Annotated in this window: 52 protein-coding genes and 1 pseudogene (1 of these 53 only partly in view); 32 read left to right on the top strand and 21 right to left on the bottom strand. The window is 66.0% G+C overall.

From position 1 onward, the window contains the following. Nucleotides 1-136: 136 nt before the first annotated feature. The 6 genes from LJ656_RS06105 to argS form a co-directional block, all read right to left on the bottom strand. Entirely contained in the window at nucleotides 137-1,723 is a 1,587-nt protein-coding gene (locus tag LJ656_RS06105) for an ABC transporter substrate-binding protein (RefSeq protein ID WP_230508357.1), read from the bottom strand. A gap of 158 nt (nucleotides 1,724-1,881) precedes the next feature. Continuing rightward, a complete protein-coding gene (locus LJ656_RS06100; protein ID WP_230508356.1) occupies nucleotides 1,882-2,700 on the bottom strand; it encodes a helical backbone metal receptor in 819 nt (272 codons plus the stop codon). A gap of 3 nt (nucleotides 2,701-2,703) precedes the next feature. Beyond that, entirely contained in the window at nucleotides 2,704-3,477 is a 774-nt protein-coding gene (locus tag LJ656_RS06095; RefSeq protein WP_230508355.1) for an SDR family oxidoreductase, read from the bottom strand. 15 nt (nucleotides 3,478-3,492) lie between these two features. Further along, complete coding sequence (locus LJ656_RS06090; protein WP_230508354.1) at nucleotides 3,493-4,131, bottom strand: thiol:disulfide interchange protein DsbA/DsbL; 639 nt, start codon at nucleotides 4,129-4,131, stop codon at nucleotides 3,493-3,495. Between the two features lie 175 nt (nucleotides 4,132-4,306). After that, nucleotides 4,307-5,137, bottom strand: coding sequence for an SPOR domain-containing protein (locus tag LJ656_RS06085; protein ID WP_230508353.1), 831 nt, complete (start codon nucleotides 5,135-5,137; stop codon nucleotides 4,307-4,309). A gap of 61 nt (nucleotides 5,138-5,198) precedes the next feature. Continuing rightward, nucleotides 5,199-6,989 carry an arginine--tRNA ligase gene (gene argS, locus LJ656_RS06080; protein WP_230508352.1) on the bottom strand — a complete coding sequence of 597 codons (1,791 nt, stop codon included), beginning with the start codon at nucleotides 6,987-6,989 and terminating at the stop codon, nucleotides 5,199-5,201. Nucleotides 6,990-7,457: 468 nt separating this feature from the next. Here argS and LJ656_RS06075 point away from each other — a divergent pair, with 468 nt between their 5' ends. Beyond that, a complete protein-coding gene (locus LJ656_RS06075; RefSeq protein ID WP_230508351.1) occupies nucleotides 7,458-7,784 on the top strand; it encodes a DUF1840 domain-containing protein in 327 nt (108 codons plus the stop codon). 199 nt (nucleotides 7,785-7,983) lie between these two features. Here LJ656_RS06075 and LJ656_RS06070 read toward each other — a convergent pair whose 3' ends face one another. From LJ656_RS06070 to LJ656_RS06040, 7 genes and pseudogenes are all read right to left on the bottom strand, one after another. Next, the gene (locus tag LJ656_RS06070; RefSeq protein WP_230508350.1) at nucleotides 7,984-8,190 is read right to left on the bottom strand and encodes an acid-shock protein; all 207 of its coding nucleotides are present in this window, start codon (nucleotides 8,188-8,190) and stop codon (nucleotides 7,984-7,986) included. A gap of 184 nt (nucleotides 8,191-8,374) precedes the next feature. Continuing rightward, nucleotides 8,375-11,104: pseudogene (gene metH, locus LJ656_RS06065) on the bottom strand (methionine synthase); the annotation flags it as partial. 96 nt (nucleotides 11,105-11,200) lie between these two features. Beyond that, complete coding sequence (locus LJ656_RS06060; RefSeq protein ID WP_230508348.1) at nucleotides 11,201-12,271, bottom strand: homocysteine S-methyltransferase family protein; 1,071 nt, start codon at nucleotides 12,269-12,271, stop codon at nucleotides 11,201-11,203. 374 nt (nucleotides 12,272-12,645) lie between these two features. Continuing rightward, on the bottom strand, nucleotides 12,646-12,903 hold the full coding sequence (locus LJ656_RS06055) for a BTH_I0359 family protein (protein WP_075295050.1): 258 nt from the start codon (nucleotides 12,901-12,903) through the stop codon (nucleotides 12,646-12,648). Between the two features lie 116 nt (nucleotides 12,904-13,019). Then, complete coding sequence (locus tag LJ656_RS06050) at nucleotides 13,020-13,808, bottom strand: alpha/beta fold hydrolase (protein ID WP_230508347.1); 789 nt, start codon at nucleotides 13,806-13,808, stop codon at nucleotides 13,020-13,022. 220 nt (nucleotides 13,809-14,028) lie between these two features. Further along, nucleotides 14,029-15,429 (bottom strand): DUF3108 domain-containing protein, encoded by a 1,401-nt coding sequence (locus LJ656_RS06045; RefSeq protein ID WP_230508346.1) that lies wholly within the window; start codon nucleotides 15,427-15,429, stop codon nucleotides 14,029-14,031. A 41-nt stretch (nucleotides 15,430-15,470) separates the two neighbouring features. Then, a complete protein-coding gene (locus LJ656_RS06040) occupies nucleotides 15,471-16,415 on the bottom strand; it encodes an IclR family transcriptional regulator (RefSeq protein ID WP_230508345.1) in 945 nt (314 codons plus the stop codon). 213 nt (nucleotides 16,416-16,628) lie between these two features. Here LJ656_RS06040 and LJ656_RS06035 point away from each other — a divergent pair, with 213 nt between their 5' ends. From LJ656_RS06035 to rfaE2, 6 genes are all read left to right on the top strand, one after another. After that, the gene (locus LJ656_RS06035) at nucleotides 16,629-17,612 is read left to right on the top strand and encodes a fumarylacetoacetate hydrolase family protein (RefSeq protein ID WP_230508344.1); all 984 of its coding nucleotides are present in this window, start codon (nucleotides 16,629-16,631) and stop codon (nucleotides 17,610-17,612) included. A gap of 213 nt (nucleotides 17,613-17,825) precedes the next feature. After that, entirely contained in the window at nucleotides 17,826-19,058 is a 1,233-nt protein-coding gene (locus LJ656_RS06030; RefSeq protein ID WP_230508343.1) for an ABC transporter substrate-binding protein, read from the top strand. Nucleotides 19,059-19,101: 43 nt separating this feature from the next. Continuing rightward, on the top strand, nucleotides 19,102-20,013 hold the full coding sequence (locus tag LJ656_RS06025) for an enoyl-CoA hydratase/isomerase family protein (protein ID WP_230508342.1): 912 nt from the start codon (nucleotides 19,102-19,104) through the stop codon (nucleotides 20,011-20,013). 121 nt (nucleotides 20,014-20,134) lie between these two features. Beyond that, entirely contained in the window at nucleotides 20,135-20,932 is a 798-nt protein-coding gene (locus tag LJ656_RS06020) for a PhaM family polyhydroxyalkanoate granule multifunctional regulatory protein (protein WP_230508341.1), read from the top strand. A 615-nt stretch (nucleotides 20,933-21,547) separates the two neighbouring features. Next, the gene (locus tag LJ656_RS06015; protein ID WP_075295064.1) at nucleotides 21,548-22,423 is read left to right on the top strand and encodes a ferritin family protein; all 876 of its coding nucleotides are present in this window, start codon (nucleotides 21,548-21,550) and stop codon (nucleotides 22,421-22,423) included. A 218-nt stretch (nucleotides 22,424-22,641) separates the two neighbouring features. Beyond that, complete coding sequence (gene rfaE2, locus LJ656_RS06010) at nucleotides 22,642-23,124, top strand: D-glycero-beta-D-manno-heptose 1-phosphate adenylyltransferase (protein ID WP_230508340.1); 483 nt, start codon at nucleotides 22,642-22,644, stop codon at nucleotides 23,122-23,124. Nucleotides 23,125-23,200: 76 nt separating this feature from the next. Here rfaE2 and LJ656_RS06005 read toward each other — a convergent pair whose 3' ends face one another. The 3 genes from LJ656_RS06005 to LJ656_RS05995 form a co-directional block, all read right to left on the bottom strand. Beyond that, nucleotides 23,201-23,440, bottom strand: a complete 240-nt coding sequence (locus LJ656_RS06005) for a hypothetical protein (RefSeq protein WP_230508339.1) — start codon at nucleotides 23,438-23,440, stop codon at nucleotides 23,201-23,203. Nucleotides 23,441-23,529: 89 nt separating this feature from the next. Beyond that, nucleotides 23,530-24,498, bottom strand: coding sequence for a type III pantothenate kinase (locus tag LJ656_RS06000; protein ID WP_230508338.1), 969 nt, complete (start codon nucleotides 24,496-24,498; stop codon nucleotides 23,530-23,532). Then, on the bottom strand, nucleotides 24,495-25,433 hold the full coding sequence (locus tag LJ656_RS05995; protein ID WP_230508337.1) for a biotin--[acetyl-CoA-carboxylase] ligase: 939 nt from the start codon (nucleotides 25,431-25,433) through the stop codon (nucleotides 24,495-24,497). The genes LJ656_RS06000 and LJ656_RS05995 overlap by 4 nt, the downstream gene beginning before the upstream one ends. 126 nt (nucleotides 25,434-25,559) lie before the next feature. Between LJ656_RS05995 and LJ656_RS05990 the strand changes: the two genes are divergently transcribed. From LJ656_RS05990 to LJ656_RS05945, 10 genes are all read left to right on the top strand, one after another. After that, nucleotides 25,560-26,693 (top strand): MlaE family ABC transporter permease, encoded by a 1,134-nt coding sequence (locus tag LJ656_RS05990; protein WP_230508336.1) that lies wholly within the window; start codon nucleotides 25,560-25,562, stop codon nucleotides 26,691-26,693. Next, a complete protein-coding gene (locus tag LJ656_RS05985; RefSeq protein WP_230508335.1) occupies nucleotides 26,690-27,568 on the top strand; it encodes an ABC transporter ATP-binding protein in 879 nt (292 codons plus the stop codon). The genes LJ656_RS05990 and LJ656_RS05985 overlap by 4 nt, the downstream gene beginning before the upstream one ends. 31 nt (nucleotides 27,569-27,599) lie before the next feature. Next, nucleotides 27,600-28,568 carry an MlaD family protein gene (locus LJ656_RS05980; protein ID WP_230508334.1) on the top strand — a complete coding sequence of 323 codons (969 nt, stop codon included), beginning with the start codon at nucleotides 27,600-27,602 and terminating at the stop codon, nucleotides 28,566-28,568. A 42-nt stretch (nucleotides 28,569-28,610) separates the two neighbouring features. Continuing rightward, nucleotides 28,611-29,237 carry an ABC-type transport auxiliary lipoprotein family protein gene (locus LJ656_RS05975; RefSeq protein ID WP_230508333.1) on the top strand — a complete coding sequence of 209 codons (627 nt, stop codon included), beginning with the start codon at nucleotides 28,611-28,613 and terminating at the stop codon, nucleotides 29,235-29,237. A gap of 31 nt (nucleotides 29,238-29,268) precedes the next feature. After that, nucleotides 29,269-30,426, top strand: a complete 1,158-nt coding sequence (locus LJ656_RS05970; protein WP_230508332.1) for a VanZ family protein — start codon at nucleotides 29,269-29,271, stop codon at nucleotides 30,424-30,426. A gap of 200 nt (nucleotides 30,427-30,626) precedes the next feature. Beyond that, nucleotides 30,627-30,950, top strand: a complete 324-nt coding sequence (locus LJ656_RS05965; RefSeq protein ID WP_230508331.1) for a (2Fe-2S) ferredoxin domain-containing protein — start codon at nucleotides 30,627-30,629, stop codon at nucleotides 30,948-30,950. Nucleotides 30,951-30,982: 32 nt separating this feature from the next. Further along, entirely contained in the window at nucleotides 30,983-31,627 is a 645-nt protein-coding gene (locus LJ656_RS05960; protein ID WP_230508330.1) for an alpha/beta hydrolase, read from the top strand. 324 nt (nucleotides 31,628-31,951) lie between these two features. Continuing rightward, nucleotides 31,952-33,181 (top strand): D-alanyl-D-alanine carboxypeptidase family protein, encoded by a 1,230-nt coding sequence (locus tag LJ656_RS05955; protein WP_230508329.1) that lies wholly within the window; start codon nucleotides 31,952-31,954, stop codon nucleotides 33,179-33,181. Nucleotides 33,182-33,194: 13 nt separating this feature from the next. Next, entirely contained in the window at nucleotides 33,195-34,136 is a 942-nt protein-coding gene (locus LJ656_RS05950; RefSeq protein ID WP_230508328.1) for a D-amino acid aminotransferase, read from the top strand. After that, nucleotides 34,108-34,377, top strand: coding sequence for a DUF493 family protein (locus LJ656_RS05945; protein ID WP_075295101.1), 270 nt, complete (start codon nucleotides 34,108-34,110; stop codon nucleotides 34,375-34,377). Before LJ656_RS05950 ends, LJ656_RS05945 begins: the two co-directional genes overlap by 29 nt. Nucleotides 34,378-34,413: 36 nt before the next feature. On the opposite strand, the gene LJ656_RS05940 is transcribed toward LJ656_RS05945, so the two are convergent. Then, nucleotides 34,414-35,397 carry a transcriptional regulator GcvA gene (locus LJ656_RS05940; RefSeq protein WP_230508327.1) on the bottom strand — a complete coding sequence of 328 codons (984 nt, stop codon included), beginning with the start codon at nucleotides 35,395-35,397 and terminating at the stop codon, nucleotides 34,414-34,416. 98 nt (nucleotides 35,398-35,495) lie between these two features. On the opposite strand from LJ656_RS05940, the gene LJ656_RS05935 reads away from it, so the two are divergent. From LJ656_RS05935 to LJ656_RS05905, 7 genes are all read left to right on the top strand, one after another. Beyond that, the gene (locus tag LJ656_RS05935) at nucleotides 35,496-35,822 is read left to right on the top strand and encodes a DUF2917 domain-containing protein (protein WP_230508326.1); all 327 of its coding nucleotides are present in this window, start codon (nucleotides 35,496-35,498) and stop codon (nucleotides 35,820-35,822) included. Between the two features lie 63 nt (nucleotides 35,823-35,885). Further along, entirely contained in the window at nucleotides 35,886-36,617 is a 732-nt protein-coding gene (gene lipB / locus LJ656_RS05930; RefSeq protein WP_230508325.1) for a lipoyl(octanoyl) transferase LipB, read from the top strand. Nucleotides 36,618-36,630: 13 nt separating this feature from the next. Further along, complete coding sequence (gene lipA / locus LJ656_RS05925) at nucleotides 36,631-37,638, top strand: lipoyl synthase (protein WP_230508324.1); 1,008 nt, start codon at nucleotides 36,631-36,633, stop codon at nucleotides 37,636-37,638. 88 nt (nucleotides 37,639-37,726) lie between these two features. Further along, complete coding sequence (gene ugpQ / locus LJ656_RS05920; RefSeq protein WP_230508323.1) at nucleotides 37,727-38,479, top strand: glycerophosphodiester phosphodiesterase; 753 nt, start codon at nucleotides 37,727-37,729, stop codon at nucleotides 38,477-38,479. Nucleotides 38,480-38,861: 382 nt separating this feature from the next. After that, nucleotides 38,862-40,142, top strand: coding sequence for a dicarboxylate/amino acid:cation symporter (locus LJ656_RS05915; protein ID WP_230508322.1), 1,281 nt, complete (start codon nucleotides 38,862-38,864; stop codon nucleotides 40,140-40,142). A 185-nt stretch (nucleotides 40,143-40,327) separates the two neighbouring features. Continuing rightward, complete coding sequence (locus LJ656_RS05910; protein WP_425605904.1) at nucleotides 40,328-42,262, top strand: sensor histidine kinase; 1,935 nt, start codon at nucleotides 40,328-40,330, stop codon at nucleotides 42,260-42,262. A gap of 33 nt (nucleotides 42,263-42,295) precedes the next feature. Further along, nucleotides 42,296-43,648 carry a sigma-54-dependent transcriptional regulator gene (locus LJ656_RS05905; RefSeq protein WP_075295135.1) on the top strand — a complete coding sequence of 451 codons (1,353 nt, stop codon included), beginning with the start codon at nucleotides 42,296-42,298 and terminating at the stop codon, nucleotides 43,646-43,648. A gap of 91 nt (nucleotides 43,649-43,739) precedes the next feature. Here the strand turns inward: LJ656_RS05905 and LJ656_RS05900 are convergent, their stop codons facing one another. Next, nucleotides 43,740-44,276: a TlpA disulfide reductase family protein gene (locus LJ656_RS05900; protein WP_230508320.1), complete on the bottom strand. Its 537-nt coding sequence runs from the start codon at nucleotides 44,274-44,276 to the stop codon at nucleotides 43,740-43,742. Nucleotides 44,277-44,470: 194 nt separating this feature from the next. Between LJ656_RS05900 and LJ656_RS05895 the strand changes: the two genes are divergently transcribed. Next, nucleotides 44,471-45,118, top strand: coding sequence for a hypothetical protein (locus LJ656_RS05895; RefSeq protein WP_425605903.1), 648 nt, complete (start codon nucleotides 44,471-44,473; stop codon nucleotides 45,116-45,118). 332 nt (nucleotides 45,119-45,450) lie between these two features. Here the strand turns inward: LJ656_RS05895 and LJ656_RS05890 are convergent, their stop codons facing one another. After that, nucleotides 45,451-47,082: a YifB family Mg chelatase-like AAA ATPase gene (locus LJ656_RS05890; protein ID WP_230508318.1), complete on the bottom strand. Its 1,632-nt coding sequence runs from the start codon at nucleotides 47,080-47,082 to the stop codon at nucleotides 45,451-45,453. 121 nt (nucleotides 47,083-47,203) lie between these two features. After that, nucleotides 47,204-47,458 (bottom strand): accessory factor UbiK family protein, encoded by a 255-nt coding sequence (locus tag LJ656_RS05885; RefSeq protein WP_026228952.1) that lies wholly within the window; start codon nucleotides 47,456-47,458, stop codon nucleotides 47,204-47,206. Between the two features lie 379 nt (nucleotides 47,459-47,837). Between LJ656_RS05885 and LJ656_RS05880 the strand changes: the two genes are divergently transcribed. From LJ656_RS05880 to ptsP, 7 genes are all read left to right on the top strand, one after another. Beyond that, nucleotides 47,838-48,176, top strand: a complete 339-nt coding sequence (locus tag LJ656_RS05880; RefSeq protein WP_230508317.1) for a P-II family nitrogen regulator — start codon at nucleotides 47,838-47,840, stop codon at nucleotides 48,174-48,176. A 57-nt stretch (nucleotides 48,177-48,233) separates the two neighbouring features. After that, nucleotides 48,234-49,727, top strand: coding sequence for an ammonium transporter (locus LJ656_RS05875; protein WP_230508316.1), 1,494 nt, complete (start codon nucleotides 48,234-48,236; stop codon nucleotides 49,725-49,727). Between the two features lie 250 nt (nucleotides 49,728-49,977). Further along, nucleotides 49,978-51,267 (top strand): glutamate--cysteine ligase, encoded by a 1,290-nt coding sequence (gene gshA / locus LJ656_RS05870; RefSeq protein ID WP_075295143.1) that lies wholly within the window; start codon nucleotides 49,978-49,980, stop codon nucleotides 51,265-51,267. A 101-nt stretch (nucleotides 51,268-51,368) separates the two neighbouring features. Then, entirely contained in the window at nucleotides 51,369-52,325 is a 957-nt protein-coding gene (gene gshB, locus LJ656_RS05865; protein ID WP_230508315.1) for a glutathione synthase, read from the top strand. 349 nt (nucleotides 52,326-52,674) lie between these two features. Further along, nucleotides 52,675-53,202, top strand: coding sequence for a PTS sugar transporter subunit IIA (locus LJ656_RS05860; protein ID WP_230508314.1), 528 nt, complete (start codon nucleotides 52,675-52,677; stop codon nucleotides 53,200-53,202). A gap of 96 nt (nucleotides 53,203-53,298) precedes the next feature. Beyond that, on the top strand, nucleotides 53,299-53,568 hold the full coding sequence (locus LJ656_RS05855; protein ID WP_075295149.1) for an HPr family phosphocarrier protein: 270 nt from the start codon (nucleotides 53,299-53,301) through the stop codon (nucleotides 53,566-53,568). 353 nt (nucleotides 53,569-53,921) lie between these two features. After that, nucleotides 53,922-55,667: a phosphoenolpyruvate--protein phosphotransferase gene (gene ptsP, locus LJ656_RS05850; protein ID WP_230508313.1), complete on the top strand. Its 1,746-nt coding sequence runs from the start codon at nucleotides 53,922-53,924 to the stop codon at nucleotides 55,665-55,667. Nucleotides 55,668-55,789: 122 nt separating this feature from the next. Here the strand turns inward: ptsP and LJ656_RS05845 are convergent, their stop codons facing one another. Then, nucleotides 55,790-56,498: the 3' portion of a HesA/MoeB/ThiF family protein gene (locus tag LJ656_RS05845; RefSeq protein WP_230508312.1), read on the bottom strand. It continues 50 nt past the right edge of the window; only the last 709 of its 759 coding nucleotides appear in the window; the start codon falls outside the window, past its right edge; the stop codon is at nucleotides 55,790-55,792.

The following is a 56,498-nucleotide window of genomic DNA, read 5'->3' as shown; positions in this document are numbered from 1 at the left end:
GGAGACACAAAGCGCGCGGCGAAAAGAACCGCAAAGAACAGAACCGCCAGAAACAGAATCACGAAGAAATCATTCGCCAAATAAAAAGAGCCGACCTTCGGGGCCGGCTCTTTACGCCTTCACGCGCGACGCAAACTTATTGCACCGCGACCGTGCCGAAGTTTTGTCGTCCGAACGGACTCACGTGGTACCCGCTCACGTCGGTACGCGTAATTGCCGCGGCGGTCGGATAGCCGAGCGGAATCCACAGCGCCTCGTCGTGGATGATCTGCTGCGCGGCTTCATACGCCTTCGTGCGCTTCGCGATATCCGAGGTCGCTCTGCCGTCGGCGATCAGTTTGTCGAGATCCTGGTCGCAGAAGCGCGCGAAGTTGATCCCCGACTTCACCGCGTTGCAGCTGAACAGCGGCGACAGATAGTTGTCCGGATCGCCGTTGTCGCCGGCCCAGCCCATGAACAGCGTGTCATGCTGGCCCTGCTTCGCCTGCTTGATCAGCTCGCCCCATTCGATCACCTTCACGTCGGCCTTCACGCCGATCTTCGCGAAGTCCGCCTGCAGCATTTCCGCGCCGACCTTCGGACTCGGGTTCAGCACGCTGCCGTTCGGACGCACCCAGATCGTCGTCGAGAAGCCGTTCGGGAAGCCCGCTTGCGCGAGCAGTGCCTTTGCCTTGGCCGGGTCGTACGGCCAGCCCTTGATCGAGTGGTTGTAGCTCCAAGTATTGGGCGGGAACGGATTGACCGCTGGCGTCGCGGTGTTGTCGAAGACGGCCTTCAGATATGCGGTGCGGTCGAACGCCATGTTCAGCGCGGCGCGCACCTTCTGGTTGTCGAGCGGCTTTTGCTGCGTGTTCAAGGCGACGAACGCGGTCATGAACGCGGGCGTCTGCACGATCGCGAGCGACTTGTCCTTCTTCGCGTCGGCGAGATCCTGCGGCTTCGGCGACAGCGCGATCTGGCATTCGCCGGCCTTCACCTTCTGCGCGCGCACGGTCGCGTCCGGCGTGATCGCGTAGATCAGGCGCTCGATCTTCGGCTTGCTGCCCCAGTAGCCGGGGTTCGCGTCGTAGCGGATCACCGCGTCTTTCGTATAGCTCTTCAGCACGAACGGGCCGGTGCCGATCGGCTTCGCGTTCAGGTCGACCTGCTTGCCGGCCTTCAGCAACTGGTCCGCGTATTCGGCCGAGTAGATCGACGCGAAGCCCATCGTCAGGATCGACACGAAGGTCGCGTTCGGCTCGTTCAGTTCGAACTTGACGGTGTTCTCGTCGACCTTGGTGATCGACTTGATCAGCTTCGGCAGCCCCATCGATTGCGCATGCGGGAAGCCGCTCGCGCCCGCCACCTTGTGCCACGGATTATTCTCGTTGAGCATCCGGTCGAACGTGAAGATCACGTCGTCGGCGTTCAGCGCGCGGCTCGGCTTGAAGTAGTCGGTGCTCTGGAACTGCACGTTCGGGCGCAGATGGAACGTGTAGGTGAGGCCGTCGGCGCTCACTTCCCACTTGTCGGCGAGCGCTGGCACGACCTTCTTCTGCGCTTCGTCGAACGACACCAGCGAGTTGAAGATCACGTCGGCCGACGCATTGGTCGTCACCAGCGAGTTGAACTGCACGACGTCGAAGCCGTCGGGGCTCGATTCGGTACAGACGGTGAGCGGTTTGGCGAGCGCCAGCGCGGGCGCTGTAAACAGGATGGCGGCTGCGAGCAGTTTGAAGCGCATAGGATCTCCGGTGACGAGCGCGGTCAGGCTGTGCGTCTGGTTGTGTTTTGGGCGGCGGCGCGCCTTCGCGAAAGCTTATCGAAGGGGGATTATGGCGACAACAATTTAATCCACATATCCATATGGCGGGCGGGTAGCGGCGGGGGTGCCGCGGACCTTCAGGCCGCCGCCGCGAGCCGCAGCAGATAGTCGATGCCGTCGATCGCACGCACGCCGTACCACGACGTCATCTCGCCGTCGATCAGCTCGATCCACTTGCCGGCCATGCGTGGATCGCGCGCGAGCGCATCGCGATGCGCGGCCGTGAAGCGATACGGCTCGCTCGACAGCAGCACCCGGTCGACCTGCGCGAGCCACGGCGCGGCGTCGAAGTCGAGCACCGGGTAGCGGGCCGCGCCCTTCAGGCCGCCGCGCACGTCGGGCAGCGTGTGCCAGTTCACCAGATCCAGCATCGCGGCGATGTAGGTGTCGCGCGCGACGCTCATCCACGGTTCGCGCCAGATCAGGTACAGCACGTTCTGCGCGGCAAAGTGGCGGGCGGCGGCTTCGTGCAGGCGTAGTTCGAGCGCATCGGCGAGGCGCTGCGCTTCGCGCTCGCGCCCGAAGATCGCGCCGAGCAGCGCGTAGAGCGCGAGGTTCTCGCGCGGCGATTGCGGATGGGTGACGACGATATGCGGAACGAACGCGCGCAATTGCTCGACGGTGTCGCGTTCGTTTTCGTCGATATTGACGAGCAGATGAGTGGGGCGCAGCGCGCGGATCGCGTCGAGCTTGACGGCCTTGGTGCCGCCGACCTTGCGGATCGCTTGCACCTTGTCGCGCGGATGCACGCAAAAGCCGGTGCGCCCGACGATGTGCCGGTCGAGGCCGAGCGCGAACAGCGTTTCGGTGATGCTCGGCACCAGCGACACGATGCGCGCGGCGCCGCCCGCTGGTTCGTGCGCGACGCCGGCTGCATCGACCGCACGGGTGGACATGTTTTACTCGGTGACGGCGCGTGGCTTGCGCGGCGCGCGTTCGAACACGCGGTCATAGAGCCAGCGCGGCAACACGTGCAGCAGCATCGCCGCGACCCGCATCTGCCACGGGAACACCGCGAACGAAGTTTGCCGCTCGACCGCCCCGGCGACCTTCCCGGCGAAGCGATCCGCGTCCATCAGGAACGGCATGCTGTACGGGTTGTGCTCGGTCATCGGCGTGCGGATATAGCCGGGCGCGATCGTGACGACGCCGACGCCCTGCGGTCGCATTTCGACCCGCAACGCCTCCAGATACTTGAGCGCCGCCGACTTCGACGCGCTGTACGCACCGGAGCCCGGCAGCCCGCGCACGCCCGCGACGCTCGCGATGCCGACCAGCGTGCCGCGCCGCTCGGCGGCCATCGCGGCGGCGAACGGCTCGAACGTTGCGACCATGCCGAAGTAATTGATGTCCATCACTTCGCGGAACGTGCGCAGATCGCCGTGGCCGGTCAGCGCGCCGCGACTGATCCCGGCATTGGCGATCACGATGTCGGGCAAGCCGTGTTCGGCGATGAAGCGCGCGGCCGCTTCGGCGAGCGCTTCCGCGTCGCGCACGTCGACCGCATAGATCGAGACGGTGTTCTGGGGATGGGACTGCTGGAACGCGGCAAGCGCATCGCCGCGACGGGCGACGAGGCCGAGAATCGCGCCGCGCCGTGCATATTCGCCGGCGAGCGCGAGGCCAATGCCACTCGAAGCGCCGGTAATGAATACCTTCAGGGGAGAGGTCATACCGGCGCCTCGTAATTACATCTTCTTCGCGCGAACCTGCGAGACGAGGTAGTCGAGCACCTGGATCGTGCCGGGCAGGCTGTTGGTCGCGGCCGGGCCGGTTTCAAACTTGCCCTGCACCGCAATGGTCGGCACGCCTTCGATCTTGAAGCCGTCGAGCAGCTTCTTGTCCTTCTGCAGCGCGCTTTGCGTCGAGAACGAGTTGTACGCCTCCATGTACTTCTTCGGATCGACGCCGAACTTCGCGAGGAATTTGGCCTGGTCTTCCGGCGTCAGCAGGTAGTTCTTGTTGACGTGGATTTCGTTGAAGATCTTCGGCGTGAGTTCGTTGACGACGCCGAGCGCGTCGAGTGCATGGAACATCTTCGAATGCGGGATGAAGTCGTCGCGGAAAGCCACCGGCACGCGGCGGAACACGACGTCCGGACCCTGCTTCTTCACCCATGCTTCGAGGAACGGGTTGAATTCATTGCAGTGCGGGCAGCCGTACCAGAAGAATTCGATGACTTCGATCTTGCCGGCCGGCACGTCGGTGGGTTGCGGCGTGGCCAGCACGGTGAAGTCCTTGCCGGCGACCGGCGCCTGCGGCGACGCGTGCGCCGAGGCCGCGATCAGGCCCAGCGAGAGAAACAGGATGCTCAGCAGCTTTTTCATGTTGTGTAGATCCAGATAAGCGTGATGCGGTGAAGCCACGCGAATGTCCGTCACCGCGTGTCGGATTCGGGTGGCCGCTTCGGCACGCAAAGCGGGGCGAGGCGGCCATCGTGCTTGTGACTCGCGCGGCGCGCCGATGGTTCAGCGCGCCGCGCAAGCCGGCATTACCGTTTATTTATTGTTTGGTGAAGCGGATCACCGCGGTGTCGACCCCAGCGTCAGACAGACGCTGGCGGCTCGAATTCATGTCCTCGAACTTCGAGAACGGGCCGATCCGCACGCGGTAGTACGTGACCCCGCCCGCGTCGCGCTGCGTGACCTTCGACTCGAAGCCCTGGAACGCCAGACGCGCGCGTTGCTGTTCGGCGTCGGCGGCGGTCTTGTAGGCGCCCACCTGCAGGAAGTAGCCGGTGTTCGCGTCGCCCGGCGCCGGCGCGGCGGCCGAACCCGGCTTCGCGGCGTTGTTGGCGGTGGTGGCCGGCGCGCTGCCGGTCTTCGGCGCGGAGCCCGCGGTGGTGGCGGCCGGCGCGCTCGAGGTTTGCGGCTTCTTCGCCGGAGCGGGAGCCGGCGCATTGTTGGCGAGGGCGTTGTTATCCTGCGCGGGCTTCGGCGCGACCGCGGTGCCGTTCGGGTTGCCGATGGTCGGCGGCACTTCGACGATCTGCGGCTCTTCGAGCATGCCCGACTGGGTCTGCGCGTTGGTCTGACCCGGCGCGGTGTTCGGCGGCGCGGGTTGCGCGGCCTGCGGCACCGGCTGGCCCGGCGTCTTGCCTTGCAGCGGCCGGTTCGGATCGTACTGCGGCTGGCTTGCGCCGTTCTCCTGGGCCGCGGGCGGCGCGACCTTCGACACGAACGGCGTAGGTGCACGGGTGATGTACAACGCCACGACTACCGCGATTGCCAGACCGACGATCAGGCCCAGCACGATACCGAGAAAAGTACCCCCGGTTTGCTTCGATTGCTTTGTTGTGCGGCGTGGTTTTGCCATCGTTCGAATCACCTGCAAAAAGAATCCAGGAACGGCCGTCGATTATAACGACGGCCGCGTGCATGTTACGCCGGGAGAGTTACATCTTGACGGGAGCGGAGACGCCGATCGTCGCCAGACCGTTGGCCAGCACCTGGCGGGTGGCCGCGAGGAGTGCGACGCGCGCGTTGCGTTCAGCCGCATCGTCGACCAGCACGCGCTCGGCTCTGTCATTGTAAAACGAGTGGAATTCACCGGCGAGGTCGCGCAGATAGAACGCGACCGCGTGCGGCGCGAGTTCGTCGGCCGCGTGCTGCAGCATGTCGGGGAACTCGGCGAGCTTGTTGAGCAGCGCCATTGCACGTTCGCTCGTGAGCGGCGCGAGGTCGATGCCGGCCAGCGTGCTTTCGTCGAAGCCGTAGCGCGTGTTGCACTCGGCGATCACCGAGCAGATCCGCGCGTGCGCGTACTGCACGTAGTGGACCGGGTTCTCGTCGTTCTGCTTCAGCGCGAGGTCGATGTCGAACACGAATTCCGTGTCGGCCTTGCGCGAGATCAGGAAGAAGCGCACCGCGTCGCGGCCGCGGCGGATGGTTTCCTCGTCGATCAGATCGACGGCCGCTTCGGTGCCCGGCGTCGCGCCGCCCGACCATTCGATCAGGTCGCGCACGGTCACGTAGCTGCCGGCGCGCTTCGAGATTTTCACCTCTTCGCCGTTGCGCATCACGGTGACCATCTTGTGCAGGATGTAGTCGGGGTAGCCCTTCGGAATGCCGATGCCCAGACCCTGCAAGCCGGCGCGCACGCGCGCGATCGTGCCGTGGTGGTCCGAGCCCTGCACGTTGATGACCTTGGTGAAGCCGCGTTCCCACTTGGCGACGTGGTAGGCGACGTCTGGCACGAAGTACGTGTACGTGCCGTCGGTCTTGCGCATCACGCGGTCTTTGTCGTCGCCGTCGTCGGTGGTGCGCAGCCATAGCGCGCCTTCCTGCTCGTAGGTCTTGCCGGCGTCGATGAGCGCCTGCACGGTCTTCTCGACCCGGCCTTCCGTGTACAGCGACGATTCCAGATAGTAGCGGTCGAACTTCACGCCGAACGCCTGCAGGTCCATGTCCTGCTCGCGGCGCAGATAGGTGACCGCGAAACGGCGGATCGCTTCGAGGTCTTCGACGTCGCGCGCGCCGGTGACCGGTGCGCCGTCGCTTGCTTCGACCGTCACGCCGTTCATGTAGTCGTGCGCGATGTCGGCGATGTAGTCGCCGTTATAGGCCGACGCGGGCCAGCCCGCGTCCCCGGGGGCGAGGCCGCGCGCGCGTGCTTGCGTGGACAGCGCGAGCGTCTGGATCTGCACACCGGCGTCGTTGTAGTAGAACTCGCGGTGCACGTCCCAACCCTGCGATGCGAGCACGTTCGACAGCGCATCGCCGAGCGCGGCCTGGCGGCCGTGACCGACGTGCAGCGGACCGGTCGGGTTGGCCGACACGAATTCGACCAGCACGTGCTTGCCGGCGTCGCGTTGCGAGCGGCCATAAGCGGCGCCTTCGGCGAACACCGCGCTGACGACGGCCTGCTTGGCCGCCGCGCTCAGGCGCAGGTTGATGAAGCCCGGACCCGCGACTTCGGCGGCGTCGATCAGGCCTTTGGCCTCGGGCTGCGCGAGCAGCGCATCGACGATCTGTTGCGCGAGCTGGCGCGGATTCGCGCGCAGCGGCTTGGCGAGCTGCATCGCCACGTTGCAAGCGACGTCGCCGTGGGCGGCGACTTTAGGGCGCTCGAGCGTGATGGTGGGAGAGACGAAAGCGGCTTCGGTGGCGCCCTGAGTGGCGAGCGCGACCTGCTTCACCGTCGCGGCGAGCAGTGTTTCGAGTGTGTGTTTGTGTGCGGGCAGCATGCTTGTTGCGAGTCCAGTGAGGCGATCCGGTAAGGCGGAAGTGGCGCCGGCCGCGGCCGGTGTCGGCAGCGTTGCGGCGGGCGGCGGCGAGCGTTGCGGCGGCGTGGGCCCGGCGGCAGCGTGGCCCCGCCCGTTGCCGCCGCGGCGAGCTGGTCAGCGGCGCCTGCCTGCTTGCCGCGACGCGGGCCGGTGGCCCGCGGCTCGCGCGGCACGCGAGTTGCGAGGCAGGCTTTAACCACCTGCTTCGCACGCTTGCTTGTCGCTCGTCGCGCCTTGCTGCACGCGGCGTCTGGCGGCGCGCTTTCCGTTCAGACGGATTTTAGCAGGTGCTAATATGTTCAATGAGATGCCCGCCAGTGGTCTCGTCCGCCGTGCCCGCACGGTGTCGTGTCAGGCGCGTTCAGGTCACCTTCGAGGCCGCCCGCGGGTCGCTCGTGCATCAACCCGACATAACGAAAAGGAACGGTCATGCTGATTACTTTCAAATGCCACGCCTGCGCGGACGTGATGATGCTCGACAATCTGGCGCAGCATCTGCTCGGCATTATCGGCAAACGCCTTGGGCAGAGGGGCGTGATCACCCCCGAGGAACTGGGTCCCGCAATCGGGAAGCTCGAAGCAGCGATCACCCTGGACAAGCGCGAGCGCGCGGAGCACGACGGCCATTTCCACGAAGGCGAAGACGGTCATGAACATCATGAAATCCCGCCCGGCCTCGCGCAGCGCGCGTATCCGTTCCTCGATATGTTGCGCGCGGCGCAGAAGGAAAACTCGGATATCGTCTGGGGGCTGTGATCGGGAGCGCCGCGCTGGCTGAACGGTAAGGTCGGGCGGCTGTGGCGCGCGTATGGCGATGACGGCCCGTCGTGGCGGTTCGGCCCGGACCGGCGGCGCGGCCTCCATGCGCCAATCGTCTACCGATTCGCCGCAACAAAAAAAGAGCCCGCTTGACGCGGGCTCTTTGACGTTCAAGGTGCGCAAACGGTGACGCCGTTTATTGACTCGCGGCTTCAGGGGCAGCGGCCGGCGCGGTCTCGCCTTTCTTCGTTTTGTGTTTCTTCGGCTTTTTCACATGCTTTTCGGTCGGCGGCGAGTACGAACTGACCTCGCTCGACGCGCCCGGCGCGGCCGGTTGCGCGAGCGCCACGGAAGCGCCCGCGGCCAGCGAAACAGCAGTGAGTAACAGCGTCAGCTTTTTCATACGATTTTTCTCCGGTGACGGTTGCAGTTCGGTGAGCCGGCGCGCTGTGCCCGCGCCTGGCAGGATGAAAGCGGACTCAGTCTACAAAGCCGAAATTACCGTGGCAGCAAATTTTCACTGTTTCGGGACCGATATAGTGGGCGCCGCCCGTGAGCCGTCCCTAAGCGGTCGCCTAAGCCGCCGCTTACAACAACGGCGCGAGCGCGCGCTGCGCGTCGGCGTTCGACAGCGCCATCCGCTGCGCGTAGCTCTCGAGCTGGTCCGCGCCGATCTTGCCGACCGAGAAGTAGGTGCTGTCCGGATGCGCGAGATAGAAGCCCGACACGCTGGCCGCCGGCAGCATCGCCAGCGATTCGGTCACGCTCATGCCGATCTCGTTTGCTTGCAGCACGTCGAACATGTCGCGCTTCACGAGGTGATCCGGGCAGGCCGGATAGCCGGGTGCCGGACGGATGCCGCGGTATTTTTCCGCGATCAGTTCGTCGTTCGACAGCGTTTCGCTGGTCGCGTAGCCCCACAGGTCGCGTCGCACGCGCGCGTGCATCGCCTCGGCGAACGCTTCGGCGAGGCGGTCCGCGAGCGCCTTCAGCATGATCGCGCTGTAGTCGTCGTTGTCTTTCTCGAACTGGCGTTCCTTCACGTCGACGCCCAGGCCCGCGGTCACCGCGAACATGCCGATGTAGTCGGCCACGCCCGAATCCTTCGGCGCGATGAAGTCGGCCAGCGAGCGGTTCGGCCGCATCACGCCGTCGACCACTGGCCGCACGCTCTGCTGGCGCAGATTGCGCCACGTCATCGCGACTTCGGTGCGCGATTCGTCGGTGTAGATTTCGATGTCGTCGTCGTTGACCGTGTTCGCCGGCAGCAGCGCGATCACGCCGTTGGCCTGCAGCCAGCGGCCCTGGATCAGGCGCGCGAGCATCGACTTGCCGTCCGAAAACACCCGGCGCGCCGATTCGCCGACGATCTCGTCGTTCAGGATCGCCGGGTACGGGCCGGCGAGATCCCAGGTCTGGAAGAACGGGCCCCAGTCCATATAGTTCGCGAGCTCGTTCAGATCGAAGTTCTTGAACACCCGGCGGCCGATGAACTTCGGCTTGACCGGCTGGTAGCTGGCCCAGTCGATCTTCGTTTTATTCGCGCGCGCCTCGGCGAGCGTGACCATCGGCTGCGCTTTCTTGTTCGCGTGCTGGTCGCGGATGCGCGCGTAATCGGTATTCAGTTCGTCGATGTATTTGGCCGCACCTTCGTCCGACAGCAGGTTCGACGCTACCGACACCGAACGCGACGCGTCCGGCACGTAGACCACCGGGCCTTCGTAGTGCGGCGCGATCTTCACCGCGGTGTGCACGCGCGAGGTGGTCGCGCCGCCGATCAGCAGCGGAATCTTCTTCACGCGGAAGTAGTCGTCGCGCTGCATTTCCGACGCGACGTAGGCCATTTCTTCGAGGCTCGGCGTGATCAGCCCCGACAGCCCGATGATGTCCGCGCCTTCGACCTTCGCCTTCGCGAGGATCTCGCTGCACGGGACCATCACGCCCATGTTGACCACTTCGAAGTTATTGCACTGGAGCACCACCGACACGATGTTCTTGCCGATGTCGTGCACGTCGCCCTTCACGGTCGCGATGACGATCTTGCCCTTCGCGCGCACGTCGCCGCCGGCGGCCGCGAGCTGGCGCTTTTCTTCCTCGATGAACGGGATCAGATGCGCGACCGCCTGCTTCATCACGCGCGCCGATTTCACGACCTGCGGCAGGAACATCTTGCCCTGCCCGAACAGGTCGCCGACGATGTTCATGCCGTCCATCAGCGGGCCTTCGATCACGTTGATCGGGCGGCCGCCGGCGGCGGCGATCTTCGCGCGCACTTCCTCGGTGTCTTCGACGATGAAGTTCGTGATGCCGTGCACGAGCGCGTGCGCGAGACGCTTTTCGACCGGCTGGTTGCGCCACTCGAGGTTCTCTTCCTTCTTCGCGGCGCCGGTCTTGAACTTGTCGGCGATTTCGAGCAGCCGGTCGGTGCCGTCGTCGCGACGGTTCAGCACGACGTCTTCGACGCGCTCGCGCAACTCGGTATCGAGGTCCGCATACACGCCGAGCTGGCCCGCGTTGACGATGCCCATGTCCATCCCCGCCTGAATCGCGTGATAGAGGAACACCGTGTGGATCGCCTCGCGCACCGGGTCGTTGCCGCGGAACGAGAACGACACGTTCGACACGCCGCCGCTCACCTTCGCGTAGGGCAGATTCTGCTTGATCCAGCGGGTCGCTTCGATGAAGTCGACCGCGTAGTTGTTGTGTTCCTCGATGCCGGTCGCGATCGCGAAGATGTTCGGATCGAAGATGATGTCTTCGGGCGGAAAGCCCACTTCGCCCACCAGTACGTCATACGAGCGTTTGCAGATTTCCGTCTTGCGCGCGAAGGTGTCGGCCTGGCCCTGCTCGTCGAAGGCCATCACGACGGCGGCCGCGCCATAGCGGCGGATAAGCTTCGCATGATGCACGAACGCTTCCTTGCCTTCCTTCAGCGAGATCGAGTTGACGATCGCCTTTCCTTGCACGCACTTCAGACCCGCCTCGATCACTTCCCACTTCGACGAGTCGATCATGATCGGCACGCGCGCGATGTCCGGCTCCGATGCGATCAGATTCATGAAGCGGACCATTGCCGCCTTCGAATCGAGCATCGCCTCGTCCATGTTGATGTCGATCACCTGCGCGCCGTTTTCGACCTGCTGGCGCGCGACCGCCAATGCTTCGTCGAACTGATTGTTCAGGATCATTCGCGCGAACGCTTTCGAGCCGGTCACGTTGGTGCGTTCGCCGACGTTGATGAAAAGCGTCCCGGGCGTGACGTTGAACGGCTCGAGGCCGGCAAGGCGCATGGTGTGATCGGTCATGGCGTGAGTGCGAGTCGGGTGCGTGCGTTAAAGGGTGCGAGGTGCGCGGGCGGGCGTGAGCTGCGTGACGTGCGTGCGTGGCGTTGGGCCGAGCGGCGATGGCCGCGCTCAGGCGGCGTCGCGATACTGGCTCGGCCACTTGCGCGGCTTGAGCTCGGCGAGCGCTTTCGCGATTGCGGCGATGTGCTCGGGCGTGGTGCCGCAGCAGCCGCCGGCGATGTTCACCAGACCCGCTTCGGCGAATTCCTTCAGCAGGCCGGAGGTGTCGGCGGGCAGTTCGTCGAAGCCGGTGTCGCTCATCGGATTGGGCAGGCCGGCGTTCGGGTAGCACGACACGTAGGTGTCGCACAGCTTCGCCAGTTCGGCGACGTACGGGCGCATCAGCGCCGCGCCGAGCGCGCAGTTCAGGCCGAACGTGAGCGGCTTCGCGTGGCGCAGCGAGTTCCAGAACGCTTCGACGGTCTGGCCCGACAGGATGCGGCCCGATGCGTCGGTGACGGTGCCCGAGATCATGATCGGCAGACGCTCGCCGGTGTCTTCGAACAGTTCGTCGAGCGCGAACAGCGCGGCCTTGGCGTTCAGCGTATCGAAGATCGTTTCGACGAGGAACAGATCGGCGCCGCCGTCGAGCAGCGCCTTCGCCTGCTCGTAGTAGGCGGTGCGCAGTTCGTCGAAGGTCACGTTGCGCGCGCCCGGATCGTTGACGTCGGGCGAAATGCTGGCGGTCTTCGGCGTCGGTCCGATCGCGCCGGCCACGAAGCGCGGCTTGTCCGGCGTCGAGTACTTGTCACACGCGGCGCGCGCGAGCTTCGCCGATTCGACGTTCATCTCGATCGCCAGCGACTCCATCCCGTAGTCGGCCTGCGCGACGGTGGTTGCGCCGAACGTGTTGGTTTCGATGATGTCGGCGCCGGCCGCCAGATACTGCTCGTGAATTTCACTGATGATTTGCGGCTGCGTGAGCGACAGCAGTTCGTTATTGCCCTTGATGTCGCGCGCGTAATCCTTGAAGCGTTCGCCGCGATAGCGGGCTTCGTCGAGCTTGTAGCGCTGGATCATCGTGCCCATCGCGCCGTCGAGGATCAGGATGCGCGAGTTCAGCAGCGCGGGCAGCGCGGCGCCGCGCGTGTAGGCGGCGTCGTGACGGACTGGCGTGACGGTTTGAGCGGGCTGGGTCATGGCGGACGGGGGCGTATGCCGACGTTGGCGGAAAACCTGTCATTGTAGCCGCTGACGGGCGGATCCGCCGGGCTGGGGCGGGATTCGGGGCGTGGCGGCGGCGCGACGCGTTACACGCATCGGCCGTAAAAATGACTGGTCCGGCGGTGCGCAGAGATCTGGGTGAAAAGGGCGGCCCGCGCTTGAAACAAGTGCGCGGCTTGCATCTTAACGCGCTGAAGAATGCGCCGAATGAAAAACGGCCCAGCAAGTGAAAAACCTGCTGGGCCGTTTGTAGTGATCGACCGTTTGCGGAATACCGCCGGCGGAGCCGGCGGGGCGGTCGATCGATGTCGCCAGAATGCCAGTTCGAGCTACCTGCGAACTACCTGCGCTTAATGCAGAATTACCGGTTGATGCATCAGACTATCGAACTGACCGAGGAACTCGTCGACCTCATCCAGCGTCGGCTCGCCTTCGATCAGCTTCTGCACATGCTCGCGAAAATTTGCCGCCATTGCACCGTCGATGAAGATTTCGCGCTGCATGTTCTTGTCGACGATCTCGTAGCCACCCGAGCGCATGGCCAGTTGACCTTCCTGCGGCGGAAACTCGACGACACAATAGTTGGGGCTGTTGTAGATCATTTGCATGGCGACACTCCTTATTTCCGTTGGGCTCCTGCCTTTTATGCAACATAGGTGGAGCGTGAGAGATGGAATTCAAGGGGTGGGTCCGGACGACGCAGGTAAAGCTCCGGACCTATCGGTTAGACCCGCCGCTCGAGAAACGATTCCAGCAAAGCGGCAAATCGTTGTGATTGCTCGATTGGCACGAGATGCGCGGCGTCGAGCAATTCGAAGCGGGCGCCTTCGATCGCTTCCGCTATCGCCTGAGTAGCAGCAGGCGGCGTGCCCGTGTCGTGGCGGCCGGCCACCGTCAGTGTCGGACAGCGGATCGCGCCGTGCCTGCCGCGCAGGTCGAAGTCGCGCAGCGCCTCGCATGCCATCGCGAAACCCTCCGGCGGCGTCGCGGCGAAGGTTTCGCGAATCGGCTCGACCGCTTCGGGGTGCGCGGACTGGAAGTCGGGCGTGAGCCAGCGCGCGAGCGTGGACGGCGTCAGCGCGGCCATGCCGTCGCTGCGCGCGGTGTGGGCGCGCTGGTCCCACAACCCACGGTTTTCGGGCGGGGTGCCGCCGGTGCTGTCGGCGATCGTCAGCGTATCGACGCGCGCCGGGTGGTCCAGCGCGAATTGCTGCGCGATCATCCCGCCGAGCGACAGGCCGACCAGGTGCGTGGTCGGCGCGCCGAGCGCATCGAGCAGTTTGGCGAGATCGTCGGACAGATCGGCCATGCTGAACGGCTCGCGCGCCACCGCACTCTGGCCGTGGCCGCGCACGTCGTAGCGCAGCACCGTGAAGTCGTCGCGGAAATAGCCGGCCAGCTGATCCCAGATAGAAAGATCGCCGCCCAACTGGTGGATGAACGTCAGCCACGGGCCGCCGCCTTCGTTGCTCAGCACATAGCGGGTGTCGATTCCGTTGATGTTCACTTGCATGCGGGCTCCTTTGAAGGAAACGCAGTGAAAAAGATCGGTGATGCCGCGCTGGCGCTGTTTTCGGTGCGCCGTCGAGCGGCGTCGTTTCATACGCGCGTTTGCGCGAGCGGGTGCCGCAATGACGTGCGAGTCTGCGCTGTAGGGGAAGTTTCGCCGAAGTTGCGAAGATTTGCTTGGCTCTGATTCGACGCAGAAATCAAGGCCTGTTTTGAAAGATATATCAAAGATTGATATTTTTGCGCGCGGTCGATCCGACCGGCGCGGCGGGCGCGGTGTCGGGTATTCCTGCCGATGCGTCGGCTGGGGGCGGGGCCGATGATGGAGTGGAAGCGTTTCCCGGTGTTGCAGTAGCAGGAGTAGCAGGAGTAGCCGGTGCGGGAGCTGCCGGCGCGGGCACCGCAGGCGCGGCCGCGCCCGGCGTCGCGCCGCCGTTTGCACCGTCAGAGGGCATCGCGCTATCGAGTTCGAGCTTGCCGCGCCATACCAGTTCGAACTGCGTACCATTGGGCTCGGTCTGCAAAATGCGCGCGGGCAGCCAGCCGAGCGACGGCGCGAGCCACACGTCGATGCGGCGCTGATCGCCTTCATGACGCGGCAGCCGTTTGAAATGACGCGCCTGCAGATAGCCCTGCGCCGCGCGGATCGTTTCGTCGCCGATCGTCTCGATCGGCCAGTTCTCGCCGCTATCGTTATCGACGACGAAAAACTCCCGGGTGACGCCGGGTGTGTACGCGCCCGGGTCGCCGCGCACGAGGCTGGCGAGCTGCATCACGACGCTGAAGCGGTCCTGCGCGCCGTCGGGCAGCGGCAGCGTGGCCGGCGTGCGCGTGAAGGCGATTTTCCTGTCGTTGCGATTGAAGATCGCGATGTCTTCCGCGCGACGGCCGCGCTTTTCGCTGTACTGCGCCGGCGCGAGACCGAATGCGTCGATGCCGCCGCGGCTCGAATACACGAACGGCCCAACGAACGGCACCGGCACCGACACGATCATTTCGTAGCCCTGTGCATTGCTCGCCCAATGGATCGTGCCGGGCGGATTGCGCACGCCGTTGTAGAACGTGTCGTATTCGAGGTCCGCCGACGGCGGCACCGAGAACTTCACGCCCTTCGAAGCTTGCGGTGCGCTGGCCGCGGCGGGCGTGCTCGCGCCATTGCCGTTGGCGTTCGCAGCAGCGGCGGCGGCCGCGTTCGCGCCGCTCGCGGCGAGAGGCGCACTCGCTGCCGCTTCCGACGCAGGCGTAGCCGCGGGCTGATCCGGTTTCGCCGGCTGTAACGCGCTCAGCACGTGCTGCTCATGCGGTCGCGGCGCCGCGGGCTTGTGCACCGGCGCCGGCGGCTGCGGTGGCGCGGCGGCAGGCTGTTGCTGACGCTCGACCCGCTCGGGCGTCAACAGCTTGATCTGCACCGGCACGCGCTGATGCTCGGCCGGATTGAGATTCATGCGATTGCGCTCGAACCATTGCGCGGCGATCCAGTGTGACACCGCGACCACGGCGAGCACCGCGAGCCAGCGCCCGGCGCGCCATGCGCGCCGCGTCCGCCGAGTGCGCGACGTGCGGCCCGGCCCGTTGTCGGCAGGCGGCTGCGAATCGGGGCGGCGGGTCGCGGAAGCAAAGTCCATCGGTGCTCGGGGGTGGGTGTGCGTGAGAGCGGTGCTGAGTCTTAATCGTTCGCGCCACGCGGCGTCGCGCTATAGCCGAGTTCGTACGACAGTTTTTGCGCGCATTCGCGCAGCGCGGTATCGATTTCACCGCCCCAGCGGATATCGAACGCGCCTTCATGGCCGAGCGCGACGAGGCCGAGCGCGAGCGCACCGGTCGAGTCGAACACCGGCATACAGAACGCGTGGATGGTCGGCAGCAGCATCCCTTCGACGCGCGCCGCCTGATGTTCGCGCACCCCGGCAAGCACGCGCTCGACGTCCTCGCGCGTGCGCGGCGCCCCGCTGTACGACGAGCGGCGCGAGTCGGCCAGTTCGCGTTCGAGCATCGCGGCGGTCTGGCCGGCCGGCAGATAGGCGGCGAACAGCAGACCGGTGGCCGAACTGAGCAGCGGCATCACGTCGCCGAGTTTCAGCGATGCCTTGGCCGGATAGCTCGACTCCATCCAGTGCACCATCGTCGGGCCCTGATTGCCCCATACCGCGATGCCGACGGTCAGATCGAGCTGGTCGCGCAATTGCGCGAGCGCGATCCGCGCGAGCGATACGCCGTCGACGCGCGCGAGCCGCGCCAGCCCCAACTGCAACGCGAAGCCGCCGAGTTCGTAGCGGCCCGACAGCGGATCCTGCGCGACCACGCCGAGGCGCAGAAAACTCACCAGATAGCGATGCGCCTTCGCCGGACTCATGCCGGCGCGTTGCGCGAGGTCGCGCAGCATCATCGCGCGCGGTTCGCGGGTCAGCACGTCGAGCAGCCGGAAACCGACTTCGATCGACTGGATGCCCGAACGCAGTTTTTCCTCGCCGGCTTCGAGCGCTTCGTCGTCGGCGCCGGTATCGGTGTCGGCGGTATCGGCGGTCCCGACGTTATCGAGCGGGTCGTTCGCGGAAGCGGACGCGTGAGCGGTGCGGGAGCGGAGCGTGCCGGAGCGGGCGTTGGCGGACATGGGCAAAGGGCGCGGGCGGCGCGTTCGGTGATCGGTAATGGCGCGGTTGCGGTCGGTGCCGGGACGGCGACGTTGGCGGCGGGCGTGGCTCGCGCGCCGCGCGTTCGAGTACGCGGCAGACCCCGCATGCTGCGCGCCCGGGTTGGCGCCGCGCCGATTCACCATCGTAGAATAGATTCCTTCCATCGTCACTAACCCACGGTTCACAGCTCTATGAAACTTGCCTCGCTGAAGGACGGCACGCGCGACGGTCAACTGATCGTCGTGTCCCGCGACCTGCATACCGCGGCCATCGCCGACGCGATCGCGCCCACGCTGCAGCGCGTGCTCGACGACTGGGCCTTCTATGCGCCGCAACTGCAAGACCTTTACGAAGCGCTCAACCAGGGCCGCGCCCGCAACAGTTTTTCGTTCGACGCGAAGGACTGCATGGCGCCGCTGCCGCGCGCGTTCCAGTGGGCCGACGGCTCGTCGTACGTGAACCACGTCGAGCTGGTGCGGCGCGCGCGCGGCGCGGAGATGCCGGCGGAATTCTGGACCGATCCGCTGATGTACCAGGGCGGCAGCGACGACTTCATCGGTCCGCGCGACGACGTGCTGTGCGCGTCGGAAGAGTACGGGATCGACTTCGAGGCCGAAGTCGCGGTCGTCACCGGCGACGTGCCGATGGGCGCCACGCCCGAGCAGGCGTTAAAGAGCGTGCGTCTGATCACGCTGGTCAACGACGTATCGCTGCGCAACCTGATCCCCGCCGAACTCGCGAAGGGCTTCGGCTTCTTCCAGAGCAAGCCGGCCAGCTCGTTCGCGCCGGTCGCGGTCACGCCGGACGAACTCGGCGAGTTCTGGCGCGAAGGCCGCGTGCATCGGCCGATGATCGTTCACTGGAACGGCCGCAAGGTCGGCCAGCCGGACGCCGGCACCGACATGGTGTTTCACTTCGGGCAACTGATTGCGCACGCGGCGAAGACGCGCAATCTGCGGGCCGGTGCGATCGTCGGTTCGGGCACGGTGTCGAACAAGGATGCGAAGCGCGGCTACTGCTGCATCGCTGAAAAGCGCTGCCTCGAAACGATCGAGCACGGCGCGCCGCAGACGGAGTTCATGAAATATGGCGACGTCGTGAAGATCGAGATGTTCGACGAAGCGGGCAAGTCGATTTTCGGGGCGATCGAACAGAGCATTGCGCCGCTCGATTAACGGTTGAGCGCGAGGGCGGGCGTTCTCGCGCTCGCGTCGCAACGTCGCGGCGACAGCTGCGCGAAAGGGTTTCGCCCGATGCCGCCGCCTCCACGCGCGCGGCTACACTGACTGGCGCGCCGGGCCGCCCGGCGCGACCGGCGGATCGACTGCGCTAACGCAGCGGTCGCACATCGGCATCATCAAAACGACAACCCGACGTGAGGAGACAACATGCCGCGATTGGACTTCCCCGAAGCTGAGAAGCCGCGCGCCGCAAGCCGACGCAGCCCGCGCAGCGGGCTTGTCCCGCGCGTCGCGCGGCGCGCCGCGCTGCTATCGGCCGCGCTCGCCTGCGCATTGCCGCTGCCGTCATTCGCGCAGGTCAAGATCGGTCTCGTGCTGTCGCTGACCGGGCCGGCCGCGTCGCTCGGCATTCCGGCGCGCGACACGGTCGCGTTGCTGCCCAAACAGATCGGCGGCCAGAAAGTCGAGTACGTCGTGCTCGACGACGCATCCGATACCACCCAGGCGGTGCAGGACACCCGCAAGCTGATCTCCGAGAACCATGTCGACGCGATCATCGGTTCGTCGATCACGCCGAATTCGCTGGCGATGATCGACGTGGTCGCCGACGCCGAAACGCCGATGATCTCGCTCGCGTCGTCGGCGAAAATCATCGAGCCGGTCGATGCGAAACGCCGCTGGGTGTTCAAGACGCCGCAGACGGACGCGATGATGGCCTCCGCGATCGCCCAGCATGCGGGCGACCACGGCGTGAAGACGATCGCGTTCATCGGCCAGGCCGACGCGCTCGGCGAGACCTTCTACGCCGAGGTCGCGAAATTCGCGCAGCTGCATCACATCGACGTGGTCGCGAGCGAGCGCTTCAATCGCACCGATCCAAGCGTGACCGGCCAGGTGCTGAAGATTCTCGCCGCGCATCCGGACGCGGTGGTGGTGGGCGCGGCCGGCACGCCCGCCGCGCTGCCGCCGAAGACGCTGCGCGAGCGCGGCTACAAGGGCGCGATCTATCACAACCACGGCGTCGGCAATAACGATTTCCTGCGCGTGTGCGGCGCCGACTGCAACGGCACTTTCCTGCCCGCGAGCCCGGTGCTGGTCGCCGCGCAACTGCCGGCCGATCATCCGGCGAGGCGCCTCGCGCTCGATTACATCGCGCGCTTCGAAGCACAGCGCGGCGCGGGCAGCGTGTCGGCGTTCGGCTCGTACACGGCGGATGCCGGGACGCTGCTCGAGCACGCGATTCCGGTCGCGCTGAAAGCCGGTGCGCCGGGCACGCCGCCATTTCGCCGCGCGTTGCGCGACGCACTGGAAGGAACCCGCGACCTCTCGAATACCAACGGCGTCGTCAACATGAGCGCGGCCGATCATCTCGGACTCGACCAGCGCGCCCGCGTGATGGTCGAAATCAGCAATGGAAAATGGGTGTATCAGCCGCATTGAACGGGCTGCGATGCTCTGACCGATCTTTTACGGACTGCTCACCATGTCTCAGCCACCGCAAGAGAACGATAGCTACTACGCGCATTACCGCGCATTGCGTTTGCAGCGCCATCCGCATGGCGTGCTCGAAGTCGTGATGAGCGGCGAGGGCGCGAATAAAAGCGCGCTCGCCACCGCGAACGCGCGCATGCATTACGAGCTGGCGGAGATCTGGCGCGACATCGATCGCGATCCCGACACGCGCGTCGCGATCATTCGCGGCGAGGGCAAGGGCTTTTCGGCGGGCGGCGATCTGCAACTCGTCGAAGACATGGCAAACAATTTCGACGTGCGCGCGCGGGTCTGGCGCGAGGCGCGCGACCTCGTCTATAACGTGATCAATTGCGGCAAGCCGATCGTCTCGGCGATGCACGGGCCGGCGGTCGGCGCGGGGCTAGTGGCCGGGCTGCTCGCCGATATCTCGATCGCGGCGAAGACCGCGCGCATCATCGACGGTCATACGCGGCTCGGTGTCGCCGCCGGCGATCACGCGGCGATCGTGTGGCCGCTGCTGTGCGGGATGGCGAAGGCGAAGTACTACCTGATGCTGTGCGAGCCTGTGAGCGGTGAGGAGGCCGAGCGGATCGGGCTGGTGTCGCTGGCGGTCGATGAGGACGAGCTGCTGCCGAAGGCGTTCGAAGTCGCGCGCAAGCTGGCCGACGGTTCGCAGACCGCGATTCGCTGGACCAAGTACGCGCTGAACAACTGGCTGCGCAGCGCGGGGCCGGCTTTCGATACGTCGCTGGCGCTCGAATTCATGGGCTTTGCGGGCCCGGACGTGCGCGAGGGTGTGAGCTCGCTGCGCGAACGGCGCGCGCCGGATTTCAGCGCCGGCGATCCGTGGCGCGACGCGTCCGCGCGACGATCGGACGGCGACGCGCAAAGTGGCCGCGACGGCGTAGATAACGGCGGCTGAGAGAAGGGCGTCGAACCGATCCTGATCCGCTGCCCGTCACGGTATGATCGAAAGCAGTGCGCGCGGGCATCGCGCGCATGACATCTCGCAGCACATCTCTTTAAGCATCGAGGCGACAAGCATGACCGATACGACTGACTCCACGCCGCCCTTTCCCGGCTTTCCCGGTTTCCCGCCCGCTGAAATGCTCGATCGCATGTGGGGCATGATGCGGCTGTCGCCGTTCGGCGCTGCGCTCACCGGCGCGCAGCCGGGCGGCAGCGCGAGCCCATCGCTGTCGATGATGTCCGACATGATGGCGCCGCTCACCAACGTCGAGGAACTCGACAAGCGCATCACCGACATGCGCGCGGTCGAGCAATGGCTGAAGCTGAACCTGAGCATGCTGCAGTCCGCGATCCAGGCGCTCGAAGTGCAGCGCGCGACGCTCGCGACGTTGCGCGCGTTCGGCGCGTTCGCGCAGTCGTCGATGGCGCAGCCGGCCCCGTCCGCCGCGTCGGAACCGGCGAGCACGCCGAGCCCGGCCTATAGCTGGGCGAAACCCGCGCAACCGGCCGCCCAACCCGCCGCCGAAGCCGCGCCCGAAACCGAAAGCGCGGCTGCCGACAGCGGCGAAAAGGAAGCACCGGCGACCCCGGCATTCGATGCCTCCGCCTGGTGGAACCTGCTGCAATCGCAGTTCAATCAGATCGCCCAGTTCGCGATGACGCAACCCGGGATGGCCGCGGCCGCGGCGGGGGGCGGCACGCAGGGCGCCATGGCGGCGTCGGCCGAGAGCGCCGCGGCGGACAGCGGCGCGCCGAACCCATCGGACGTAAAGCCCGCGGCCAGGCGGCCGGCAGCGAAACGCGCCCCCGCGGCGAGCAAACGCCCGGTCGGCGAGAGCGGCAGCGGCACGGCGCCGAAGAAAGCGTCGTAAATATGCGACGGCGGCGGCGCGTTCAGGCCGCCGCGCTCCCTTTCATTGCGCTCCCGAAAACCCCAAAATCGGCACACCCGCCGCGTACCGAATACGCAACCCGGCCTCGGCCGATAAAGCGCTCCCATCCGATCCACTTCCGCCCGCTTCGGGCACGCGCGTTGCGTTCGTCAAACATCGCAGTCTTTGTTGACGGAAGTCAATCCCACAGCGCAATTCGGGCTCTTCTGTCACAGGATATGCGAAGTCCGCGTGCTATCATTGTGTAAGCTTGATCTGGCTTTGGGGCGTGCGCTGAAAAGAACCAATCCCGCCGCCCTCGCGTCATTACCTCCGGTACTTCCGGAGCGTGCTGGACGGTGCGGTATGCGACCCGAACCGGCTCGACCTCAGGCACAGGGGCTCCCCTCACCCACGGTTGACGACGCCAATCATGCTTCAAACGCCAGTGCAAAAACGCCCGGACTTCTTTGTCGCCCGGTGCATGTGGGCGACCGATTACCGCGTAAAATTGAATGCTTCGCCGATAAACGGTATGTCCGTGCGTCGCAGGCAAAAACGGCTACACGTAGCAGCAACAGACACACACAGTATGCGCAGAACAGGGGTGGGACTATGAACACCATGCTTTATCCGGAACTTTATAAATCGCTCGAATCCGTTCGATGGGACATGGAGAAGGACATTCCCTGGGACAAATTCGACGCATCGCTGTTGACCGACGAGCAGGCCGCGACGATCAAGATGAACGCGATCACCGAATGGTCCGCGTTGCCCGCCACGGAAATGTTTCTGCGTGACAATCATCACGACAGCGATTTCTCCGCGTTCATGAGCGTGTGGTTCTTCGAAGAACAGAAACACTCGCTGGTCCTGATGGAATATCTGCGCCGCTTCAAGCCGGAAATGTGCCCGACCGAAGAGGAGTTGCACGCGGTGCGCTTCGAATTCGATCCGGCGCCGCCGCTCGAAACGCTGATGCTGCACTTCTGCGGCGAAATCCGCCTGAATCACTGGTATCGCCGCGCTGCCGAATGGCACACCGAGCCGGTCATCAAGCACATCTACGAAACCATCTCGCGCGACGAAGCGCGGCATGGCGGCGCGTATCTGCGCTACATGAAGAAGGCGATGGCGCAAACCGGCGACATCGCGCGCGCCGCGTTCGCGAAGATCGGCGTGCTGATGGCATCGGCGCGTCGCACGGAAAAGCCGCTGCACCCTACGAACCTGCACGTGAACCAGGCGCTGTTCCCGCGCGACACGATCCAGTCGCGTCTGCCGGATCCGGAATGGCTCGAGCGCTGGCTCGACGAGCAGATCCGATTCGACGACGGCTGGGAAAAGAAGGTCGTCGAGCGCATTCTGCACAACCTGTCGCTGCTGTTCGAGCGCACGTTCAACACCGCGCAGGAACTGAACCGCTATCGCAAGGAAGTGGTCGCGCGTCTGCAAGCGGCCGATCAGAACCCGGCGCAGCAGCCCGCGTAACGATGTGCGCGTCGGCGTTTGTGAGTGCCGCCGGCGTGACGGATCAGGCTTGACGAAGTCGGGTGAAAACGCCCGGCGCGTGAACAGAATCCGCGAATGATCTGAAACAGCTTTACAACGGTCCGGCAGGCGTGAGCTTGCCGGACCGTTTTGCTTGAGGCCGTCCAGCGTGTATCGTGACGGCACTTTCCCGTTCTCCCGCTACTTGTGATTCCGTGATGGCCGCTATCTTTGAACGCAAAATCATGACGCGCGATGCCTTGGCGAAGCTGCGTCCTTCGCTGCGCGCGCCGGTCGTCTTTACCAACGGCGTGTTCGATATCCTGCATCGCGGGCACGTCACGTATCTGGCCGACGCGAAGGCGTTGGGCGCGTGCCTGATCGTCGGCGTGAATAGCGATGCATCGGTGCGCATGCTCGGCAAAGGCGACGACCGGCCGATCAATACCGAAGCCGACCGGATGGCGCTGCTGGCGGCGCTCGAAAGCGTCGATTACGTGGTGGGTTTCGGCGAGAAAACACCGGTCGAACTGATTTCGGCGCTGCGGCCGGACGTGCTGGTCAAGGGCGGCGATTACGACATGGACGCATTGCCCGAATCGGCGCTGGTGCGTGGCTGGGGCGGCAAGGCGCTGGCGATTGCGTTCGAGCACGATCGCTCGACGACCGCGCTGTTGAAGAAGGTGCGCACTCACGGTTGAGTCGCGTGTTCGCCGCGCGAATGCGCGGCGAACCGGCAGGGCGAGCGAGCCTCTGGGGCGGCTCCGCCCAAACCTGCTACTCCGGTAACTCCGACGTCGAAATCGGCGCCATCGGCGCCGGCCCACCGACCACCGCCTGATCGCCTGCATCCGCGGCGCTGACCGATTGCACTTTGACGGACTCCGGACGGATCTGCCGGTTCAGATGAGCCGGCTCGTGTCCGCCGGCGGTGGGCGTCGGGCCGAAGGCGCCGCGTAGCGCAACGAAAGCCAGCACGTTGGCAAGAATCAGAATCGCGATCGGCCAGCGAAGCATCGTGGGTTGTTTCCAGTCCAGAAAAGAGATCGGGCGGCCAGTGCAAGGGCGCAGGCGGTCTGTTCAGCCGCCACGTCAGCACTGATCATTCAGCCCCCGTCGCGCGCCGCATCCGCCGCGGCAATCAACGCGAGCCCCGACAGCACCAGCGAATCGTGGCGAGTATGCGGCACTTTCAGCGCGCTGGCCACAGCGTCGGCCGCGCCGCCGCTGACCACGAGGCGCACCGGCACCTGCCACTCGTCGCGCAGATCGCCCCACATCCGTTCGATCAACCCCGCCTGCGCGAGCGTGCAACCGGCCGATAGCGAGCGCGGCGTATCGGTCGCGAAAAACGGCCCGCGCTCGTTCGCTTCAGCGGCGTCGTCCACGCCCTTCACGCCGAGCAGCCCGCGCGCGCGGGCGGCCGACAGCGTCGGCAGTTGCGCGGTGTGCTCGCCGAGCGAGCGCATCATCAGCGTCCAGCCCGGCGCGATCAATCCACCGATAAACGCACCGTCCGCGCGCAATGCTTCGAGCGTCGTCGCGGTGCCGAGCGTCGCGAGCAGCAGATGCTCGCCGGGAAACGCCGCGTGTGCGCCGATCATGCCGGCCCAGCGATCGCTGCCGAGCGAGTGCGGCGTCGTATAGCAATTCGTCACGCCGCATTGCTGCGCGCTCGCGCGGATCGTCGTGAGCGGCAGTTGCGGCCAGTGCGCGTCGACCAGTGCGGCGATCCGCGCCGCGACCTCGCTGCCTGCGACGTTCGACAGCCATGCGCCGCGCGGCCTCGGCAATCCGGCCCAGCCGGGCTGTGACCCCGGCTGTGACTCTGGCTGTAACTCCGACTGCGAACCCGACTGCGAACCCGACTGCGACGGCGACCGCCCACTCGGCCCCAAACCCAACTGCGAACCCGCCTGCCCGCCGGCTTCGGCAAGCTCCACCAACTCGTCATGCCCCAGCGCACCGCTCGCCAGCTGCACCCCATCGGGCTGCACCAGCGCCCATTTGACCCGGCTATTGCCCGCGTCGATCAGCAGATACGCCGCGTGCTGCGAAGCTCCAGGCTGCGTCATGCGGCACCGTCGGCGAGCCGCAGCGACACATCGCCGGTCGCGATGCTCTGGCGGCCGCCGGCCGTATCGAGCAGCAACTGGCCGCGTTCGTCGACGCCCGCCGCCACGCCGCGCGCGTGTTCCTGGCCCTGCTCGAGCAGCACGACCTCGCGGCCCGCATACGCATGCACCGCATTCCAGCGCGGCTGGAACGGCGCGAAGCCGTCGACGCCGAAGCGCTGCAACGCCGGTTCGAGCGCGTTCAGCTCGGCCGCCAGCGTGTCGGTCAGATTCGCGTTCGGCAGTACCCGCTGCAACGCGGTCGGGACGGTGCCGCGCGCTTGCGGCGGCGCGTCGGCATTGAACGCGCCGACCTTCGCCGCGAGTTCATCCGCGCCCTTCACATTGGTGCCGATCCCGATCACGACCGCGCTCGCGTCGTCGGTGCTCCACGCGGTTTCGATCAGGATGCCGACGAGCTTGTCGCCTTCGAGCAGCACGTCGTTCGGCCATTTCAGCGCGATCTGGCCGGGAGCGGCGACCGGCAGCGAGCGCAGTGCGTCGACCAGCGCGACGCCGACCGCGAGGCTCAGCCCCGCGAGTCCTTCGAGCGGGCGCGGCAGCACACAGGCCACCGAAAATAGCAGCGCGTTGCCCGGCTCCGCATACCACGGCCGGCCGCGCCGGCCGCGTCCGGCGGTTTGCAGATACGCAACCCGCACGATCGGCCGCGGCAGCGCGTTCGCGCGGCGCGGCAGCGCTTTCATCCGGGCCATCAGGTCGGCGTTGGTCGAGCCGGTTTCTTCGACGATTTCGATCGGCCAGTCATGCGCCTGCGGGCCGAACAGTTTGACCGCGCGCTCGCGGTCGATACGCCAGTCGGCCGAAGCCGCATCTGATGCGGCCTGAGAGGTCGCCGTCGCCGGCGACGAAGGGGGAGTGTTGGAAGCGTTCATGCCACATATTGTAGCGAGCGCGAACCCGCGCGGGCCCGGCTTACAAACGCATGCGGATCGGAGCGGACCGCAAGCCGAGCCTTCGTTACAATGGCCCCTAATCCGATAACCGATTTCACACGATCCTTGAACTACGACACTCCGCCCGGCCTTGAAGTCGCGGCTGGCAGCCAAGGCAAGATCGTCCGTCTCTCGGGCCAGTGGACGGCGCTCGCGCTCGCGCGCGATCGCGCCACCGGCCGGGTGATTCCGCAGCTGCGGTCGTTGACCGGCGCGCAGGGCATCGGACAGTGGGACCTGTCGCGCATCGACCGGATGGACCACGTCGGCGGTCAGGCGCTGTGGCGCGTATGGGGCCGCCAGATGCCGCCCGGCACCGCGTTGACCGACACGCAGCGCGACATCTTCGAGCGCATCGCGTTGCTCGACACGGTGCGCGAGAGCGCCGAACCGGTCACGCGTTTCGATCCGTTCACGCGCCTCGGCCTCAGCCTCTTCTCGTTTGGCGAGCACCTGAAAGGCGGCGTCGGCATGCTCGGGCAGGTCGTGCTCGATCTGCTCGCGATCGCGCGCAACCCGCGCAAAACGCCGTGGACCGAAATCTCCGCGAACGTCTACAACGCCGGCGCCCGCGCGCTGCCGATCACCGCGCTGGTCGCCTTCCTGATCGGCATCGTGCTCAGCTATCTGTCCGCGCAGCAGTTGCGGATCTTTGGCGCGAACCAGTTCATCGTCAATATTCTCGGGCTCGCGGTGATTCGCGAACTCGGTCCGGTGCTGTCGGCGATTCTGGTCGCGGGCCGCTCGGGTTCGGCGATCACCGCGCAGATCGGCGTGATGCGGGTCACCGAGGAACTCGACGCGATGCGCGTGATGGGCATCCCGCACGGCCTGCGGCTGATCCTGCCGCGCGTGATCGCGCTCGGCATCGCGATGCCGCTGCTGGTAATGTGGACCAACGTCATTTCGCTGACCGGCGGCGCGCTCGCCGCGAAGGTGGTGCTCGGCATCGACATGAGTTTCTTCGCGCGGCAGCTGCCGAACGTCGTGCCGATCGCGAATCTGTGGATCGGTCTCGGCAAGGGCGTGGTATTCGGCATGCTGATTGCGATCGCCGGCTGTCACTTCGGCTTCCGTATCAAGGCCAATTCGCAGAGTCTCGGCGAAGGCACGACGACCTCGGTGGTGACCTCGATCACCATCGTGATTCTCGCGGACGCGGTGTTCGCGATTCTCTTCCAGAACGTGGGGCTCGGATGATCGCGCCACTTACCGAAGCCGTGCGCGGCCAGCCGGTGCCGTCGATCGAAGAACCGGTGATCGAGGTGATCGACATCACCAAGCGCTATGGCCGCAACATCGTGCATCAGCACCTGAGCCTCGACGTGCGGCGCGGCGAGATCGTGTCGATCGTCGGCGGCTCGGGCTCGGGCAAGACCACGCTGGTGCGGCAGATTCTCGGCCTCGAGCGGCCGTCGTCGGGCACCATCAAACTGTTCGGCGAAGACCTCGCGACGATCTCGCCGGAAACCGCGCTGCTGATGCGCAGCCGCTCCGGCATGCTGTTCCAGCGCGGCGCGCTGTTCTCGTCGCTGTCGGTGTTCGACAACGTCGCGCAGCCGGTGCGCGAGCTCGGCAAGGTGCCCGAGGATCTGCTGCGCGACATCGTGATGCTCAAGCTAGAGATGGTCGGGCTGCCGTGCAAGCACGCGTCGAAGATGCCGTCGGCGCTGTCGGGCGGGATGATCAAGCGGGTCGGTATCGCCCGCGCGATCGCGCTCGAACCCGAGCTGCTGTTCCTCGACGAACCGACCGCCGGCCTCGATCCGCAGGCCTCCGACGAATTCGTCGAGCTGATCTCCGCGCTGCATCGTGCGCTCGGGCTGACCGTCGTGATGATCACGCACGATCTCGACACGATGGTCGCGCTGTCCACCCGGGTCGCGGTGCTGGCCGATCGCAAGGTGCTGGTCAACGCGCCGGTCGAAGAGGCGGCGGGCGTCGATCATCCGTTCATCCGCGAATATTTCCTCGGCCTGCGCGGTCGCCGCGCGTTGCAGGCGCTGCCGCCGGAGCGCCGCGCGAAACTGCCGCAAAAGGCGCTCGAAGCGGCGTCGTCCGAAATACCGCTGTGAACCAGGCCGCTGTGAACCAGGAAATCTGACAATGGAAAACAAAGCGCATGCATTCTGGGCCGGGCTGTTTACGGTCGTGCTGACGGTGGCGATCGCGCTGGCGGCGTTTCTGTTCAACGTCGACCGCGCGGAGCGGGTGCCGTACGACCTGATCGCGCGCACCAACGTGACGGGGCTCTACGCGGACGCGGCGGTGCGCTTTCGCGGGCTCGACGTCGGCAAGGTGCAGTCGATCAAATTCGATCCGAGCCATCCCGGCCAGATCGTGATTCGCATCAACGTCGACACGCACGCGCCGATCACCCGCTCGACGTTCGGCAGCCTCGGGCTGCAAGGGGTGACCGGGATCGCGTTCATCCAGCTCGACGACACCGGCCGCGACCCGACGCCGCTGCCGTCGTCGCTGCATCAGGTCGCACAGCTGCCGATGCGCCCGGGTCTGCTCGACCAGTTGCAGCAACGCGGCGACGTGCTGCTGCGCAAGCTCGAAAAGGTCACCGACAGCGTCAACGACATGCTGTCGCCGGAAATGGTCGATCAGCTGCACGACACCGCGGCGAGCATCCAGCAGGCCGCGTCCGGCGTCGCGACGCTGACCCGCCAGTTGGCGCCGGTGACCGGCAAGCTGCCCGGCACGATCGACCAGTTGAACCACACGCTCGCGTCGACCAACCAGATGGTCACGAACCTGAACCGCCCGGACGGCGCGTTGCAGACCAACCTGAACAAGGTCGGCAAGGCCGCGCAGCAGGCGGGCGACGCGCTCGCCGAAATGAACGGCTCACTGCAGGACCTGTCCGCGCGGGTCGGCTACGACACCTTGCCGCGCGTGAATTCGCTGAGCGAAGACGTGCGCACCGCGGCCCGCTCGATCGACCGCGCCGCCGATACCTTCAGCAATAACCCGCGCAGCGTGCTGTTCGGCGCGCCGCGGCAGGCCCCGGGTCCGGGCGAGACCGGCTTCGCGTGGCCCGCCGCTCAAACCCGGGCCGCCCACTAAATCCGCAAGCAACAAGCCAGAACTGAACTGAGGAAGATCTCCATGTCACGCTCGATTCACCGACTGTTGTCCACGCGCGCCGCGCTCGCGGCGCTGCTCGCGTTCGGCGTACTGGCGGCGGGCTGCGCGGGCTCGTCCGGGGTGGTCTCGGATATCCGCTACGACTTCGGGCCGCCGCCGCAGAGCGCCGCGGCCGCGCCGCTGCCGGTCGTCAAGGTGCTCGAAGTGACCGCGCCGGCCGTGCTCGAATCGGACCGGCTGGTGTACCGGCTCAGCTACGCGGACGCGCAGCAAACGGCCGCCTACGCGAATAGCCACTGGACCATGATGCCGTCGCAGTTGCTGACCCTGCGTCTGCGCAATGCGCTGAGCGAGCGCGGCACCGTGCTGACCGGCGCCGACGGCATTACCGCGCCGGTGCTGCGCGTCGACCTGACCGAGTTCGAGCAGGTGTTCGACAGCCAGGCCGACAGCCACGGCGCGATCGCCGCGCGCGCCACCTTGATGAAGGGCGGCAAGGTGGTCGGCCAGCGTTCGTTCGTCGCGCGCGCGCCCGCGCGCTCGGCGGACGCCGCCGGCGGCGCGCAGGCGCTCGCCGCGGCCAGCGACGACCTCGTCGCGCAGATCGGCGCCTGGCTCGGCTCGCAGCCGCTGGCCGCCGCGCAATGACGGGCGTGCAGCGCAAGCGACGGAGCGCTGCATGAGCGAACGCCCCTGGCTGCGCCGGCCGTCGGCGCTGTCGCGTCAGGCGCTGCTGCTGTACACCGTCCTGATCGTCTACGGCTCGTGGTATCCGTTTTCGGGCTGGCGCTCGCTCGGTCTCGCGCCGTTCGCCTATCTGTTCGATCCGTTGCCGCAGTACCTGACGGCGTTCGACGTCGTCACCAACGTGCTCGGCTATATGCCGTTCGGCGCGCTGGTGGTGCTCGCGGTGTATCCGCGCTGGCGCGGCACGCTGGCGGTCGCGCTCGCGTTCGTGCTCGGCGGTTTGCTGTCGGGCACGATGGAAGCGGTGCAAACCTATCTGCCGACGCGCGTCGCGTCGAATCTCGATCTCGCGGCCAACACGCTCGGCGCGCTGCTCGGCGCGGCGATGATGTCGCCGGCGACCGGCGCGCTGCTCGATCGCGGCCTGCTCAGGCGTCTGCGGCTCGTGTGGTTCGAGCGCGGCCATGCGGTGCTCGCGTGCCTGGTCGCCGCGTGGCCGTTCGCGACGATGTACCCGGCGCCGCGTCTGTTCGGTCTCGGCAACTGGCCGCGCGCGCTGTGGCTGCGCTTCGACGCGGCCAGCCACGACGCGCTGCTCGCGTGGACGCCGGCGGCGTGGCACGTCGGCACGTGGCCGGCGGCGGTTGCCGCGTGGTTGCCCGACGACGGCTGGGAGGCGCTGATCACCACGCTGAACCTGTTCGCGGCGCTGGCGCTCGCGTCGCTGCCGATGCGCCGCCATGCGCCGCGGGTGCGTCTGTTGCTGCTGTTCGTGCTGATGACGCTGGTCGTGAAAGTCGGCGCGACTTTTCTGCAATCGCAATCCGGCCTCGCGTTCAACTGGGCGACGCGCGGCGCGCTGCTCGGCCTCGCCGGCGGCACGCTCGCGGCGCTTGTCGCGCTGCCGCTGCGGCGGCGCCTGCGCGCGGTGCTCGCGGGCGCCGCGCTGGCGCTCGCCCTGGTGTTCGTCAATCTGCTGCCGGTCAATCCATATTTCGACGTCGTGCTGGCCGACTGGCGGCAGGGACGGTATCTGCACTTCAACGGGCTCGCGCACTGGCTCGCGTGGGTGTGGCCGTACGCGGCGCTCGTGTGGCTCGCGTTCGCGGTCGAACGCGCCTGGCTGAAGCGGCGCGCGCAGCCGGCGTGAGACGGGTGTGACGCGGGTGTGAGGCGGGTGTGAGGCGGGGCGTGAGGAAGGGTAAGGCGGGGCGCGGGGCTGCGTGCGCTTCGCGCCGCCCCCGGCGGCGCCAAAGCCCGCTCGCTATAATCGTCCGCACCATAGGCGCTGTGCGCATTTCGCGCGCTGACGGCGTCCTTGCACTCCCTTTCAGTCTCTCCCCCGACATCATGGATTCCTTCTACAAGCACCACGTTTTCTTCTGTCTGAATCAGCGCGAACCCGGCGCCGAGCGGCCGAGCTGCGCGAACTGCAATGCGCAGGCGATGCAGGAATACGCGAAGAAACGCGTGAAGAAACTCGGCCTCGCCGGTCCAGGCCAGGTGCGGATCAACAAGGCCGGCTGTCTCGATCGCTGCGAATTGGGCCCGGTGCTGGTCGTGTATCCGGAAGGCGTCTGGTACACCTATGTCGACGAAAGCGACATCGACGAGATCGTCGACTCGCATCTGGCGAACGGCAAGATCGTCGAGCGTCTGAAGATCGATCAGTAACCCGAACTACAAGCGATCAGCAGGCACATGTCATGAACGTCAACACGAAGAAATATCTGATCGATGGCCCGGTCGGCAAGATCGAGGTCGCGCTGGACCTGCCCGACGCGGTCCGCGACAACGGCGCCGCGCCGCGCGGCATTGCGCTCGTCGCGCATCCGCACCCGCTGTTCGGCGGCACGATGGACAACAAGGTCGCGCAGACCCTCGCGCGCACGCTGGTGCAACTGAACTACGTGACCTACCGGTCGAATTTCCGCGGCGTCGGCCAGACCGAGGGCGAACACGACGCCGGGATCGGCGAGCGCGACGATCTGCGCGCGGTGCTCGACCACATGCGCGCGGACCCGCAGTACGGCGCGCTGCCGCTGGTGCTGGCGGGGTTCTCGTTCGGCACCGTGGTGCTGTCGCACGTGGCCGCGCGGCTGCGCGAAGAAGGGCAGGAGATCGAGCGCATCGTGTTCGTCGGCACCGCGGCGAGCCGCTGGGACGTCGCGCCGGTGCCCGAGAGCACGCTGGTGATTCACGGCGAGGTCGACGAGACCGTGCCGATTCAATCCGTGTACGACTGGGCGCGGCCGCAGGAGCTGCCGGTCGTCGTGATCCCCGGCGCCGAACATTTCCTGCATCGCAAGCTGCACGTGCTCAAGCGGATCATCGTCGACGCGTGGCGGTGATTGGCCTTGTCGCGCGCGTTTCGCGGGGACAGGTACGCGAGAAACGCGTGTAAAACACTGTCCGGGGTGAGAAGCCGGCCTGGTGGCGCGCGTATAATGGGCGCTCTTTTTTTGGGCGCAGCGCCGCCCATCCGGCAGTTTCGCGCGCGGCGGAGTCGTTTCGCGGGCAGCGCAGCCGGCTGTGGCGCGCTGCGCTCGCGAACCGATCGCGTCGCCGGAAGTCCAACGGGCGCCGCGCCGTTTTACGGCCAGACACCCGCCGACCGGCTCCTCCCAACACTGCGCGCTGTCGCGCGACGTATTTTTCTGTACGAATCGATCCCTATGCGTTTCTCTCCCTCTGGCCGTACGTCCTTCCCGTCAGTCGCTTCCTTCGTTCCCGCCTCGCTTACCCGCGCCATCACCGTCGGTCTCGTGCTGCCCGCCTCGCTGGTCGCGAGCAGCGCGTTCGCGCAAGTGCCGCCGCCGGGCGTCAACGCCCGTTCGTGGGTACTGGTCGACGCCACCAGCAACCAGGTGCTCGCCTCGGCCAATGCGGACGAACGCGTCGAGCCGGCCTCGCTGACCAAGCTGATGACCGCGTATCTGGTGTTCGAGGCGCTCGACACGAAGAAGATCACGATGGACCAGTCGATCGAGCCGAGTCTCGCCGTGCGCCGCGTGCGCAACGACGAATCGCGCATGTTCATCGAGGCGCTCAAGCCGGTGACCGTGCATGACCTCGTGTACGGGATGATCGTGCAGTCGGGTAACGACGCGGCGATTGCGCTGGCGGAACTGGTCGGCGGCAGCGAAGCGCAGTTCGTCAACATGATGAACACCGAAGCGCAGAAGCTGGGCATGAAGAACACCCACTTCGCCGACGTGAACGGCATGCCCGATCCGCAGCACTACACGACCGCGGGCGACCTCGCGATTCTGTCGGCGCGCCTGATCCGCGATTATCCGGACTACTACAACATCTTCTCGGTCAAGGAATTCACGTACAACAAGATCAAGCAGCCGAACCGCAACCGCCTGCTGTGGATCGATCCGACCGTCGACGGCCTGAAGACCGGCCACACGCAAGCGGCCGGCTACTGCCTGATCGCGAGCGCGAAGCGGCCGTTGCCGGGCACGACCGACGCGTCGCGCCGTCTGGTGTCGGTGATGATGGGCGAGCCGAAAGAGCACGACCGCGTGCAGGACAGCCTGAAGATGCTGAACTACGGCTACACCGCGTACGACACCACGCGTCTGTACAAGGCCAACCAGGTGGTGGCTACGCCGCGTGTCTATAAGGGCTCGCAGGACAGCGTGCAGGTCGGCGTGAAGAGCGATCAGTACATCACGCTGCCGAAGGGCGCGGGCGACAAGGCCAAACCGCAGATCGAACTGAACGATCCGCTGATCGCGCCGCTCGCGAACGGCCAGCAGGTCGGCACCGCGAAGCTCGTCGCCGACGGCAAGGTGCTCGCGCAGTTCCCGGTGGTCGCGCTGCAGCCGGTGCCGCAGGCCGGCGTGGTCGGCCGCGTGTGGGATTCGCTGATGCTGATGTTCAACAAGAAAAAGTAAGGGCTGCCACGTAATGACCGCTGTCTCCGAAGTTGCGCTGGAACCGATCGTTTATCTGAACGGCGAATTGGTGCCGTTGTCCGAGGCGCGCGTGCCGGTGCTCGATCGCGGCTTCATCTTCGGCGACGGCATTTACGAGGTCGCGCCGCTGTATGCGCATGAGAGCGGCCGTCGCACCGCGTTTCGTCTGACCCAGCACCTCGCGCGGCTCGCGCGCTCGGTCGGCAAGATCGGCATCGCCAATCCGTTTGATGACGCCGGCTGGCGCGAGCTGATCGCGCGGGTGGTCGCGGCCAACGAAAGCGACGGCGGTCTGCGCGCCGATCAGGACGCGATCGCGTATATCCAGGTCACGCGCGGCGTTGCGAAGCGCGCTCACGCGTTTCCGGCCGACGCGAAGCCGACCGTGTTCGTGATGGTCACCGCGTTGAATCTGCCCGACGCCGCGCAGGGCGTGCGTTGCGTGAGCGCCGAGGATCGTCGCTGGCTCAATTGCGATATCAAGTCGGTGTCGCTGCTCGGCAACGTGCTGATGGCGCAGTACGCGGCCGAAAACGATGCGTTCGAAACGATCCAGTTTCGCGATGGCTGGTTGACCGAAGGGTCGTCGTCGAATGTGTGGATCGTCAAGGATGGCGTGGTCGCGGCGCCGCCGCGCAGCAACAGGATCCTCGAAGGGGTCCGCTACGGTCTGATCGAAGAGTTGAGCGCGCAGTGCGGGATCCGTTTGGAAGCGCGTGAAATCAGCGAGGCCGAAGTGCGCGCGGCCGATGAAATCATCGTCAGCTCGGCGACCAAGGAAGTGCTGCCGGTCACCCGGCTCGACGCCGCGCCGGTCGGCGCCGGCAAGCCGGGCGCGGTGTTTGCGGCGCTGTATGAAGCCTATCAGCGAGCCAAGGCCGCCGAGGCAGAAGAAGGAGTAGAGAATGAATCCCGAGAACGACTCACTGTTTGAATTCCCCTGCGATTTCCCGATCAAGATCATGGGCAAATCGCATCCCGAGTTTGCCGCGACGATCGTCGAAGTGGTGCGCCAGTTCGATAGCGAAGTGGACGCGTCGCGCGTCGAAACTCGGCCGTCGAGCAGCGGCACTTACACCGGTCTGACCATTCACGTCACGGCCACGAGCCGCGCGCATCTGGACGACATCTATCGCGCGCTGACCGGCCATCCGATGGTCAAGGTCGTGCTGTAACGCCAACGCGCGGCGCGCTTTTCAGATTGCTTCACCTCACGGCGCGACGCGCAATGCGTCCGCCGTCTGTCCTTGCGCTGCGGCGCGCGCGCACGCTTGCGGCCCTGCGGTGCAGGCCAGTTCGAACAGCTGGCGGAACCGTCCCACCTCGGCGAACAGCCAGTCGCGAAACGCCTTGACCCGCGCGGTCTCCAGCATCTGCGGCGGGCACACGAAATAGTATTGCCACGGGCTTGGCCCATCCACGTCGAACAGGCGCACCAGCCGGCCGGCCGCGATTTCGCGCATCGCCAGCGAGCGGCGCGTGAGCACGATCCCCTGGCCGTCGATGGCCGCCTGCAACAGATTCGACGAATCCTCGTACAGCACCCCGCGGTTCGGCTCCGGCCAGTCGGTGAGACCGGCCGCGTCGAACCACGGCCGCCACAGTTCGTCGCCGGAGCGCAGCAGCGGGACTTTGGCGAGATCGGCCGGAGTTTGCGGCAGCTTGCCGCCGTTGAAGTCCGGCGCGCAGGCCGGAAAGAAAATCTCTTCCAGCAGCAGCTCCGAATGCAGGCCCGGATATTTGCCGAAGCCGAAGCGGATCGCCGCGTCGACGTCGTCGCGCGCGAAGTCAGTCAGCGCATTGGTGGACAGCATCTCCAGGTCCCACTGCGGATGCGCCTCGATAAAGCTGCCGATGCGCGGCGTGACCCAGCGCGCCGCGAACGACGTCAGGATCGACACGACGAGGCGCCGCTCGCGGTCGCCGGCGCGGATCGCGCGGGTCGCGTCGACCAGCTCCATCAGCGCGCCGCGCACCTGGGTTGCATAGCGCCGGCCGGTTTCGGTCAGGCGCACCCGCTTGCCATCGCGGGCGAACAGCGACACGCCGAGTTCGGCTTCGAGCGCTCGGATCTGGTGGCTGACCGCGCCGTGGGTGACGAACAGTTCGTCGGCGGCGCGCGAGAAGCTTTCGTGGCGGGCGGCGGCTTCGAATGCCTTGAGCGCGTTCAAGGCGGGGAGTTGACGCAAGTCCATCGCAATATTTCTCACATAGACGTGAAAATTGATCGTTTTGCCCAAGCCCTTGCTGCACCTACGATTCTAGCCATCAGACGATTTTTGGCGAGGGCATCATGCGAGAAATTTCCTCTAGCATTGCTTATGAAGTCGGTACCGGCGAGACGCTGCCGCTGAAGGTCGCGCGCAGCACCAAACTGACCGTGCGCGGCGGTACGGTCTGGCTCACGCGCAGCGACGACATCCACGACTACTGGTTGCAACCGGGCAATACCGTGCATCTGCGGCGCGGCGAGCGGCTGTGGCTGAGCGCCGAGGGCGAGCATTTCGCCAAGGTCACGTTTTCCGTGCCGACCCGCTACGACGAGCGCGCGCTCAACTGGCTCGCACGGCTCGGCGAGCGCTGGATGCTGCGCGTGCGCGGCGGCTGGCGCACGGTCTGAGAGGCGGCGCGGCGCCGGCGGACCCCGGCGCGGATGCCCGGATTTCGGTAAACTCCGGGCATCATGTGCGCCACCCCGGTTTCCCCGTCTCCGTCCCCCTCTCCCGCCGTCGAGCCGCCCACGCTGCGCTGGCTCGGCCGCGAGCCGTACGAAGCCAGTTTTGACGCGATGCGCGCGTTCACCGAAGCGCGCAACGCCGACACCCGCGACGAAATCTGGTTGGTCGAACATCCTCCGGTTTTCACGCTCGGCCAAGCCGGCGATCCGGCCCACCTGCTGGCCGCCGACAGCGCCATTCCGCTCGTCAAGGTCGACCGCGGCGGGCAGATCACGTACCACGGACCGGGCCAGGTGGTCGCCTATCTGCTGCTCGACCTGCGCCGCCGCAAGCTGATGGTGCGCGAGCTGGTCACGCGGATCGAGCAGGCCGTGATCGGCACCCTCGCGGCGTATAATCTCGCCGGAGAACGCAAGGCGGGCGCCCCTGGCATTTACGTGGCGCCCGGGCCCGATGCCGGGCCGCATGCCGGCGCCAAGATCGCGGCGCTCGGTCTGAAAATCCGCAACGGCTGCAGCTATCACGGCGTGAGTCTGAACGTGAACATGGACTTGCGGCCGTTCCTCGCGATCAACCCATGCGGCTACGCGGGGCTCGAAACGGTCGATATGGCGACGCTCGGCGTCGCCGCCGGCTGGGACGACGTGGCCCGGACCTTTGCAGCACGCCTCACCGCAAACCTCGACGGCAATCCCGCGGCCGTCGCCCAACCGCAGGCCGGTGCGCTCACCGCCTGACTGGATCGAACGAATGACTGACGTAACCGCGACTCCCGCAGCAGCTACCCCCGCACCCGAAGGCGCGCCGGCCCCCGCCGCCTACGACGCCACCGCGAAGCAGAAAGCGCAAGCCAAGACCGCGCGCATCCCGATCAAGGTCGTGCCGATCGAAAAGCTGAAGAAGCCGGACTGGATCCGCGTAAAGGCGGCCACCGGCAATTCGCGCTTCTACGAAATCAAGCAGATCCTGCGCGAACACAATCTTCATACGGTTTGCGAAGAGGCGAGCTGCCCGAACATCGGCGAATGCTTCGGCAAGGGCACCGCGACGTTCATGATCATGGGCGACAAGTGCACGCGCCGCTGCCCGTTCTGCGACGTCGGCCACGGCCGTCCCGATCCGCTCGACGCGGACGAACCGGCCAACCTCGCGCGCACCATCGCCGCGCTGAAGCTGAAGTACGTGGTGATCACCAGCGTCGATCGTGACGATCTGCGCGACGGCGGCGCTGCGCACTTTGTCGAATGTATCCGGCAGACGCGCGAACTGTCGCCGTCCACCCGCATCGAAATTCTCACGCCGGACTTCCGCGGCCGGCTCGACCGCGCGCTCGGCATCCTGAACGCCGCGCCGCCCGACGTGATGAACCACAATCTCGAAACGGTGCCGCGTCTGTACAAGGAAGCGCGCCCGGGTTCGGACTACGCGCATTCGCTGAAGCTGCTGAAGGACTTCAAGGCGCTGCATCCGCACGTCGCGACCAAATCCGGCCTGATGGTCGGCCTCGGCGAGACCGAGGAGGAAATCCTCCAGGTGATGCGCGATCTGCGCGAGCACGACGTCGACATGCTGACGATCGGCCAGTATCTGCAGCCGTCGGAGCACCATCTGCCGGTGCGCGCGTACGTGCATCCGGACACCTTCAAGATGTACGAGGAAGAGGCGTACAAGATGGGCTTCACGCACGCGGCCGTCGGCGCGATGGTGCGTTCGAGCTATCACGCCGACCTGCAGGCGCATGGCGCCGGGGTGGTTTGAGGTAACGCCTCGGTATTTGAAGTAACAGCAAAAGCCCGCTTCGTGAGCGGGCTTTTTCTTTGGCCGCTGTTCGACAAAGGAACGACAGGTGACAACAGAGATCGCTCGCGGACCGTCCGCACGCTGGCCTTACCCGCGGCTCGTCGCGCATCGCTGCGGCGGCACGCTCGCGCCGGAAAACACGCTGGCCGGTTTCGACGCGTGTGTGCGCTACGGCTACCGGATGGTCGAATTCGACGCGAAGCTGTCGGCCGATAACGCGCTGTTCCTGTTGCACGACGACACGCTCGAGCGCACCACCAACGGCCACGGCGCGGCCGCCGACCACACGTGGCAGCAACTCGCCGCGCTCGATGCCGGCGCATGGCGCGGCGCGCAGTTCGCCGGCACGCGGCTGCCGACGCTCGCCGAAGCCGCGCAGCGCTGCGCGCGCGACGGCATCGTCGCGAACATCGAGATCAAGCCGTGTCCGGGCCGCGACACGATCACCGGCACGCTGGTTGCGAGCGGCGCGCTAACGTTGTGGGCGGGGCAAACGCCGCCGCTGCTGTCGTCGTTTTCATTCGACGCGCTGGCCGCCGCGCGCGACGCCGCGCCGTCGCTGCCGCGCGGGATGTTGTTCGAGGAAGTGCCGGCTCACTGGCTGAGCATCGTGCGCGAACTCGACTGCGTGTCGCTGCATGCGAGCCATCGTTATCTGAGCGAGCCGCTGGTCGCGCAGATCCGCGCGGCCGGGCTGCGCGTGCTCGCCTATACGGTCAACGATCCGGCGCGCGCGCAAACGCTCACGCAATGGGGCGTCGACATGATCTGCACGGACCGCATCGACCTGCTGGTCTGAAGCCGTCGACCTGAATCGCAGGCCCCTTGGAAAACCCTTGCGGGTTTTCCCGTAAATTCATGCGCGAGGAATTCCGGATTCCCCGACAGCGCTCGTCCGGATTTCCAGAATCCCGGACGACCCGCACCCTGCGCGGCGAAAAAGACCATAAAAATCAAGCATCTAAGCGGGGTGCTTAACTGGCATCGAGCTTGCAAATTAAAAGTCCGTGGCCGCCGCGGCCCGACAATTAAAGCAAGGAGACAACGATGTCCGATTTCCCTTCCCGGTATTTCTGAATTCGTCGTCTCGGTCGCCCCGATGCAGTGCGCCCGCGCGACGTTCCGTTCGCGCGCCGCGTATCGCGGTGGGTCAATGAGTTCATCCCCTAGCAGGAACCATCGTGAAGAAACCTTTCTATAAAGTGCTGTACGTCCAGGTGATCGTGGCGATCATCATCGGCATCGTACTTGGGCATTTCTCCCCGAACCTCGCCATCGACATGAAGCCGCTCGGCGACGGCTTCATCAAGCTGATCAAGATGGTGATCGGGCCGATCATCTTCTGCACGGTGGTCACCGGTATCGCCGGCATGGAGGACATGAAGAAGGTCGGGCGCGTCGGCGGCAAGGCGCTGCTGTACTTCGAAGTCGTCTCGACCTTCGCGCTGGTGCTCGGCCTGTTCGCGACCCACCTGCTGCGTCCGGGCGCCGGCTTCAACGTCGATCCGGCCTCGCTCGACAGCCGCGCGGTCGCGTCGTACGCGGCCAAGGCGCACGGCCAGAGCACGGTCGACTTCTTCATGCACATCATCCCGGACACGATCTCGTCGGCGTTCGCGCAGGGCGAAATCCTGCAGATCCTGCTGATCGCGCTGCTGTTCGGCTCGGTGCTCGCGACCGCCGGTGAGAAGGGCAAGGTCGTGACGAACTTCATCGAAGGGATTTCGCACGTGCTGTTCGGGATGGTGCGGATCATCACGAAGCTCGCGCCGATCGGCGCGTTCGGCGCGATGGCCTTCACGATCGGCAAATACGGCGTCGGCTCGCTGCTGCCGATGCTCAAGCTGATCGGCACGTTCTATCTGACCTCGATCGTGTTCGTGGTGGTCGTGCTCGGCGCGATCGCGAAGGTGGTGGGCTTCAACATCCTGCGCTTCATCGCGTACATCAAGGAAGAGATGCTGATCGTGCTCGGCACGAGCTCGTCCGAAGCCGCGCTGCCGCAGCTGATGCAGAAGCTCGAAAAGCTCGGCTGCTCGCGCTCGGTGGTGGGTCTGGTGGTGCCGACCGGTTACTCGTTCAATCTCGACGGCACCAACATCTACATGACGATGGCCGTGCTGTTCATCGCCCAGGCGACCAACACCGACCTCACGTGGGGCCAGCAGCTGACGCTGCTCGCGGTGACGATGCTGACCTCGAAGGGCGCGAGCGGCGTGACCGGCGCGGGCTTCATCACGCTGGCCGCGACGCTGGCGGTGGTGCCGACGATTCCGCTGTCGGGCATGGTGCTGATCCTCGGTATCGACCGCTTCATGAGCGAGTGCCGCGCGCTGACCAACATCGTCGGCAACGGCGTTGCGACGGTTGTCGTGTCGGCCTGGGAGAAGGAGCTCGATCGCAGCAAGCTCAAAGCGGTGCTGAGCGGCGACGCGACGGTCAAAGAGCCGGCCGGCGTATAAGCGCCGCCCTTGGCTGAGTTCTGTCGTCATGTGTGCGCACGCCCGCGATGAAACCGGCGTCCGCACGCGCTTCTGAAGTGGCCGCGCCGGCGCAGGCGGAGCAGGCTGGCGGCGCAAGCCGCCGCCGGCCCGGAGCCGACGCGTATCGCCGCGCCGCGGACGATGCGCTGCCTCCTTATGCCACAATGTCCGATCCCCATCGATTGGACTTTGCCAACGTGACGCGCCGTCTGCTGATCCTGTTCGCGCTCGCAGCCGGGCTCGCGACGGCATGCTGGCTCACCTACAGCGTGACGTGGCGCAGCGGCATCGACACCTTGCGGCGCAACGCGGCCGTGCGCGCCGAACGCACCGCGAGCGCGCTCAAAAGCACGCTCGAGCGCTACGAATCCCTCCCTTATCTACTCGGCGAGCATCCGATCGTGCAGGACGTGCTGGTCGATCCCAGTGCGGCCAACGTCGAACGCGCGAATCTCCATCTCGAAGACCTGAACCGCCATGCGCGCGCGACCGTCAGCTACGTGATCGCGACCGACGGCTATTGCGTCGCCGCCAGCAACTGGCGCGGACCGGGCAGCTTCGTCGGGGCCGGCTATCAGTTCCGGCCGTATTTCCTCGATGCGATGGACGGCGGCGTCGGCCGCTTTTTCGGCATCGGCACGATTTCGCAGGCGCCCGGCTACTACATCTCGCAACCGATCCGGCGCGACGGCAAGATCATCGGCGTCGCGGTCGTCAAGCTCGATCTCGAATGGTTTCAGACCGCTGACGCGTCCGAGCCGCTGGTCGTCACCGACGATCACGGCGTGATCTTTCTGTCGTCGGTGCCGGCGTGGAAGTACCACACGATCCGGCCGCTGACCGGCCAGATCGCCGATTCGATCTATCAGGCGCGCCAGTATGCGCAGCAGCCGATCGAGCCGCTGCCGGTGACGATCGAGCGGATGCTCGAAGGCAACGCGCAGATTCTGCGCATCGGCGGCGGCCGTTCCGCGCCGCGCTACCTCGCGTCGCGGCGCGGAATGGGCGAGCCGGACTGGCATCTGATCACGATGTCGCCGGTCGATCCGGTCGATGCCGACGCGCGCAAGGCGACCATCGTGACCGGCTTCGGCTATGTGTCGCTGGTGCTGCTCGCGTTCTACTGGCGGATGCGCCGCGCGCGCGTGCGCGAGGTGATGCGCAGCCGCGCGCTGCTGCAGAAGGCTTACGCGGAATTGAACCAGCGCGTCGCCGAGCGCACCGCGGATCTGTCCGAGGCGAACGAGCAGTTGCACAAGGAGGTCGCCGAGCGCACCCGCGCCGAACAGGAACTGCGCGCAGCGCACGACGAGCTGATCCAGGCGAGCAAGCTCGCCGCGCTCGGCCAGATGGCGGCCGGCATCACGCATGAATTGAATCAGCCGCTCGCGGCGCTGCGCAGCTTCTCCGACAACACCCGGGTGCTGCTCGAACGCGGCGATCAGGCGTCGGCGCGCGAGAATCTCGAAGCGATCGCGGCGCTGACCGAGCGGATGGGCAAGATCACCAATCAGTTGAAGCTGTTCGTCGGCCGGGCCCGGCCGCGCGGCGCGCGCGCGCCGATCGTGCGGGCGCTGCGCAACGTCGTCGGGCTGTTGCAGAAGCGACTACAAGGCGTCGAGCTTGAATTCGTGCTGCTGCAGGCTGCCGACGGCGACTGCGCGAACAGCATCCGCACGCCTTTGAGCCTCGCCGACGATCACCCCGAACTGGTCGCGCATTGCGACGATCTGCGGCTCGAACAGGTGTTGATCAATCTGCTCGGCAACGCGCTCGACGCGACCGCCGGCATGAGCCCGCCGCGCATCACGGTCGAGGTCGAGGCCGCGCAAGCGTATCTCGCGATCACGGTCGGCGACAACGGCCCGGGCATCGCCGACGACGTGCTGCCGCGCCTGTTCGAGCCGTTCTTCACGACCAAGGAGATGGGTCAGGGGCTCGGCTTGGGTCTAGCGATTTCGTCGTCGATCGCGCGCGATTGCGGCGGCTCGCTGGTCGCGCGCAACGCGCCGCGGGGCGGTGCATTATTCGTGTTGACGCTGCGCCGCGCGCGCGTGCAGACGAACCCCTCGCCGGACTCGCTGACCGCGGGCTCCTGAACCGATCCGACCCGACCCGACCCGGAACAAGCAATGACCGATGGCCTGCAGGTGCTGTATATCGAAGACGACGAACTGGTGCGGCGCGCGAGCGTGCAGAGCCTGCAGCTGGCGGGCTTCGACGTGATCGGCCATGCGTCGGTCGAGGCGGCCGCGAAGCTGATCAGCGCGGATTTTTCCGGCGTGATCGTCAGCGACATCCGGTTGCCCGGCGCGAGCGGTCTTGATCTGCTCGCGCAGTGCCATGAACGCGCGCCCGACGTGCCGGTGATCCTGGTCACCGGTCACGGCGACATCTCGATGGCGGTGCAGGCGATGCGCGACGGCGCGTACGACTTCATCGAAAAGCCGTTCGCATCCGAGCGGCTGATCGAAACCGTGCGGCGCGCGCTGGAGCGCCGCAAGCTGCTGCTCGAAAACCTCGCGCTGCGCCGCGAGCTTGCCGAACAGAATGCGCTCGCGCCGCGCATCATCGGCCGCAGTCCGGCGATCGAGCAGGTGCGACGGCTGATCGCGAACGTCGCGCCGACCGATGCGTCGGTGCTGATCAACGGCGACACCGGCGCCGGCAAGGAACTGATCGCGCGCAGTCTGCACGAGCTGTCGCCGCGCCGCGACAAGCCGTTTATCGCGGTGAACTGCGGCGCGCTGCCCGAGCCGATGTTCGAATCCGAGATGTTCGGCTACGAGCCGGGCGCATTCACCGGCGCCGCGAAACGGCGGATCGGCAAACTCGAACACGCGTCGGGCGGCACGTTGTTTCTCGATGAAATCGAAAGCATGCCGCTGGCGTTGCAGGTCAAGCTGCTGCGCGTGCTGCAGGACGGCGTGCTGGAGCGGCTCGGCTCGAATCAGCCGATTCGCGTCAATTGCCGGGTGGTCGCGGCAGCCAAGGGCGATATGGCCGAGCATGTCGCGGACGGCTCGTTCCGGCGCGACCTGCTGTACCGGCTCAACGTGGTGACGATCGCGTTGCCGCCGCTCGGCGAGCGCCGCGAAGACATCGTGCCGCTGTTCGAGCATTTCCTGCTCGATGCGGCGGTGCGCTACCAGCGGCCGGCGCCGATCCTCACCGATCGCCAGCGCGCGAGCCTGATGCAGCGCGACTGGCCGGGCAACGTGCGGGAGCTGCGCAACGCCGCCGACCGCTTCGTGCTCGGCATCGCCGACGAACCGGCGCTGTCGTTCGATACCGACGACACCGCGGCGCCGCAGCCGTTGAAGGAGCGGGTCGAACAGTTCGAACGGGCGATGATCGCCGAGGCTCTCGAGCAGGCGGGCGGCGCGGTGGCGGTCGCGGCGGACCGGCTGCAACTCGGCAAGGCGACGCTGTATGAGAAGATCAAGCGATATGGCCTGGCGGCCAAAGGGGAAGGGGAGCGGTGAGGGGCGAGGGCGCCGGCGGCGGGAAATCTTGTGCCGGCGTGGCCGTAGCGGCTCGAGCTGGCGGGGCCGTGAAGCCCCGCTTGGTCCTGAATCAGGTCGAAGTCGCTTTCAGCGCCTTGGCGAGCAACTGGTCGAGTTCCGCGAACTGCGGCTCGCCCACATAGCGCTTCAGGATTTTGCCGTCCTTGTCGACGACGAAGGTGGTCGGCGTGAGCTGCACGTTGCCGAACTGCTTGGCGGCCGAACCGTCGTCCATCGCGACCTTGAACGGCAGCTGACGCGTTTCGGTGTAGTTGGTCACGTACATCGGCGCGTCGTAGTTCATTGCGACCGCGACGAATTCCAGACCCTGGCCCTTGTAGCGGTTATAGGTCTCGACCATCTGCGGCATTTCCTTCATGCAGGTATCGCAGCTGGTCGCCCAGAAATTGATCAGATAGACCTTGCCCTTCAGGTCGGCAGTGGTGAGTTTCTGGCCCGACAGCAGCGTGAAGGTCGCATCGGGCACGCGCTGCTGGCCGGCGAACGCGAAGTAACCGGCGACGGCGATCGCAACCGCGACGACGGCCGCGATCAGGTAGCGAAGCGGGCTCGTGCGCTTGCCGGCGGTGGACGGATTGGAACTCATGGACGGAACCTCGGGAGTCGCGCGCAGCGCGTAACGATGGGTCGGGCGGGCCTTGGGCCGGTGCTGAAGAGCTTGGCTATTGTAGCTCCATTAGCGGTGATTGCGCCGGCAGCGGCGGGGCGGCGGGAGCCGGCCAGGCGGCGGATCAGCGGATAATGGCGCTTTCCGCTTTATCAGCCCGATTTCCCGTTCCCATGTTCCGAACTGCTCGCTGCATCCGCCGTTTCCTTGCCCGCACTTCGTTCCGTTCCTTCCCGTTCGATCGCTCGCCGACCCATCGCGCCGGCGCTCCCGTGGCTCAGTTGCGCGCCGCGCTCCGCACCGCCGCTGCGACGCTGCTGCTCGGCGTCGCGCTGTCAGCCTGTACGCCGACCTTCGACTGGCGCACCGTGATGAACAACGACGACGGCTACACGGTCGACTTCCCGGCCAAGCCGGGCCACGACCAGCGCGCGGTGCAGATCGACGGCACGCCGATGCAGATGGCGATGCAGACCGCCGAAGCCGGCCACGCGGTGTTCGCGGTCGGCACGGTGATGCTGCCCGACGACAACCCGGCGAGCCAGCGCGCCGCGCTCGAATTCCTGCGCGCGGGCCTCGCGCGCAACGTCGGTGCGGCGCCCGACGCGCACGAGGTGCAGATCCCGCTCGCCGCCGGCGGCAAGACGCCGGGCCTCGAAATGAAGGTCAGCGGCGCTGCCGGCGCGCAACACGAGCGGCGCATCGTCTACGCGCGGCTGGTCGCGCATGGACGGCACGTTTATCAGGCAGCGATCATCGCCGCCGAACCGCTGCCGCAGGACCAGGTGGACCAGTTTTTTTCGTCGTTCCAGCTGTATTGACCAGGTATTTTTGGCCGATCGCGGGCGCGTCAGAGTGCCGCGCGCAGTGAAAGTTCCTTCCTGGGTTTACGCGCTAATTCCCGGTTTACGTTGAAGTTTTCCACTTTGGCGCGATTCCTGTGGATAACTTTGTTGAGAACTTCGCTTGATTTGCCTCAAATGCCCGTACGGCGGGCCTTCCATCAACGATGCACGGCTGCGGCGCATTCTGAAAAGGTCAATCAAATCAACGCCTTGTGGATGTGCCTCCGAAACCGCCATCCAGTTGTTTCAAAAACTGTCAGGATCGCGAACTTGTGTATAAGTCAAGTCTTGACAGTAGATTTTTCTTTTCATAACGAGCCAAAAGCGCGCCGGTACTGAATCGCTTCGGCGATCTGCGCGGCGCTCGGCATCGCGGTGCCGGCGAGGTCCGCAATGGTGCGGGCGACCTTCAGCACCCGGTAATAAGCGCGCGCCGACCAGCCGAAGCGCTCGCCCGCTTCACGCAGCAGCGCTTCGCCGGCCGCATCGGGACGGCACGCTTCGTCCACCTCCCGCCCGTTCAGTTCTCGATTGGTTTTGCCCTGCCGGGCCAGTTGGCGAGCGCGCGCGACGCTCACACGCGCCGCGATCGTCGCGCTCGCTTCGCCCGCGCTGGCGGCGCGCGCGCTCAGCTCGGCGGGCGTCAGCGCCGGAATTTCGAGCTGAATATCGATGCGGTCGAGCAGCGGCCCGGACAGTTTGCGCAGATAACGCGTCGCCAGCTCCGGTGTGCAGCGACAGCGGCCGCCCGGGTCGCCGCGCCAGCCGCACGGGCACGGATTCATCGCGGCAATCAGCTGGCACGCGGCCGGAAAGTCCGTTTGTTGCGCGGCCCGCGAGATCGTGATGCGGCCGGCTTCGAGCGGCTCGCGCAGCGTTTCGAGCACGACCCGGTCGAACTCCGGCAATTCGTCCAGAAACAGCACGCCCAGATGCGCGAGCGTGATCTCGCCGGGCTGCGGCGGATTGCGTCCGCCGACCAGCGCGGCCGCGCTCGACGAGTGATGCGGCGCGCGAAACGGCCGCTGACGCCACTGCGACGGCTTGAACCCGAGGCGGCTCGCGGACAGCAGCGCGGCGGAGTCCAACGCTTCGTCGTCGGTCATCGGCGGCAGCAGGCTGGGCAGGCGCGCCGCGAGCATCGACTTGCCGGCGCCGGGCGGGCCGATCAGCAACACGTGATGACCGCCGGCCGCGGCGACTTCGAGCGCGCGCCGCCCCGCGCGTTGGCCGATCACGTCCGCCATGTCGGGCACCGGCGCCGCGCCGTGCGCGTCGAGCACGGGCGCCGCGACCGGGCGCAGGCCAGCGTCCGGCGCGCCGGCCAGATGAGCGCAGAGCGACGGGAGATCGGCGGCGCCGTAGACATCGACGCCCGGCACCAGCGCCGCTTCGGCCGCGCTTGCCGCTGGCAGGTAGAGCTGTGGGGCGGGAGCGGGGGCATTACGGGAAGTTTCCGCCGCTGCGGCGTTACGCGCAGCCGGCAGCGCGGCTAACGCATCGGTGGAACACGGCTGCTCGGCGTCACTATCCCCGGCCGCGGCGCCACGCGCAGTGCCGCATGCCATCGCGAACGCGCCGCGCATCGGCCGCAGCGCGCCGGTCAGCGACAACTCGCCGGCAAACTCGCGGCGCAATAGCGACTCGGCCGGAATCTGCCCGCTCGCGGCGAGGATGCCAAGCGCGATCGGCAGATCGAAGCGGCCCGATTCTTTGGGGAGATCGGCGGGAGCGAGGTTGACGGTGATGCGTCGCACCGGAAAGTCGAAGCCGCAGTTCTGCAGCGCCGCGCGCACGCGCTCGCGGCTTTCGCGTACTTCCAGATCGGGCAGGCCGACTATCGAAAAGGACGGTAGTCCGTTGGCGAGGTGAACCTCGACGGTGACTTCGGGCGCCCGGCCAGCGGCCGGCGCGCGACTGCGCACCACGGCAAGCGACATGTTTTCTCCCGTCGGACGGTGCGCTCGTGGCGAGCGCGAAGCCCCTGAAACGCTGATGACGTCACGGCTCGCTTGCCGGTGAGGTGCGGCGCTGCGCAGCGTGAACGCTGCGGGCGGCGGGTTACGGCGTCTGGGTGAGCGGCAGCTTCTGTTCGAGTTCGGCGACGCGGCGCTCGAGTTCTTCGAGGCGCGCGCGCGTGCGCACCAGCACCTGGGTCTGCGTATCGAATTCCTCGCGCGTGACCAGATCGAGCTTCGAGAAGCCTTGCGACAGCATCGCCTTGACGTTGCGCTCGACGTCTTTGGCCGGCGAATTCTTGAACAGATCGCTGACGCGAGCCTGGAAGTCGTTAAAAACGTCGTTCGGTTGTTTCATGGTATTCCCCTTAGTGCACAAAAAATGTGCATGTTTCGTTACGTCTGTGCCCCGTCGCGGCGAATGGGCCTTCGTGGTGCGTTGGAGCGTGGGCGCCGCGACTGTGTGGGCGCGTTTGGTGCGCGACGGGGCGCCGGAAGTGTTCGAACACTCTAGCAACGATCCCCGCGCGGCGCCACCCGCGCACCGCGTCGCTGGCCGTTCGGACAAGGCCGTCCGGGCGCTTCTCGACAGTCGGGCGGACCGCAGTCTGACACAACATGGCATAGGAGTTGCTGTTACTGCCCCGCGCGCACTGCCGGAGCATGTTTTGCCGGTAGCGCAACAGCCCGGCCAACCGGGACGCAAGGGGATCAGCACCACATTAGCGAGGGATTTCATGAAGCTCATTACCGCAATCATCAAGCCGTTCAAGCTCGATGAAGCGCGCGAAGCCTTGTCGGCGATCGGCGTGTCGGGCATCACGGTTACCGAAGTGAAAGGCTTCGGGCGCCAGAAGGGGCACACCGAGTTGTATCGGGGCGCCGAATACGTCGTCGATTTTCTGCCGAAGGTAAAGATCGAGGCGGCCGTCGCGGACGACATCGTCGATCAGGCGATCGAGGCGCTGGAGCGCGCCGCGCGCACCGGCAAGATCGGCGACGGCAAGATTTTCGTCACGCCGATCGAGCAGGTGATCCGCATCCGCACTGGCGAGACCGGCGCGGATGCGCTGTAAGCCCTAACCCTCGCGACACGGATAAGCGACATAGATAGCGATAAGAGGAAAACCAAGATGCGCAAACTTTTGATGTCCCTGCTGATGGCCGGCTCGCTGCTCGCGGGCGGTGTCGGCGCCGCCCTCGCGGACGACGCGTCCGCGCCCGCCGCCGCCTCGGCACCCGACACGAGCGCCAGCGCGCCCGCCCCGGATGCGTCGGCCGCGGTCGCCGCGCCGGCTGCTTCCGCGCCGGCCGCCGACGCTTCCGCCGCCGCGGCGGCAAGCGCACCGGCGGGCGCCTCGGACGCCGCCCCCGCCACCCCGACCGCGCCGTTCTCGGTCGACTCGTCGAAGATCAATTCCGGCGATACCGCGTGGATGCTGACCTCCACCGCGCTCGTGCTGTTCATGACGATTCCGGGCCTCGCGCTGTTCTACGGCGGCATGGTCCGCAAGAAGAACGTGCTGGCGACGCTGATGCAAAGCTTCGCGATCACCTGCGTCGTGACCATCATCTGGACCGTGATCGGCTACAGCCTCGCGTTCACGCCGGGCAGCCCGTTCATCGGCGGCTTCTCGCGGGTGTTCATGGCGGGGATGAACTACATCAAGGGCGACAAGGGCGTCACACTGACTGTCAGCCACCTCGCGCCGACGATTCCTGAAACCGTCTACTTCGTCTATCAGATGACCTTCGCGATCATCACGCCGGCGCTGATCACCGGTGCGTTCGCCGACCGGATGAAGTTCTCGGCGATGCTGGTGTTCATGTCGCTGTGGTCGATCATCGTCTATGCGCCGATCGCGCACATGGTGTGGGAGCCGAGCGGCTGGCTGGCTAGCGCGGGCATCCTCGACTTCGCGGGCGGCACGGTGGTGCACATCAACGCCGGTATCGCCGGTCTGGTCTGCTGTCTGGTGCTCGGCAAGCGGATCGGCTACGGCCGCGAAGCGATGGCGCCGCACAACCTGACGCTCACGCTGATCGGTGCGTCGATGCTGTGGGTCGGCTGGTTCGGCTTCAACGCGGGTTCGGCGGTGGCGGCAGACGGTCGTGCCGGCTTCGCGATGTTCGCGACCCAGGTGGCGACCGCCGCGGCGGCGCTCGGCTGGATGTTCGCCGAATGGGCGACCAAGGGTAAGCCGTCGGTGCTCGGCATCGTGTCCGGTGCGGTGGCAGGTCTGGTCGCGGTGACGCCGGCTTCGGGCTTCGTCGGTACGCTCGGCGCGCTGGTGATCGGCGTGGTCGCCGGGGTGGTGTGCTTCTGGGCGGCCACCTGGCTCAAGCACAAGTTCGGCTACGACGACTCGCTCGACGCGTTCGGCGTGCACGGCATCGGCGGCATCATCGGCGCGCTGCTGACCGGCGTGTTCGCGGTCAAGGACATCGGCGGCGCGGACGGCAGCGTGCTGCTGCAGGCCAAGGGCGTGGTGACGACGCTGATCTACAGCGGCGTGGTCAGCTTCGTGCTGCTGAAGGTCATCGACATGGTGATGGGTATCCGCGTGACTCAGGAAGAAGAGCGCGAAGGTCTCGACGTCAGCCTGCATGGCGAGCGCGTCGAATAACGGAAACCAAGGAAGTCACGGAAGTCACGGAATCGACACTCGAAGATTCGACCGGTTAGGTTAAGCGCAGCGATTTGCCCGCCTTCATGGCGGGCTTTTTTCTTGCTGATCCGGATGGAAACGGCAGTTTTCCCCGCCTATCATCGTGATAGGGAAAAGCATTTCGAGTCTGCTTGCGTACGGAGAAACCGTCCCCAAATGGGCAAAGCATTTGCTCTACAATCTTTTTTCTCCAGTCTGCGAGTGATCAATGGTTCCGCACCTAGTTACGGCGTTAAACGGCCCGCTGCTCGATCTCGAGCGGAAGATCCTCGACGCCACGCCCGCTATCGAACGTTGGTTCCGGCTCGAATGGCAGGAGCACACGCCGCCGTTCTATTGTTCGGTCGATCTGCGTAACGCGGGCTTCAAGCTCGCGCCGGTCGACACCAATCTGTTTCCCGGCGCTTTCAATAATCTGCCGCAGGAAGTGCTGCCGCTCGCGGTGCAGGCCGCGATGGCATCGATCGAAAAGATCTGCCCGGATGCGAAGAATCTGCTGGTGATTCCGGAGCGGCACACGCGCAACGCGTTCTACCTCGAAAACGTCGCCCGGCTCGCGTCGATCATGCGCCAGGCGGGTCTGAACGTGCGCTTCGGCACGCTCGACGAATCGATCAACGGTCCGGTCACGATCGCGTTGTCCGACGGCCAGAAGCTTGTGCTCGAACCGCTCGAGCGTTCGCAGCGGCGCCTTGGTCTGAAGAATTTCGATCCGTGCTCGATCCTGCTGAACAACGATCTCTCGGGCGGCATTCCGCCGGTGCTCGAAAATCTCCACGAGCAGTATCTGCTGCCGCCGCTGCATGCCGGCTGGGCGGTGCGGCGTAAATCGACCCATTTCTCGTGCTATGACGATGTCGCGAAGAAGTTCGCGAAGATGGTCGAGATCGATCCGTGGATGATCAATCCGTACTTCGCGCACGTCGAAGGCGTGGACTTCCAGGAGCGCACCGGCGAGGAAGCGCTGTCCGACGCGATCGACGGCGTGCTCAAGAAGATCGCCCGCAAGTACCGCGAGTACGGGATCTCCGAGAAGCCGTACGTGGTGATCAAGTCGGACGCCGGCACCTACGGGATGGGCGTGATGACCGTGCACGACGCGTCGGAAGTGGCCGCGCTGACCAAGCGCGAACGCGCGCGCATGGCGGCCACCAAGGACGGTCTCGAAGTGCACGACGTGATCGTGCAGGAAGGCGTGTACACGTTCGAGCGGGTCGGCGAGGAAGTGGCCGAACCGGTCGTCTACATGATCGACCGCTATGTGGTGGGCGGTTTCTACCGCGTGCACGGCAGCCGCGAGCGCGACCAGAACCTGAACGCGCCGGGCATGCACTTCGTGCCGCTCGGCTTCGAGCACACCGCGCTACCCGATGCGCACGCGAAGCCCGGCGCGGCGCCGCCGAACCGCTTCTACATGTACGGCGTGGTCGCGCGGCTCGGGCTGCTGGCCGCGTCGGTCGAACTCGAAAAGACCGATCCCGAAGCGATCCAGGTCTAAGCCACCCCGCGCGCGGGCCGGCGGCGAGCGTGCCGCCGGCGCTGTCCGCGCCGACTCATTGACGAATAATGCCAAGCCCAGCAGGGCGCACCGGGACTTTCATGGACATTCTTTTCATCGCCGATCCGCTCAGCCAGTTCAAGATCTACAAGGATTCGACCTATTCGATGATGGCCGAAGCGGCGCGGCGCGGGCACACGGTGTACACGTGCGAGCCGAAGCAGCTCGCGTGGACCGGCGGCGACGTCGAGGCGAACGTGCAGCGTATCGATATCACCGGCGACACCACCGATCTGCATCGCGAGGTGTGGTATGCACCCGATCCGTTCGCGCCGCGTTCGCTGAAGAGCTTCGGCGCGGTGTTGATGCGCAAGGACCCGCCGTTCGATATGGAGTACGTGACGTCGACGTGGCTGCTGGAGCTGGCCGAACGCAGCGGCGCGCGCATCTTCAACAAGCCACAGGCGATTCGCGACCATTCCGAAAAGCTCGCGATCGGCGAGTTCGCGCAGTTCGTCGCGCCGACGCTGGTCACCCGCGACCCGGCGCGTCTGCGCGCGTTCCACGAGCAGCATGGGGACGTGATCCTGAAGCCGCTCGACGGGATGGGCGGGATGGGCGTGTTCCGCGTGAAGGCGGACGGCATGAACCTCGGCGCGATCATCGAAATGCTGAGCCATGACGGCGCGCGTTCGGTGATGGCGCAGAAATTCATCCCCGACATCAAGGACGGCGACAAGCGTATTTTGCTGATCGGCGGCGAGCCGGTGCCGTATTCGCTCGCGCGGATTCCTCAGGGCAATGAGGTGCGCGGCAATCTCGCGGCCGGTGGCCTCGGGGTCGCGCGTCCGCTCAGCGACCAGGATCGGCGGATCGCCGATACGCTCGCGCCGGTGCTCGCGGCGCGCGGCTTGCTGCTGGTCGGACTCGATGCGATCGGCGACTGGCTCACCGAAGTCAACGTGACAAGCCCGACCTGCTTCCGCGAAATCATGGATCAGACCGGCTTCGACGTCGCCGCGATGTTCATCGACGCGCTGGAGCGCGCGGCCGCCTGACCAGCCGGCAGGCGCGGCGCGGCCGGCTTGAAGGCGCGGCCGCGCCCCCCATTTACGAAGCAGATCCGCTGCGGGCAGCCGACGGGATTCGGCGCGAAAATGAGCCTGATACAATGCCCGCTCGCCCGCGCGAGGCGTCGTCCGGCAGCTTTAGCGTTTGCCCCCGGCGACACTGGCGCGGCTCGCGGACCAGCAACGGGCAACGCGAGCGCCCGCGCCGACAGGCGCGCCGAACCGCTCGCTCCCCGATGTGTTGCCGCCCTCGCAAGCCACGGCCGCTGCGGGGCGCCGGCGAACCGGGCTAACCCCGGTCGACGATTTGGGGCCGTTCTTTTGCTGTAAGGCTGACATGGCAGGCATTCTGATCATTGCGCACGCTCCGTTCGCCACCGCGTTGCGCGATTGCATTTCCCACATTTATGGCGGCTTGCCGGCGCGGATCGGCGTGATCGACGTGTCGCCGGATTGCGATCCCGCGCAGGTCGTTGCGTTCGCCGATTCGGAAGTCGCGCGGCTGAGGGAAGAAAACGGCGCGCTGGTGCTCACCGACATGTTCGGCGCGACCCCGGCGAATATAGCCGGGCGGCTCGCGACGCGGCCCGACGTGCGCGTGCTGTGCGGCGTCAATCTGCCGATGCTGGTGCGCGCGGTCTGCTATCGCGCGACCCCGCTCGACACGCTGGTCGACAAGGCGCTGGCCGGCGCGACCAAGGGCGTGCACGCAATCGGTCCGGCGACCCCGGAACCGGTCGCGCCGCCAGCGTGCTCGAACGATTGCCTGCCGGCGTTGCCGCCCGACGCGGCGCCCGGCGACTGTATTCCGGCGTTGCCGGCCGGGGCCGATCTGACGCAGAAGACGGACGCGGCCGGCTTGTAAGCCGGCGCGGTTGTGCACGCGACGCTTCAAAGGCCTGGCAACTGGTTGGCGGTTTCTCCCTTCACCCTTTCATTCACCCGCGCTTCGGACCAACACATGCTGCAACAGGAAACGACTATTGTGAACAAGCTGGGGCTGCACGCGCGCGCGTCGGCCAAGTTGACGCAACTCGCGGGCAACTACCAGTCGGAAATCTGGATGAGCCGCAATGGCCGTCGTATCAACGCGAAGAGCATCATGGGCGTGATGATGCTGGCCGCCGGCATCGGCAGTACGGTGCTGATCGAAACGGAAGGCGCCGACGAAAAAGACGCGATGGACGCATTGCTGAAACTGATCGCCGATAAATTCGGCGAGGGGCAATAAAGCCACGCTGTGCGATTCGAATGGCAGAACAAAGCCGCGGCCCTCGCCGCGGTTTTTTTTCGGCCGTCGGCATTAGATTATTAAAAACGTTGACTGGCTAATCGGGACGAAAGCAAAAGCGAAAGGGAAAAAGCAGGTAGGACGGCCGACGATTTTTCAATAATTAAAGCCTGCCCGTAAAAAGGCGCCTCGCCCGATGTAGTGGGCATCCGACGGTGCCCATTACGACAATTCGTGCTGCGCCGCACACAGCCCTGACATACTTCAAAAAGGCGCGGAATTTATAATGCCCAGTACAGTCTGAGAGCATTGCAGCGGTTTGCCGCGGCATCACACAACTAGAGGAGGTGCGCGTGTCATTCACGCTGCATGGAATTCCCGTGTCACGCGGTATCGCCATCGGGCGGGCCTATCTGATCGCCCCGGCAGCACTCGACGTAGACCACTATCTGATCGAACCAGCCCGGATCGAAGGGGAGGTCGCGCGATTTCGCGCGGCCCAGCAAGGCGTGCATGAAGAGTTGAACGCGTTGCGCGCCGATCTCGCCGCCGACGCGCCCAGCGAAATGGGCGCGTTCATCGACGTCCATACGATGATCCTGAACGACGCGATGCTCGTGCAGGAGACCATCGACCTGATCCGCACCCGCCGCTACAACGTCGAATGGGCGCTCACCGAGCAGCTCGAACGGCTGTCGCGCCATTTCGACGATATCGAAGACGAGTATCTGCGCGAGCGCAAAGCCGATATCGAGCAGGTCGTCGAACGGGTGCTGAAGGCGCTCGCGGGCGCGTCGAATCTGGTCGACAGCGTGCATGGCGCGTGCGACGAAATGATCGTGGTCGCGCACGACATCGCGCCGGCCGACATGATGCAGTTCAAGACGCAGACCTTCCAGGGCTTCGTCACCGATCTCGGCGGCCGCACCTCGCATACCGCGATCGTTGCGCGCAGTCTCGGCATTCCGGCCGCGGTCGGCGTGCAGCATGCGAGCGCGCTGATTCGCCAGGACGATCTGATCATTGTCGACGGCGACCACGGCATCGTGATCGTCGATCCGGCGCCGATTGTGCTCGAAGAGTACTCGTACCGGCAAAGCGAGAAGGAGCTCGAGCAGCGCAAGCTGCAGCGCCTGAAATTCTCGCCGACACAAACGCTGTGCGGCACGCGCATCGAACTGTGCGCGAACATCGAGTTGCCGGAAGACGCGCGCGCGGCAATCGAATCCGGTGCGACCGGCGTCGGCCTGTTCCGGACGGAGTTCCTGTTCATGAATCACAAGGACCGGATGCCGGAGGAGGAGGAGCAGTTCGGCGCGTATCGCAGCGCGGTCGAGTTGATGAACGGCTTGCCGGTCACGATTCGCACGATCGACGTCGGCGCCGACAAGCCGCTCGATTCGATGGGCGGCGGCGACGGCTATGAAACCGCCGCGAACCCCGCGCTGGGGTTGCGGGCGATTCGCTGGAGCCTGTCCGAGCCGCAGATGTTCCTCACGCAGTTGCGCGCCATTTTGCGCGCGTCGGCGTTCGGCAAGGTGAAGATACTGATTCCGATGCTCGCGCACGCGCAGGAAATCGACCAGACGCTCGATCTGATCCGCGAAGCGAAGCGTCAGCTCGACGACGCGGGCATCGCCTACGACCCGAACGTGCAGATCGGCGCGATGATCGAGATTCCGGCCGCGGCGATCGCGTTGCCGCTGTTTTTGAAGCGGCTCGACTTCCTGTCGATCGGCACCAACGATCTGATCCAGTACACGCTCGCGATCGATCGCGCGGACAACGCGGTCGCGCATCTCTACGATCCGCTGCATCCGGCGGTGCTGCATCTGATCGCGTTCACGTTGCGCGAGGCGAAGCGCGCGGGCGTGCCGGTATCGGTGTGCGGCGAGATGGCCGGCGATCCAGCGATGACGCGTCTGCTGCTCGGCATGGGCCTCACCGAGTTTTCGATGCACCCGAGCCAGTTGCTCGAGGTCAAGCAGGAAGTGCTGCGCTCGCATGTGAAGACGCTGGAGAAGCCGGTCGCCGATGTGCTCGCTTCGTTCGAGCCGGAAGAGGTGCAGGCTGCGTTGAAGCGGGTCGCGCTGGTTTGAGTTGTAGCGTCGCTGGGCCTGTTGAATGAAAAACGCCGCATTAATGCGGCGTTTTTCATTTTGACGTGTCGCGGTAGCCGCGCGTGCGAGTGAGCGCGGCATGCGCCGTCAGGCCTGCTCCATCAAGCCGGATGCGCGAGGCCGCACACGGGACAATCCGCCTGACGGCCGATACGCATCGTGTTCCACTCCATCCGCAGCGAATCGAGCATCGTCAGACGCCCCACCAGCGGCGTGCCGATCTCACCGATCACCTTCAGCGCTTCGGCGGCCTGCATCGAACCGATGATGCCGACCGTCGGCGCGAACACACCCATCGTCGAGCACGCGACTTCCTCGAAAGGCTGGTCCTCGGGAAACACGCATGCGTAACACGGCGACGCTTCGTTACGGAAATCGAAAGTGCTGATCTGGCCGTCGAAGCGCAGCGCCGCGCCCGACACCAGCGGCACGCGATGCTTCACGCACGCGCGGTTGATCGCGTGACGGGTCGCGAAGTTGTCGGTGCAATCGAGCACGACGCTCGCGTGCGGCACCTCGCGATCGAGCCACGCGTCGTCGACGCGTTCGGCCACCGCATTGATGACGACCTCGGGATTGATCTGCGCGAGCATGTCGCGCCCGGACTCCACTTTCTTGCGGCCGACCGAGGCGCTCACGTGCAGGATTTGCCTCTGCAGATTGGTCAGATCGACCGTATCGGCATCGACCAGCGTCAAACGGCCGATGCCCGCGGCCGCCAGATACAGCGCGGCCGGCGAGCCGAGGCCGCCGGCGCCGACGATGATCGCGTGCGCATCGATAAAACGCTGCTGCGCCTCGATGCCGATT

The sequence above is a fragment of the Paraburkholderia sejongensis genome (genome assembly GCF_020880815.1).
In the GTDB taxonomy this organism is placed as follows: domain Bacteria; phylum Pseudomonadota; class Gammaproteobacteria; order Burkholderiales; family Burkholderiaceae; genus Paraburkholderia; species Paraburkholderia sejongensis.
The sequence above is the reverse complement of the archived record's forward strand: the minus strand, read 5'-3'. Positions and strand labels throughout refer to the sequence as shown.

Excerpts from the sequence above, each read along its gene's own strand:
- LJ656_RS06030 (WP_230508343.1), top strand. The coding sequence starts at position 17,826 with ATGCCGCGATTGGACTTCCCCGAAGCTGAGAAGCCGCGCGCCGCAAGC.
- LJ656_RS05855 (WP_075295149.1), top strand. The coding sequence starts at position 53,299 with ATGCTGCAACAGGAAACGACTATTGTGAACAAGCTGGGGCTGCACGCG.
- LJ656_RS06090 (WP_230508354.1), bottom strand. The coding sequence starts at position 4,131 with ATGAAAAAGCTGCTGAGCATCCTGTTTCTCTCGCTGGGCCTGATCGCG.
- LJ656_RS05910 (WP_425605904.1), top strand. The coding sequence starts at position 40,328 with ATGTCCGATCCCCATCGATTGGACTTTGCCAACGTGACGCGCCGTCTG.
- LJ656_RS05905 (WP_075295135.1), top strand. The coding sequence starts at position 42,296 with ATGACCGATGGCCTGCAGGTGCTGTATATCGAAGACGACGAACTGGTG.
- LJ656_RS06040 (WP_230508345.1), bottom strand. The coding sequence starts at position 16,415 with ATGTCCGCCAACGCCCGCTCCGGCACGCTCCGCTCCCGCACCGCTCAC.
- LJ656_RS05940 (WP_230508327.1), bottom strand. The coding sequence starts at position 35,397 with ATGGACTTGCGTCAACTCCCCGCCTTGAACGCGCTCAAGGCATTCGAA.
- LJ656_RS06035 (WP_230508344.1), top strand. The coding sequence starts at position 16,629 with ATGAAACTTGCCTCGCTGAAGGACGGCACGCGCGACGGTCAACTGATC.
- LJ656_RS05965 (WP_230508331.1), top strand. The coding sequence starts at position 30,627 with ATGGATTCCTTCTACAAGCACCACGTTTTCTTCTGTCTGAATCAGCGC.
- LJ656_RS06070 (WP_230508350.1), bottom strand. The coding sequence starts at position 8,190 with ATGAAAAAGCTGACGCTGTTACTCACTGCTGTTTCGCTGGCCGCGGGC.
- LJ656_RS05895 (WP_425605903.1), top strand. The coding sequence starts at position 44,471 with ATGTTCCGAACTGCTCGCTGCATCCGCCGTTTCCTTGCCCGCACTTCG.
- lipB (WP_230508325.1), top strand. The coding sequence starts at position 35,886 with ATGTGCGCCACCCCGGTTTCCCCGTCTCCGTCCCCCTCTCCCGCCGTC.
- LJ656_RS06105 (WP_230508357.1), bottom strand. The coding sequence starts at position 1,723 with ATGCGCTTCAAACTGCTCGCAGCCGCCATCCTGTTTACAGCGCCCGCG.
- LJ656_RS06055 (WP_075295050.1), bottom strand. The coding sequence starts at position 12,903 with ATGCAAATGATCTACAACAGCCCCAACTATTGTGTCGTCGAGTTTCCG.
- LJ656_RS05860 (WP_230508314.1), top strand. The coding sequence starts at position 52,675 with ATGGCAGGCATTCTGATCATTGCGCACGCTCCGTTCGCCACCGCGTTG.
- LJ656_RS06050 (WP_230508347.1), bottom strand. The coding sequence starts at position 13,808 with ATGCAAGTGAACATCAACGGAATCGACACCCGCTATGTGCTGAGCAAC.
- LJ656_RS05985 (WP_230508335.1), top strand. The coding sequence starts at position 26,690 with ATGATCGCGCCACTTACCGAAGCCGTGCGCGGCCAGCCGGTGCCGTCG.
- LJ656_RS06000 (WP_230508338.1), bottom strand. The coding sequence starts at position 24,498 with ATGACGCAGCCTGGAGCTTCGCAGCACGCGGCGTATCTGCTGATCGAC.
- LJ656_RS05975 (WP_230508333.1), top strand. The coding sequence starts at position 28,611 with ATGTCACGCTCGATTCACCGACTGTTGTCCACGCGCGCCGCGCTCGCG.
- LJ656_RS05980 (WP_230508334.1), top strand. The coding sequence starts at position 27,600 with ATGGAAAACAAAGCGCATGCATTCTGGGCCGGGCTGTTTACGGTCGTG.
- LJ656_RS06095 (WP_230508355.1), bottom strand. The coding sequence starts at position 3,477 with ATGACCTCTCCCCTGAAGGTATTCATTACCGGCGCTTCGAGTGGCATT.
- lipA (WP_230508324.1), top strand. The coding sequence starts at position 36,631 with ATGACTGACGTAACCGCGACTCCCGCAGCAGCTACCCCCGCACCCGAA.
- LJ656_RS05935 (WP_230508326.1), top strand. The coding sequence starts at position 35,496 with ATGCGAGAAATTTCCTCTAGCATTGCTTATGAAGTCGGTACCGGCGAG.
- rfaE2 (WP_230508340.1), top strand. The coding sequence starts at position 22,642 with ATGGCCGCTATCTTTGAACGCAAAATCATGACGCGCGATGCCTTGGCG.
- argS (WP_230508352.1), bottom strand. The coding sequence starts at position 6,989 with ATGCTGCCCGCACACAAACACACACTCGAAACACTGCTCGCCGCGACG.
- LJ656_RS06060 (WP_230508348.1), bottom strand. The coding sequence starts at position 12,271 with ATGACCCAGCCCGCTCAAACCGTCACGCCAGTCCGTCACGACGCCGCC.
- LJ656_RS05995 (WP_230508337.1), bottom strand. The coding sequence starts at position 25,433 with ATGAACGCTTCCAACACTCCCCCTTCGTCGCCGGCGACGGCGACCTCT.
- LJ656_RS05890 (WP_230508318.1), bottom strand. The coding sequence starts at position 47,082 with ATGTCGCTTGCCGTGGTGCGCAGTCGCGCGCCGGCCGCTGGCCGGGCG.
- LJ656_RS05885 (WP_026228952.1), bottom strand. The coding sequence starts at position 47,458 with ATGAAACAACCGAACGACGTTTTTAACGACTTCCAGGCTCGCGTCAGC.
- LJ656_RS05945 (WP_075295101.1), top strand. The coding sequence starts at position 34,108 with ATGAATCCCGAGAACGACTCACTGTTTGAATTCCCCTGCGATTTCCCG.
- gshA (WP_075295143.1), top strand. The coding sequence starts at position 49,978 with ATGGTTCCGCACCTAGTTACGGCGTTAAACGGCCCGCTGCTCGATCTC.
- LJ656_RS05875 (WP_230508316.1), top strand. The coding sequence starts at position 48,234 with ATGCGCAAACTTTTGATGTCCCTGCTGATGGCCGGCTCGCTGCTCGCG.
- LJ656_RS06015 (WP_075295064.1), top strand. The coding sequence starts at position 21,548 with ATGAACACCATGCTTTATCCGGAACTTTATAAATCGCTCGAATCCGTT.
- gshB (WP_230508315.1), top strand. The coding sequence starts at position 51,369 with ATGGACATTCTTTTCATCGCCGATCCGCTCAGCCAGTTCAAGATCTAC.
- LJ656_RS05955 (WP_230508329.1), top strand. The coding sequence starts at position 31,952 with ATGCGTTTCTCTCCCTCTGGCCGTACGTCCTTCCCGTCAGTCGCTTCC.
- LJ656_RS05970 (WP_230508332.1), top strand. The coding sequence starts at position 29,269 with ATGAGCGAACGCCCCTGGCTGCGCCGGCCGTCGGCGCTGTCGCGTCAG.
- LJ656_RS05880 (WP_230508317.1), top strand. The coding sequence starts at position 47,838 with ATGAAGCTCATTACCGCAATCATCAAGCCGTTCAAGCTCGATGAAGCG.
- LJ656_RS06025 (WP_230508342.1), top strand. The coding sequence starts at position 19,102 with ATGTCTCAGCCACCGCAAGAGAACGATAGCTACTACGCGCATTACCGC.
- LJ656_RS06005 (WP_230508339.1), bottom strand. The coding sequence starts at position 23,440 with ATGCTTCGCTGGCCGATCGCGATTCTGATTCTTGCCAACGTGCTGGCT.
- LJ656_RS06045 (WP_230508346.1), bottom strand. The coding sequence starts at position 15,429 with ATGGACTTTGCTTCCGCGACCCGCCGCCCCGATTCGCAGCCGCCTGCC.
- LJ656_RS05900 (WP_230508320.1), bottom strand. The coding sequence starts at position 44,276 with ATGAGTTCCAATCCGTCCACCGCCGGCAAGCGCACGAGCCCGCTTCGC.
- LJ656_RS05950 (WP_230508328.1), top strand. The coding sequence starts at position 33,195 with ATGACCGCTGTCTCCGAAGTTGCGCTGGAACCGATCGTTTATCTGAAC.
- LJ656_RS06020 (WP_230508341.1), top strand. The coding sequence starts at position 20,135 with ATGACCGATACGACTGACTCCACGCCGCCCTTTCCCGGCTTTCCCGGT.
- LJ656_RS05960 (WP_230508330.1), top strand. The coding sequence starts at position 30,983 with ATGAACGTCAACACGAAGAAATATCTGATCGATGGCCCGGTCGGCAAG.
- LJ656_RS06075 (WP_230508351.1), top strand. The coding sequence starts at position 7,458 with ATGCTGATTACTTTCAAATGCCACGCCTGCGCGGACGTGATGATGCTC.
- LJ656_RS06100 (WP_230508356.1), bottom strand. The coding sequence starts at position 2,700 with ATGTCCACCCGTGCGGTCGATGCAGCCGGCGTCGCGCACGAACCAGCG.